The 57,671-nt window shown below is 40.1% G+C and carries 44 protein-coding genes and 1 other RNA gene (1 of these 45 cut by a window edge); 7 read left to right on the top strand and 38 right to left on the bottom strand.

What is annotated here, in order from left to right; all coding sequences use genetic code 11:
- The 7 genes from BPR_RS05525 to BPR_RS05495 all read right to left on the bottom strand — a co-directional run.
- A protein-coding gene (locus tag BPR_RS05525; protein WP_013280477.1) for a glycosyl hydrolase 115 family protein crosses the window boundary here: on the bottom strand, positions 1 to 939 show its 5' end (the start). The gene continues 2,181 nt to the left of window position 1, outside the view; 939 of the gene's 3,120 nt are visible here — the first part of the coding sequence; it begins with the start codon at positions 937 to 939; its stop codon lies beyond the left edge, outside the window.
- 452 nt (positions 940 to 1,391) lie between these two features.
- The gene (locus tag BPR_RS05520; protein ID WP_013280476.1) at positions 1,392 to 2,891 is read right to left on the bottom strand and encodes an aminopeptidase; all 1,500 of its coding nucleotides are present in this window, start codon (positions 2,889 to 2,891) and stop codon (positions 1,392 to 1,394) included.
- A gap of 127 nt (positions 2,892 to 3,018) precedes the next feature.
- On the bottom strand, positions 3,019 to 5,439 hold the full coding sequence (pheT, locus tag BPR_RS05515) for a phenylalanine--tRNA ligase subunit beta (RefSeq protein WP_013280475.1): 2,421 nt from the start codon (positions 5,437 to 5,439) through the stop codon (positions 3,019 to 3,021).
- A 35-nt stretch (positions 5,440 to 5,474) separates the two neighbouring features.
- Positions 5,475 to 6,521: a phenylalanine--tRNA ligase subunit alpha gene (gene pheS / locus BPR_RS05510; protein WP_013280474.1), complete on the bottom strand. Its 1,047-nt coding sequence runs from the start codon at positions 6,519 to 6,521 to the stop codon at positions 5,475 to 5,477.
- Between the two features lie 522 nt (positions 6,522 to 7,043).
- On the bottom strand, positions 7,044 to 9,077 hold the full coding sequence (locus BPR_RS19685) for a SpoIIE family protein phosphatase (protein WP_207636493.1): 2,034 nt from the start codon (positions 9,075 to 9,077) through the stop codon (positions 7,044 to 7,046).
- A 73-nt stretch (positions 9,078 to 9,150) separates the two neighbouring features.
- Complete coding sequence (locus tag BPR_RS05500; protein ID WP_013280472.1) at positions 9,151 to 10,041, bottom strand: LysR family transcriptional regulator; 891 nt, start codon at positions 10,039 to 10,041, stop codon at positions 9,151 to 9,153.
- Positions 10,042 to 10,136: 95 nt separating this feature from the next.
- On the bottom strand, positions 10,137 to 10,373 hold the full coding sequence (locus tag BPR_RS05495; protein ID WP_042256617.1) for a hypothetical protein: 237 nt from the start codon (positions 10,371 to 10,373) through the stop codon (positions 10,137 to 10,139).
- A 548-nt stretch (positions 10,374 to 10,921) separates the two neighbouring features.
- Between BPR_RS05495 and BPR_RS05490 the strand changes: the two genes are divergently transcribed.
- On the top strand, positions 10,922 to 11,809 hold the full coding sequence (locus BPR_RS05490; protein WP_013280469.1) for a DegV family protein: 888 nt from the start codon (positions 10,922 to 10,924) through the stop codon (positions 11,807 to 11,809).
- A 71-nt stretch (positions 11,810 to 11,880) separates the two neighbouring features.
- On the opposite strand, the gene BPR_RS05485 is transcribed toward BPR_RS05490, so the two are convergent.
- The 11 genes from BPR_RS05485 to BPR_RS05440 all read right to left on the bottom strand — a co-directional run bounded on the left by BPR_RS05485 (position 11,881) and on the right by BPR_RS05440 (position 23,198).
- Positions 11,881 to 12,126 carry an HPr family phosphocarrier protein gene (locus BPR_RS05485; RefSeq protein WP_042256614.1) on the bottom strand — a complete coding sequence of 82 codons (246 nt, stop codon included), beginning with the start codon at positions 12,124 to 12,126 and terminating at the stop codon, positions 11,881 to 11,883.
- A 144-nt stretch (positions 12,127 to 12,270) separates the two neighbouring features.
- Entirely contained in the window at positions 12,271 to 13,929 is a 1,659-nt protein-coding gene (locus BPR_RS05480; protein ID WP_013280468.1) for an EAL domain-containing protein, read from the bottom strand.
- Between the two features lie 184 nt (positions 13,930 to 14,113).
- Positions 14,114 to 14,392: an HU family DNA-binding protein gene (locus tag BPR_RS05475; RefSeq protein ID WP_013280467.1), complete on the bottom strand. Its 279-nt coding sequence runs from the start codon at positions 14,390 to 14,392 to the stop codon at positions 14,114 to 14,116.
- A 126-nt stretch (positions 14,393 to 14,518) separates the two neighbouring features.
- Positions 14,519 to 15,901 carry a GGDEF domain-containing protein gene (locus tag BPR_RS05470; protein ID WP_013280466.1) on the bottom strand — a complete coding sequence of 461 codons (1,383 nt, stop codon included), beginning with the start codon at positions 15,899 to 15,901 and terminating at the stop codon, positions 14,519 to 14,521.
- 129 nt (positions 15,902 to 16,030) lie between these two features.
- Complete coding sequence (locus BPR_RS05465) at positions 16,031 to 17,290, bottom strand: 6-phosphofructokinase (protein ID WP_013280465.1); 1,260 nt, start codon at positions 17,288 to 17,290, stop codon at positions 16,031 to 16,033.
- A 100-nt stretch (positions 17,291 to 17,390) separates the two neighbouring features.
- Entirely contained in the window at positions 17,391 to 18,479 is a 1,089-nt protein-coding gene (locus tag BPR_RS05460) for an endonuclease/exonuclease/phosphatase family protein (RefSeq protein WP_013280464.1), read from the bottom strand.
- A 96-nt stretch (positions 18,480 to 18,575) separates the two neighbouring features.
- Positions 18,576 to 18,791 carry a hypothetical protein gene (locus BPR_RS05455; RefSeq protein ID WP_013280463.1) on the bottom strand — a complete coding sequence of 72 codons (216 nt, stop codon included), beginning with the start codon at positions 18,789 to 18,791 and terminating at the stop codon, positions 18,576 to 18,578.
- Between the two features lie 35 nt (positions 18,792 to 18,826).
- The gene (locus tag BPR_RS05450) at positions 18,827 to 19,975 is read right to left on the bottom strand and encodes an AI-2E family transporter (protein ID WP_013280462.1); all 1,149 of its coding nucleotides are present in this window, start codon (positions 19,973 to 19,975) and stop codon (positions 18,827 to 18,829) included.
- 92 nt (positions 19,976 to 20,067) lie between these two features.
- A complete protein-coding gene (locus BPR_RS05445; protein WP_143754266.1) occupies positions 20,068 to 20,985 on the bottom strand; it encodes a YihY/virulence factor BrkB family protein in 918 nt (305 codons plus the stop codon).
- 55 nt (positions 20,986 to 21,040) lie between these two features.
- Positions 21,041 to 21,248: non-coding RNA, 6S RNA (gene ssrS, locus BPR_RS20320), on the bottom strand.
- Between the two features lie 126 nt (positions 21,249 to 21,374).
- Entirely contained in the window at positions 21,375 to 23,198 is a 1,824-nt protein-coding gene (locus BPR_RS05440) for an aminopeptidase P family protein (protein ID WP_013280460.1), read from the bottom strand.
- A 215-nt stretch (positions 23,199 to 23,413) separates the two neighbouring features.
- Between BPR_RS05440 and deoC the strand changes: the two genes are divergently transcribed.
- A complete protein-coding gene (gene deoC, locus BPR_RS05435) occupies positions 23,414 to 24,073 on the top strand; it encodes a deoxyribose-phosphate aldolase (protein WP_013280459.1) in 660 nt (219 codons plus the stop codon).
- Positions 24,074 to 24,153: 80 nt separating this feature from the next.
- Here deoC and BPR_RS05430 read toward each other — a convergent pair whose 3' ends face one another.
- From BPR_RS05430 to thrC, 4 genes are all read right to left on the bottom strand, one after another.
- Entirely contained in the window at positions 24,154 to 24,495 is a 342-nt protein-coding gene (locus tag BPR_RS05430; RefSeq protein WP_026663618.1) for a DUF1622 domain-containing protein, read from the bottom strand.
- A gap of 69 nt (positions 24,496 to 24,564) precedes the next feature.
- A complete protein-coding gene (locus tag BPR_RS05425; RefSeq protein WP_013280457.1) occupies positions 24,565 to 25,938 on the bottom strand; it encodes a citrate/2-methylcitrate synthase in 1,374 nt (457 codons plus the stop codon).
- Positions 25,939 to 26,019: 81 nt separating this feature from the next.
- Positions 26,020 to 26,379: a hypothetical protein gene (locus BPR_RS05420; protein ID WP_013280456.1), complete on the bottom strand. Its 360-nt coding sequence runs from the start codon at positions 26,377 to 26,379 to the stop codon at positions 26,020 to 26,022.
- Positions 26,380 to 26,409: 30 nt separating this feature from the next.
- A complete protein-coding gene (gene thrC, locus BPR_RS05415) occupies positions 26,410 to 27,903 on the bottom strand; it encodes a threonine synthase (protein WP_013280455.1) in 1,494 nt (497 codons plus the stop codon).
- Positions 27,904 to 28,124: 221 nt separating this feature from the next.
- Between thrC and BPR_RS05410 the strand changes: the two genes are divergently transcribed.
- Both BPR_RS05410 and BPR_RS05405 read left to right on the top strand, forming a co-directional pair.
- The gene (locus BPR_RS05410; RefSeq protein WP_013280454.1) at positions 28,125 to 28,925 is read left to right on the top strand and encodes an AP2/ERF family transcription factor; all 801 of its coding nucleotides are present in this window, start codon (positions 28,125 to 28,127) and stop codon (positions 28,923 to 28,925) included.
- A gap of 139 nt (positions 28,926 to 29,064) precedes the next feature.
- Positions 29,065 to 30,432: an MATE family efflux transporter gene (locus tag BPR_RS05405; protein ID WP_167531149.1), complete on the top strand. Its 1,368-nt coding sequence runs from the start codon at positions 29,065 to 29,067 to the stop codon at positions 30,430 to 30,432.
- A gap of 28 nt (positions 30,433 to 30,460) precedes the next feature.
- Here the strand turns inward: BPR_RS05405 and BPR_RS05400 are convergent, their stop codons facing one another.
- The 11 genes from BPR_RS05400 to BPR_RS05350 all read right to left on the bottom strand — a co-directional run bounded on the left by BPR_RS05400 (position 30,461) and on the right by BPR_RS05350 (position 48,294).
- Positions 30,461 to 32,020, bottom strand: coding sequence for an ABC-F family ATP-binding cassette domain-containing protein (locus BPR_RS05400; protein WP_013280452.1), 1,560 nt, complete (start codon positions 32,018 to 32,020; stop codon positions 30,461 to 30,463).
- 27 nt (positions 32,021 to 32,047) lie between these two features.
- Positions 32,048 to 33,562: a hypothetical protein gene (locus tag BPR_RS05395; protein ID WP_042256610.1), complete on the bottom strand. Its 1,515-nt coding sequence runs from the start codon at positions 33,560 to 33,562 to the stop codon at positions 32,048 to 32,050.
- A 233-nt stretch (positions 33,563 to 33,795) separates the two neighbouring features.
- Positions 33,796 to 35,046: a PrsW family intramembrane metalloprotease gene (locus BPR_RS05390; protein WP_042256608.1), complete on the bottom strand. Its 1,251-nt coding sequence runs from the start codon at positions 35,044 to 35,046 to the stop codon at positions 33,796 to 33,798.
- 2 nt (positions 35,047 to 35,048) lie between these two features.
- Entirely contained in the window at positions 35,049 to 35,717 is a 669-nt protein-coding gene (locus BPR_RS05385; RefSeq protein ID WP_042256606.1) for a 4'-phosphopantetheinyl transferase family protein, read from the bottom strand.
- Positions 35,710 to 37,689 (bottom strand): EAL domain-containing protein, encoded by a 1,980-nt coding sequence (locus BPR_RS05380; protein WP_013280448.1) that lies wholly within the window; start codon positions 37,687 to 37,689, stop codon positions 35,710 to 35,712. The genes BPR_RS05385 and BPR_RS05380 overlap by 8 nt, the downstream gene beginning before the upstream one ends.
- A gap of 5 nt (positions 37,690 to 37,694) precedes the next feature.
- The gene (locus tag BPR_RS05375) at positions 37,695 to 38,450 is read right to left on the bottom strand and encodes a response regulator (protein WP_013280447.1); all 756 of its coding nucleotides are present in this window, start codon (positions 38,448 to 38,450) and stop codon (positions 37,695 to 37,697) included.
- A 10-nt stretch (positions 38,451 to 38,460) separates the two neighbouring features.
- The gene (locus BPR_RS19680; protein ID WP_013280446.1) at positions 38,461 to 42,270 is read right to left on the bottom strand and encodes an EAL domain-containing protein; all 3,810 of its coding nucleotides are present in this window, start codon (positions 42,268 to 42,270) and stop codon (positions 38,461 to 38,463) included.
- A gap of 38 nt (positions 42,271 to 42,308) precedes the next feature.
- On the bottom strand, positions 42,309 to 43,535 hold the full coding sequence (locus tag BPR_RS05365; RefSeq protein WP_042256603.1) for an EAL and HDOD domain-containing protein: 1,227 nt from the start codon (positions 43,533 to 43,535) through the stop codon (positions 42,309 to 42,311).
- 226 nt (positions 43,536 to 43,761) lie between these two features.
- Complete coding sequence (gene glgD, locus BPR_RS05360; RefSeq protein WP_013280444.1) at positions 43,762 to 44,880, bottom strand: glucose-1-phosphate adenylyltransferase subunit GlgD; 1,119 nt, start codon at positions 44,878 to 44,880, stop codon at positions 43,762 to 43,764.
- A complete protein-coding gene (locus BPR_RS05355; RefSeq protein ID WP_013280443.1) occupies positions 44,880 to 46,022 on the bottom strand; it encodes a glucose-1-phosphate adenylyltransferase in 1,143 nt (380 codons plus the stop codon). The genes glgD and BPR_RS05355 overlap by 1 nt, the downstream gene beginning before the upstream one ends.
- 214 nt (positions 46,023 to 46,236) lie before the next feature.
- Positions 46,237 to 48,294, bottom strand: a complete 2,058-nt coding sequence (locus BPR_RS05350) for a methyl-accepting chemotaxis protein (protein WP_207636492.1) — start codon at positions 48,292 to 48,294, stop codon at positions 46,237 to 46,239.
- 334 nt (positions 48,295 to 48,628) lie between these two features.
- On the opposite strand from BPR_RS05350, the gene BPR_RS05345 reads away from it, so the two are divergent.
- Both BPR_RS05345 and BPR_RS20705 read left to right on the top strand, forming a co-directional pair.
- Entirely contained in the window at positions 48,629 to 50,092 is a 1,464-nt protein-coding gene (locus BPR_RS05345; RefSeq protein WP_013280441.1) for a methyl-accepting chemotaxis protein, read from the top strand.
- Positions 50,093 to 50,327: 235 nt separating this feature from the next.
- On the top strand, positions 50,328 to 50,501 hold the full coding sequence (locus tag BPR_RS20705; RefSeq protein ID WP_013280440.1) for a hypothetical protein: 174 nt from the start codon (positions 50,328 to 50,330) through the stop codon (positions 50,499 to 50,501).
- A 90-nt stretch (positions 50,502 to 50,591) separates the two neighbouring features.
- Here the strand turns inward: BPR_RS20705 and BPR_RS05340 are convergent, their stop codons facing one another.
- A complete protein-coding gene (locus BPR_RS05340; protein ID WP_013280439.1) occupies positions 50,592 to 50,843 on the bottom strand; it encodes a hypothetical protein in 252 nt (83 codons plus the stop codon).
- 145 nt (positions 50,844 to 50,988) lie between these two features.
- On the opposite strand from BPR_RS05340, the gene BPR_RS05335 reads away from it, so the two are divergent.
- Positions 50,989 to 51,693 carry a hypothetical protein gene (locus BPR_RS05335; RefSeq protein ID WP_013280438.1) on the top strand — a complete coding sequence of 235 codons (705 nt, stop codon included), beginning with the start codon at positions 50,989 to 50,991 and terminating at the stop codon, positions 51,691 to 51,693.
- Positions 51,694 to 51,767: 74 nt separating this feature from the next.
- On the opposite strand, the gene BPR_RS05330 is transcribed toward BPR_RS05335, so the two are convergent.
- The 4 genes from BPR_RS05330 to BPR_RS05315 are packed head-to-tail and all read right to left on the bottom strand — an operon-like array spanning position 51,768 to position 57,446.
- The gene (locus BPR_RS05330) at positions 51,768 to 52,394 is read right to left on the bottom strand and encodes a cation transporter (RefSeq protein ID WP_013280437.1); all 627 of its coding nucleotides are present in this window, start codon (positions 52,392 to 52,394) and stop codon (positions 51,768 to 51,770) included.
- A 20-nt stretch (positions 52,395 to 52,414) separates the two neighbouring features.
- Positions 52,415 to 53,017 (bottom strand): diacylglycerol/polyprenol kinase family protein, encoded by a 603-nt coding sequence (locus BPR_RS05325; protein ID WP_013280436.1) that lies wholly within the window; start codon positions 53,015 to 53,017, stop codon positions 52,415 to 52,417.
- 5 nt (positions 53,018 to 53,022) lie between these two features.
- A complete protein-coding gene (locus BPR_RS05320) occupies positions 53,023 to 54,717 on the bottom strand; it encodes a phospho-sugar mutase (RefSeq protein ID WP_013280435.1) in 1,695 nt (564 codons plus the stop codon).
- A 17-nt stretch (positions 54,718 to 54,734) separates the two neighbouring features.
- Entirely contained in the window at positions 54,735 to 57,446 is a 2,712-nt protein-coding gene (locus BPR_RS05315; RefSeq protein ID WP_026663601.1) for an FAD-dependent oxidoreductase, read from the bottom strand.
- Between the last annotated feature and the right edge of the window lie 225 nt (positions 57,447 to 57,671).

Below are 57,671 nucleotides of genomic sequence, written 5' to 3'. Positions count from 1 at the left end.
GAGTACACCGTTTTCCCAGAATTTTGTAATTGCCTTTTCATTGGACAAAAAGCTCCATGAATTGTCCTCTCCATACTCACGATACTGCTGTTGCCATTCATTGCCGGCTCTAAATAATGGCTCGTGATGAGAAGTTCCCATTATTACTCCAAGTTCATCAGCAAGCCTTGCATTCTCAATTCCAGGGCCATCCTCAGAGAAGTTGGAATTCCACATGGCAGGCCACATATAGTTGCCATTTAGTCTAAGCAGAAGTTCAAATACCTTGCGGTAGCACTTGGCATTGACTCCGCCAAATTTCTCATAAGCCCAGTTACCAAATGCCGGCCACTCATCATTTATGAAAAAGCCGCGGTAGTATACTGAAGGCTCCTTGGAAACATATATTCCTTCACTGATATTTACATAAAGCTTATCTCTCTTTTCAGGAATCGCATCACCAAAATATACAAGCGGTGATACTCCGCAAAGCCTTGATAAGTGGAACATTCCATAAATAGTTCCTCTCTTATCACTTCCTGCAATTACGAGAATTCTTCTTTCTTCATAATCCTCTGTAGAATTATCCGCAGAATTAGCTGCAAAACCATTTAATGAAGCACCTAAAATATCTTCTTCAATTTCTGAGTATTTCACAACACTCATCATGAAGACTTCTCTTTTTCCGCGAATAAGATCAAGGTCAATAAGTCCCTTCTGATCTAACTCATCCAAAAGAGCGCTCTTTCCGTCTGTAGCTACCAGTACGAGTGCATTTCCCGCTGATTTATCCAGGCTGTCAATAATAGCAGGCATTTTACCTGTGACAAGACATATATCCTCACAGATAGTCTCTCCAATTTTCTTAACGCCACTGTAAGCCTTGCTTTCTATGACTATATCTAAAACTCTGATTCCGTCAAATAAACAAACTGCGTGCAATTCATCAGTATTTCCCATAGTAAATCTATCCTCTGCATAAGTTTATTGGTTATTTCACCATATATAAGGATAATGACTTAGCTTATAAGACTCTACCTAACTATTGCGCGCAGCTTATCACTTTTTTCTATAAATCCATATCATGATATATGTATCAAAAGTCATAATTCGTATATCATATTATCTCTCTGGAATTATTTGCCTATCATTTCTATTATTCTTTTGTTCATTTATCTATACAGATGCTAAGCTGATTCTTCATTTATCTTTCTATCGCAAAAGCGACACTCTATATTGCACCCCGGCGCCACCGGCAGGTTTTATGTTATTAGTGATTATGCTAGAACACTGGCATTCTGTAAATGAAGCAATTCTTATAGGTGGATATAAAGAAATCTTTTCACGAAAAAAAGGAAGCTATCACAGTTTCTGTGATAACTCCCTTTGGGTTGATCATCTAAAAATATCAATTACTCATTTCTAAAATCAATGTTCTGAAGGAATGATACATATCCTCTATACGCCTCGTAAAGGTCAGCCTTATCAATAACTTCCCATGGTGCATGCATATTAAGAACCGCAACTCCTGAATCAATTACGTTCATTCCATAAAGTGCAAGGATGTAAGCAATTGTTCCGCCGCCGCCAACATCTACCTTACCAAGCTCAGCTGTCTGGTATACGATACCGTCCTTCTCAAAGGCCTTTCTGATCTCAGCAATGTACTCTGCGTTTGCATCGTTAGATCCTGACTTACCTCTTGAACCAGTAAACTTGTTGAATACAAGACCTTCTCCGAGGAATGCCGCATTTTTCTTTTCAAATGCAGATGCATAAGTAGGATCAAAGCCGGCACTTACGTCTGATGAGAGCATGCATGAATTTGCAAGACATCTCTTAAGGGAAAGATCGTTATATCCTTCCTTGGTAAGGTTCATAAGCTCTGCTACAGCCTTCTCGAAGAACTTACTCTGCATACCTGTAGCACCTACGCTACCAATCTCCTCTTTATCAACAAGGATGCAGCATCCTGTTCTCTTAAGGTTCTTGGCAGCAAGAATAGCTCGCATTGAAGGATAAGCACATACTCTGTCATCATGGCCATAACCCAGGATCATAGATCTGTCAAAGCCTGCATCTCTTGATTTTCCTGCTGGAACTATCTCAAGCTCAGCTGAGATAAAGTCTTCTTCTTCAATACCATAAAGATCATTTAAAAGAGCAAGAACGCCTCTGCGAACAGCACCTGAAATTTTGCCGCTCTCTGCCTTTTCAGCCTTTTCCGCTGCAAGCGCATACTTCTGACCTGCTGTGAGTTTAGGATCAACCTTCTCAGCCTTCTCTTTTTCCTTACTCTCTACTACAAAAGGTCTGTGGCCGATTATAAGATCAAGAGCCTCGCCCTCGATAACCTTAGCTGCTGTCTTGGACATCTGATCAGCTGAAAGATGGATAAGGAGGTCAGAAATGAAGAATACTGGATCATCCTCATCCTCACCAACGTTAAGCTGTACAGTTGTGCCATCCTTCTTGCAAACAACACCGTGGATTGCAAGTGGCATAGCAACAAACTGATACTTCTTGATACCTCCATAATAGTGGGTATCGAGATAAGCAAATCCGCCATCCTCGTAAAGTGGATTCTGCTTAACATCGATTCTAGGTGAATCAATGTGTGCTCCCAGAATATTAAGTCCCTGCTCCAAAGGTTCTGAACCAAGCTGGAACATAACAATAGACTTGTTCATCCATACGCTATAAACCTTGTCACCCTTCTTAAGCTTGGTCTTGCTGCCAATGAGTGTATTAAGCTCCTTGTAGCCGGCTTCCTCAATCTCATTAACGATTGAGTCGATAGCCTCACGCTCAGTCTTGGAATTATCCAGGAAGTTCTTGTAGTCCTCACCGAACTTGTCTACAGCTTTAAGCTGTGTTGCATTATAAGTAGTCCAAACATTTTTTCTGTTCATAAATACTTACCTTCTTTCTTAATAATAAGCATCTACTGACATATGAACTATCAGTTAGGTGCAATAAAATAGCCATTACTTTTGTTAGCAATGGCTATTATATCATTTGTTTTGATTACAATCAAATTTAGCTACGGATTTCTATTCCCATTGTGAATGACAATTTTCTGAGCATCTTATCAACGTAACCGTTGACTGCTTCAAATGTAAGTTCTTCATCCTTAGGAGTGAAGGTAATAGTAAATGCCATACTCTTCTTGGTAGGAGGAATTGGAAGTCCCTCATAAACATCAAAGAGTTTAACATCTGTTACATATTTGCATGAACCATAAATGGCTTCTTCCACTTCTCCGCATGTAACTGTCTTGTCCATGATAAGAGCAAGATCTCGCTTAACAACAGCGAACTTAGGAAGTGGCTCAAATGAAGGAGTCTTACCATACCACTTTTCAAGTACTGACAGATCGATCTCACAAATATATGCAGGAATTCTCATATCTGTATCATCCTGGATCTCATATGTGATCTGTCCAAGATATCCAACTTCTTCACCTTCACAGGAAATCTTGGCAGCTCTGTATGGATGAAGGAAAGTCTTGGTCGTTGGCTCATACTTAAAGCTTACATGAAGAGCTGTAGCAACATTTTCAGCAAGTCCCTTCAATGTAAAGATATCTTCTCCTTCACCGAAAATACCGATGCAAAGTGTAGCCTTCTCATCAGGATAATCTGTAAGTGGAAGTGACTTAGGAATAAATCTGTTACCAAGCTCGAACAATCTTCCCTCAAGAGTTCCCTTCTTCTGGTTCCTTGCAATAGCATGGATCATCTGAGCTGCAAGAGTTGTTCTCATAAGTGAAAGATCTTCATTGATAGGATTGAGGATCTTTATTGCTGTTCTCTCATCTGCATCCTCTGCAAATCTAAGAAGGTCAAGGTCACTTGGTGAGAAGAATGAATAATGCATACATTCAAAAGCTCCCTGAGCGCAAAGAGCTCTCTTAAGCTTAAGCTCAGTTTTCTGACGAAGGTTTCTGCCTCCCATTGTTACACCCGCATCCTTAAGGAATGTAGGCTTTACATGATCATAACCGTACATACGGATAAGCTCTTCTGCAATATCAGGATAGTCTTCCATGTCCTCACGATATGCAGGAATCTTGATTGTAAGCTCATCTCCATTGATAGCAGGCTCAAAATTAAGGTTTGTAAGGATTCTCTTGATCTCATCCTCAGGAACTTCTATACCAAGAACACCGTTAACCTTTTTGATAGAAGCCTTCATCTCTTTTTTCTCAAGGCTATTGCCTGTATTGATATCAACGTGAGTCTTGGAAACCTTACCTGCTCCAAGCTGTTCTATAAGGTGAAGTGCTCTCTTCATTGCAATAACAGTAGTATATTCGTAAACGCCCTTAGAAAAAGCAGCTGATGAGTCAGATGACTGTCCAAGTGCTCTTGAGCTCTTACGAATGTTGTCACGCATGAATTTAGCAGCTTCAAATGTAACTGTAGTTGTTGTATCACGGATTTCTGAATTAAGGCCTCCCATGATACCTGCAAGGGCAACAGGCTTCTTGCCATCGCATATTACGAGATTATCTGTAGTAAGCTCGAACTCGTTCTCATCAAGAGTAACGATCTTTTCACCCGCTTTTGCACGTCTTACAACAATCTTGTTATCCTCAAGGAAATTGCCGTCAAAAGCATGCATAGGCTGACCAAGCTCTCTCATAATATAGTTGGTGATATCAACGATATTGTTGATAGAGTTATTTCCAACCATAGCAAGTCTTCTCTTCATCCAAAGAGGACTTTCTGCAAGCTTGACATCATAAACATAATGTCCGATATATCTTGGGCAAAGATCAGGATCTTCTACTGTTACGCTAAATCCGTCATTTGTAACATCAGTTTCTGTGTAGCTAAGATCAATCTCTTTTAATGGCTTGTCAAGAGCTGCTGCTACTTCTCTTGCAAGACCATAGATGCTCTGACAGTCTGGTCTGTTTGCAGTGATTGAAACATCAAAGATCCAGTCATCAAGCCCTAAAAGAGGCTTAACATCAATACCGACCTCTGTATCTTCAGGGAAAACCAAAAGTCCATTATAACCGGCGCCCGGGTACATATCCTCAGATACACCAAGTTCAACGCCTGAGCAGAGCATACCTTCTGAGTCATAGCCGCGGAGCTTACCCTTTTTGATAGTAGCAACGCCTACAACAGTAACATGGTCCTTGGCTGTCTCTATAACAGTAGCACCTACAAGGGCAAGAGGATACTTGCCACCTGCCTGAACATTGTCCGCGCCACAGCATACCTGGAATGTGCCGTGCTCACCGGCATTAACTGTACATACATGAAGATGTGTATCAGGAATTGCTTCACAAGTCAGGACTTCACCGACTACAACCTTGGATACATCTTTTCCTACTTCCCAACACTCTTCTACTTCAAAACCGCAATCAAAAAGCTTTTTCTCAAGCTCCTTGGGTTCAATATCTATATCAACAAAATCTTTAAGCCAACTTAAAGGTACTAACATTTTATATTCCTCCTATAGTATTAGAATCTTACAGATTATTCGTAGTGATCGATCTGCTTAAGAACATCAATATCAGATTCATACAAAAGCTTGATATTGTTGATGCCATACTTAAGCATAGTCGCACGCTCAATTCCGATACCAAAGGCAAAGCCGCTGTACTCTTCTGAGTCAATTCCGCAGTTCTCCAAAACCTTCTTGTTAACAACACCGGCACCAAGTACCTCAATCCAACCGGTTCCCTTACAGAGATTACATCCCTTACCGCCGCATGCAAAACAGCTGCAGTCAACTTCTACAGAAGGTTCTGTGAATGGGAAGTATGAAGGGCGAAGTCTTGTTGTTGTACCTTCGCCAAATATTTTCTGAGCAAAAAGCTCAAGAGATCCCTTAAGGTCACAAAGTGTAATGTTCTTATCAACTACAAGACCTTCCATCTGTGAGAACATAGGTGAATGAGTTGCATCATCATCTGAACGGAATACCTTACCTGGAGATAATATCTTAATAGGTGGCTTGGATTTCTCCATTACATGTATCTGTCCTGATGAAGTCTGTGTTCTAAGAAGGAACTCAGGGCTTAAGTAAAAAGTATCCTGCATATCTCTGGCAGGGTGATCCTTGGGAGTATTAAGAGCTGTGAAATTGTAGTAATCATTCTCAATCTCTGTACCCTCATAGATTTCAAAGCCCATTCCGGCAAAAATGTCAATAAGAGTTTCTCTCATCTGTGTAACAGGATGGAGGTTTCCAGTGTAGCGAATCTTGGCAGGCATTGTTACATCCTGCTTCTCGCTCTCATATCTGAGCAAAAGCTCTTTTTCCTTCATCTTCCTGTCAAGCTCTTCAAAATGCTCAAGAGCCCACTGTTTAAGTTCATTAACATTCTTACCGTACTCAGCACGATCCTCAGCTGCAATATTCTTCATTTCCTTCATAAGTGCACTGATCTTGCCGGTCTTGTTGTCCATGAAGCTCTTCTTCATCTCATAGACAAGCTTGGAGCTGTCAAGTTTTTCAGAATTAGCCTTGATCTCTTCACGGATTGCTTCAATTTTCTGACGTAATACGCTGTTTTCCAATTATCCTTCCTCCTGCTAACAATAATGTAACTTCTACGATCGAGTAGGCTGATTCCTACTCGATTCTGCACACAGACATTCCGCACTTTGTGCTCCATGTCCTTACGACCGGCAAATGAATTTGTATGCAAGCATCCATTCGCTTGCCGGTCTTGTGCAACAAAAAATCCCATAGCATATAAAATGCTATGGGACGAGATTAACCGCGGTACCACCCATGTTCATACTCCGTATCACAAAGTATGCACTTAGTTTTCACAATTCAGTTCATGACCAAACTGTTCCACTTCATCCGTAACGTGGATATACGTTCAAGACTACAAGCTGATCTCAGCCTTCACCCTGACTGCTCCGGTGCGAAATTTCCGTATATATCATTGCCATAAGAGGCTCTCAGCCAGTGACCTCTCTCTCTTGAATGGATAATATAACATCTGTGGGTATCCCCAACACCATCAATACATTTATTTCTTTTTAATTACTTTAATATTCTATTTGTCATAATAACAAAAGTCAACATTTTTATCTGACGAGTTTTTTAAGTTCAAAGCCAAGCATTGTAATATCATCGAACTGATCTGCACTTCCTCTGAACGCCGCAACACTGTCAGACATAAAAGGTAATATTTCCGTAAAAGATTTGTCTTTAACCTTATTGATAACATCAACAAGGCGCTTTGATCCATACTGAATAACCTCTTCATTGATTGCTTCCGGAATTCCGTCAGTGTAAACAAATACCTTGTCGCCGGGATGAAGTTCAATATCATATTCCTTGGGCTTAATTCCTTCCACAGCAGCAAGTGCAAGGCTGTGCTTGTCTTTTATAATTTCAAATTCACCGTTAACCCGCTTTATAAGCGGATATTCATGTCCTGCATTGGCGCATTTCATAAGTCCGGTTTCAAGGTCTACGATTCCAATCCAGGCAGTCACAAACATCTCTGCATCATTTCCCTCACAAAGAGTGTTGTTGGCCCTTTCAAGGATCTCTGAAGGTGATCCCCCTGTCTCAGCAAAACTTCTTATAGCAGTTTTGCTCCTCATCATGAAAAGAGCTGCCGGTATTCCCTTTCCGGAAACATCAGCTATTACAAGTGCAATCTTATTCCTGTCCACAAAAAAGAAATCGTAAAAGTCTCCCCCTACCTCTTTTGCAGCCTTCATTGATGCATATATCTCAAACTCATCATTTCTTCCGGGAAATTCGAAGTTCCGAGGAAGAGACGATTCCTGAATTGTCCTTGCAAAAACAAGTTCCTGTTCTATCCTATTTTCCGCTGCCTCAATATATCCCTTAAGAGTATCAACCGTCTGATTGATATCATCTGACAGCGAAGCAAACTCAGAGGAGTTTCTGACAGTAACAATTTCATTTAGATTTCCGTTCGTGATCTTATCAAGAGATTCATTTATAAGGTCAATATTTTTGACAACAATCTGTCTGACCAGGAAAGCAATCAGAACATATATAACGGTGAACAGCAGAATATCTGCAAATGCAGTCTCATAGGCCTGTGCATTGCGGTTCCAGAATAGCTCGTCATGAGGCATATAGGTCAGAAGTATCAGTTCCGACGAGAGCATATCAACCTTATTAAGCGCATCCTCTCCCATGTAATCAGCTTTAAATATGGGTTTATCGATGCTTCCCGTAATGTCATCCATTACAGTTTCAGATAACTCAGAGCCAATATTCTTACCTGCAATGATAGTTCCGTCGCTTTTAATGATCTCGAAATACTCAGAAGCTCCTGGAACACAGTATTTAAGGCCTGCTTTAAACCTGTTTTTAATATCGCTTGAAGTCTGGATTATAGAGCTGTAACCATTTTGATAAGCTGATTGCGTCTGCAGAATAAAAGAAAAGATAAAATTGATAAAGATAACAGATACGGTAACCACAAAAAGCCACCGCTGAAAAGTCTGAGAAACCGAAATGTCTTCTCCTTTAGCTCTTTTAAAGGGATTCTTCCATTCGCCTGCAATTACTTCCAGGATAATAGACATTACAGCAAGTGCAATACCCGAGAAGATGATCATGGGTATAGAGCATGCCCTTACTACCACAAAAGCCATTCTCATATCAGCTCTGTGGGAAATAAATACAGCATACATATGGAAAACCTCCATGACAGCCCCCATAAAGAAAGCATACATAGGAGAAGGTTTCTTGCCCCTAAAGACCTTAAGATTCATCAAAAGTGCAACAAATCCGGCAAGGCATGTAGATACACTGCAGGCTATTCTGGTATAAGAGCCTATTCCAAAATATGTACCTACAATGTATCTCTCTATTCCGCCTATAAGGCCGGCAATAACACCCGAGAGCGGATGAAAGAAAAGTCCGGCTGCCAGCGGCGCCACATCTCGCAAATTAAGAAGCATATCTCCGAAATCAACCCCAAAATGAGTCGATAATACCGAACACATGCCATAAATAAGACCTATCAGGATTTTCCCTGTAAAAGAAATCTTTTTGTTTCTAAGGTATTTCCACAAAAAGACTGTGAGCACAATATAGAGAGCTGAAATTGCTGACATCTTAAGAATCATTGATAACATATTCTTTCACCCATTTAACTAAATCATGCAATTATTCATTCGCTATATTGATATTATAACACTTTTATCCCTGGAGTTTATTGACAAAAACCTGCGCCATTTCGCTGAGCTGCGTGCCCTTTCTGACTATATATCCAAAGGTGAGGTTCTCCTCTTCTTTGAGCTTAATAGCCTTGATCTCAGAGGAATTAAGGCTATCCCCGAGCATAGCCGCACCTACAGCATATCCGTTCAGTCCAAGCATAAGTTCAATAGAAGTTGCTCTTTCATTGGTGCTGATTATCTTCTTGTAATCATAGGTTGCAAGAGCCTCTTCTCTATAGTAAAAAGAAGTATTGTCCCCCTGATCAAAAACCATACATGGATAATCCTCAAGCTCATCAAGAGAAATCACCTCTCTGTCAGCGAGCGGATGGTGAGAGCTCAGGTACAGATAAGTATTTCTGGTAAACAGTTCATGAAATTCCAAAGACGCATCAGCAAATATCTTTTTAAACGTATTCTTATTAAAGTCACTAAGAGCAATGACTCCCACTTCGCTCTTTAATGTCTTGACATCTTCAATCACTTCGCTGGTCTGGGTCTCTCTGATATAGAACTGATACTCTTTAAGATCAAATTCTTTAACTGTATCAATAAAGGCATTGACTGCTATTGTATAATGCTGCATGGATACAGAAAAAGTCGGCTTATGATTTCCTGCATTTAAGTATTTTTCCTCAACTTTTTCAAACTGCTCAACAGCACTCCTTGCATATGCAATAAAAGAAGCTCCGGCAGGAGTAGTGACAACACCGTTGTGAACTCTTTCAAATATCTGAATTCCGAGTTCACTTTCAAGGTCTCTTACAGCGCTGGATAATCCCGGCTGTGAGACGTACAATCTGTCAGCAGCTCTTCGCATGGAGCATTCTTCATCAATCGCTATAATGTATTTTAGCTGTAATATCGTCATGTCTTCTTTACCTCACTAAAGGGATAAATTTTTGAATACATGATACCATATTACAGCTAATTACATACACATTTTTTATTAAATTTTATATCCTGTCAGCAGTATGTTCCTTTATCATTAAAATCACCAAGGATCAGCTTGCCGTCAATAGAGCTTTCTCTGTCTACCAGGTCGCCGGCTGTCTTCTTGTCGCCCTTAAAAACTGCACTTGAAGCTTTTCCTGCTGAGCCTTTCATTAAAAGAGTTCCTGCTTTTTTGTTTGTCTTGTTTACGCCACCTGTTACTGCTTCCAACTCATCATCGTTTAGTGACATCATTTCCTTGTTCTCCATAGTAACATCCTCCTTACTCAAGATACAATTATGCGTCATCCTTATATCTATATATACGAATGGAAAATAGTAATGGCAAATTATCAGCAATAAAAACGGGCATCCATTGTATCAATGAACACCCGTTTTCATGAGTTGTTTTCCAAGGGACTAATCCTCGTCTTTCTGTAGCTTTGTAAGCTACCCTTATTTATATAAATCACATTACCTAAACGGCATCTCGACATTCCCTGGCTCCGATGAAGCATCGCCACCCTCGCTGTAAATGTCCGCCGTCCCGATAACCTGTGCTCGTCTTCTGTGAAGCTTATGCCACTTGGACTGCTTAGGTTTTATCTTCAATGTGATTGTATATATAATATACCATCCGCCAATATATTTGTCAAGCATCTCTAATTAATTGTTTATATATTCAGACAATTCAAACAATTCCAGCATTTATGCGCAGACAATTCCACTGGCAAATAAATATTTGCTACAAAGCCCTTAATAAGGTATTATTTTAATGGATTATAGGTAAATGAATTTTATATGAAAAGAGGAAAATCATGAGTAATTATATTCTTAGCTGTTGCTCTACTGCAGATCTTGATGAGCAGCATCTTAACGAACGTGATATCAAGTATATTTGCTTTCATTTTCAATTGAATGACAAGGATTATCCGGATGATCTTGGTAAATCAATATCTTTTAAGGATTTTTATGACAGTATGGCTAAGGGCGCAATGACCAAGACATCACAGGTAAGCGTCGGTGAATACACAGAATACTTTGAATCATTCCTCAAGGATGGTAAAGATATTCTTCATGCAACCCTTAGTTCCGGAATTTCCGGTACTCTTAACTCAGCCACTATCGCCAGAGATCAGCTCAAGGATAAATATCCTGACAGAAAAATATATGTAGTTGATTCTCTTGCGGCATCAGCAGGCTATGGACTTCTTATGAATAAGCTTGCAGATCTCAGGGATCAGGGAATGGGCATTGATGATCTTTATCAGTGGACAATTGACCACAGACTTGAATGTCAGCACTGGTTCTTTGTATCAGATCTTAAATATCTGATCAGAGGCGGTCGTGTTTCCAAGGTTGCCGGTGCAATAGGAAGTGTATTAAATATCTGTCCTCTTATGAATGTCGATTATCAGGGAAGACTTATTGTAAGAGCCAAGGTTCGTGGTAAGAGCGCTGTTATAAAGGCTCAAGTTGAGAAAATGGTACAGCTTGCCACAAATGGTCTGGACTATGACGGTGACTGCTATATTTCAAATTCAGATTGTTATGAAGATGCAAGAGCAGTTGCAGATCTTATTGAAGAAAAATTCCCTAAGATGAAGGGAAAAGTTAAGATATACAGCATCGGAACTACTATCGGAAGCCATACAGGTCCCGGAACTGTAGCACTCTTCTTCTGGGGAAGCCAGAGAGTCGACTGATCTTATCAGAACTATGCAATAAAAAAGAGATTCGCAACCGCGAATCTCTTTTTTTAATGCATATAAACCTATTAGCTTATAAGCAACTGATGCGTACCGTAGCTGTGGATAAGATCAGTAATCTTACTGTCCTCTCCTATTACTGTAACATCAAGTGGTTTGAATAGATTCAGTGACAGAAGCCCTACAATTGACTTTCCGTCGATAAAACTGTGACCATCCTGAACATCAATTTCACAAGAAGACTTCGAGTTCATGTTAATGAACTGGATGATCTGGGATTTGCATCCCAACGATACCTTTACTTCTTTTCTCATATTTTTTCCCTCTCTCAAAAACCGCAGGTTACTACCGGCGACAGAGATTATATTAACACTATATAACAATAATGTTAACAGGAAAATTATAAAATTTATAAAAATTAAAAAAGAAGTTTCCGTGAAACCGCTTACAATAGGCTATTACGAATAATTGCGTTTGATTAATCGTTTCTGAAAATCCCCTTCCGGCATAGGATTGTCGTACAAGAACCCCTGAACATAATGACAACCCACGCTCTTGAGAAGTTCTACCTGATCCTGCCTTTCAACTCCCTCTGTCAGAACCTTTATTCCAAGATCCTCTGCCATATGGATAATATTTCTCAAAACAATTTCATCGTTGTCATTCACAGCCTCATTACATATAAATGATCTGTCTATTTTGATCATAGTAACCGGAAAATCTCTAAGATTGGACAAGGAAGAATAACCGGTACCAAAATCATCAATTGCGGTATCTATACCCTTTTCCTTGAGATTTTTGAGGAAATTGGTCATGAGTATACGCTCATCTTCATTGGCTGTCTCTGTTACCTCTATCTGTATCATGTTTCTCTTTATTCCGGCATCATCAATTATCTGTACTATTTCTCTTGCCAAATGCTTGTAGTTGAGATCTCTTCTTGAGAAATTGACAGACACCGGAACAGGTTCTATTCCGGCTTTCATCCAGCCCAGAATAAACTCACAGGTCTTTTTAAGGACATAGAGATCAAGTGATGCAACCATTCCCTCCTGTTCAAGAATAGGTACAAATTCCGTAGGGTATAGTACAACACCATTGCAAAACCATCTGGCCAAAGACTCGGCTCCTATTATCTCTCCGGTAAAAATGTCTACCTTTGGTTGCAGATATATCCTGAATTCGTCATTGGCTAGCGCTTCTTCATATCTGTCTTCAATCTGTTTCTGCCTGTATATCCTGGTGCTCATAGCCTTATTAACAAATACATAAGGCTTATTGGCAACATTCTTGGCATAATTAAGCGCCATGGCAGATCTTGAAATAAGCTGTCCCGGCTCCTTAAGTGATTCATCTACCGCGTAAACACCTGTAACAGCCGCAACCTTTATTTCCTCCTGCTTGCCATTCTTCATACCATAAACAGGAATGGAAGCTATATAATCAAGGAATTTCTGAGTTCTCTCTTTTTTGATCAGCGCGGTGTAATTGTCACCGCCAAAATGTGCGATCATTTCATCCGGCTCGCAAAATTCTCGAAGTTTCTGAGAATACCTCTTCATGATCTCATCACCTTCAGTAAGTCCATAACGCCTGCTGATAAGCCCAAAACTCTTAAGATTAAAGAAGAAAGAATCATAGTTCATTATCTCTCTGCTCTCACATAGTCTGGTCGCATACGCAATGAAACCACCGGAATTCGGAAGTCCTGTAAGATACTGGGTAAGCGCACTGTCTTTGACAAATTTACCCAAAAGAAATCTTTCTGTATGCATCATAAGAATATCTACAATGATTGCAAATGACTGATATTCTTCTTCATTCCATGATTTATTATCGCGGGTATATATGTGAAACGTCACTGTCTTACGCCCCGCAAGAGTATGTTTAAACAAATAGGACGGTGCCTCATTTTCCGGAACAGGCCCAAATAAAGGCACGATAACATCAGCTTCACCAGCCTGCTCTGATTCTCTTAGATTAGAAATAATGGCAACTATTGAGCGAAGCGAATACTCCTTGGAAACATCGGCAAGCGCACTTGGCGATATTTCGGGTGTAATCTCCTCTTCAGACAATATTTGAACAAAGTTCATGAAGCTTCTTTCGAATGTCATGAGTTAACCTCACTGAAAAAAATTGTCAGCAGTGTCATATATTATTATTGTACGAAAATATCAAGTTCTTTTCAACGATATTAGATGTATCTTTGGAGTTTTTCATGCCGTATACTAACAGACTACTTCCTATAGTACGAAAAAAGCTGCGTCATAAGACGCAGCTTCAATCATTCGTATAAAATTATTTCTTGTTTACAAGATCCTTAAGAGCCTTACCAGCTTTGAACTTAGGTGCTACAGATGCAGGAATCTTGATAGCAGCGCCAGTCTGAGGATTCTTACCTGTTCTAGCAGCTCTCTTTGTTGTCTCGAATGTACCGAAACCAACAAGCTGAACCTTTCCCTTTTTCTTAAGCTCCTTTGTTACTGTGTCTGTGAAAGCGTTGAGTGCTGCAGCAGCGTCCTTCTTTGAAAGTCCTGCTTCCTTAGCGATTGCATCGATAAGTTCTGTCTTGTTCATTAAATTTTCCCTCCAAAAAGAAATATTTTACTACATTGCCCATTCTACCACTATTTTGTACCGCAAACAAGCTATAAATGCCGAAAAATACACGAAAATCTAAATTTTTTATAATTTTTCCTTGTTTTACCTGCTTTTGAGAGCAATTTCTATCATTTTACCCAGATAAGTAAAGTCAGTTATATCCGGTTGTGGGAATTTTCTCGATAATTCGTTCGTATTATAAAAGAATACATAGCCCCCATTAAACACATCCTTCATCTTATATATGAAGGCATGTTTAATATCATGAGATGCAAAATAGCTGTCGGCTCTTGTGCCTGACCCAAGCTGTTTTTCAGGACTATCTATCACAAATACACCATTGGAATTAAAATGCTGGTCAAAATCTTCATCTTTAACAAAAGATATATCGGCTGTTACTTCTACTATACGCTTAATTCCTTTCTCCGTTGAAGTTTCTGTACTCTCAAGCATTTTAAAACCACAAAAGCTATTAGACACATCTCCATAAAATACATAGACATGATCAAGCTCGTATGTGCCTATTATCTTAAGAAGCTGTTCTGAAACTGCCCCTTCAGCTTCAAGTAAGTCTTCAATAGTATCAAGCACAAGCCTTATCTTATCGACAGGCGCTGCATCCTTGATAGTTTTATTTTCTTCCCTGTATAAGCCATCGACAATCTTCCCATGAATATCAGGATTGTACATGACATATCTGTTCTTGCCCCTGCTCTTGGCTCTATACAACATCTTATCAGCAAGATCAAACAAAGCGTCGTACTCAGAAAGGTCAGTTGGAAACCTGGCTGAACCAACTGAAACTGTTATAAGCGGATTGCCATTCTGATCCCTGTATAAGTTCTGTATGCTCTCACGGATAGGTTTTAAAAATGTACGAAGCGATGGGTTATCAGGTGCATCATCAATAATAAGCATCATTTCATCGCCTCCTATTCTTCCTGCCTTACCGTGGCTACCAAGAATATTTCTGATGGTTGTACTAACATCCTTAAGAACTTTATCACCAAAAGAATGTCCCTTAGTATCGTTGATATTCTTAAAGTTATCTATATCAAGTATGCAAAGGTTAAAAACACCGGACGGATGCGCACATCTAAACTTTGCATATTCAACAATCGTCTTTTTATCCCAAAGCCCTGTCCCAAAATCCAGGCTGTCCATGGATATCTTTTCTTCCAATTCAGAAATATCCTGCATCGTTATCTGGTAATAATCATTTCCGGAAATTTCTTTTTTATAGCACAGAGCAATTACCCAGTTCTCTTCTCCCTTATCTCCCATAAATCTAAAGCAGAATGAATAAGGCTCTTTTTCTGTGATTTTTTCAATCATCTCATAGATCAGATGACGATCATCCGGAAGTATCATCTCTAAAAAATTTTTATTAAGGTCAACCACTAACTTATCAGAGTTTTCTTCACCAATGTTTGCTATATTCAAATTTGTGTCTATTGTTACAGTACCAATTCCGTATCTGCTCATATTATTATTGCCTCAATATAAAAGAATGTCGCACGCAAGTACGCATCCTCAACGGAGCGTTTTAATATCATATGAAAAAACCATGGACTACCTTAAACTGGTAGCCCATGGTCACTTGCTAATTCAATATCAAAGAAGATCCTGGAAACCAGGTCTGTACAAATGTCTTGGAATACCATCAACCATGATAGGTCCAACATCACCCTGAATAAGAGGTCTTACGTAGGTGATAAATTCGTTAGTAACATATGTACCATCCTTGTTGATCCAATCTCTCGGAACTGTACGCTCGTCATTAGCAATCTTATGAACATCCTTAACCTCAGTTCCTGCCTGATAAGGATCATCGGATAGTCTCTCAATAACTACCATCTTGCCGCTGTCGCCCTCATCTGCAGCCTTCATGGCAGCACCGCCAACTTCATAAGCTTCGAGGATATCTACACGGCTTGCACAATGGCTTGCTGCTCTCTGAAGAGTTGAAAGCTCAATGGCACGAGTCTTACAACCGCATTCCTGAGAAACAACTTCGCAAAGATATCTGGCTGTTCCGGTTAGCTGCTTGTGTCCAAAAGCATCTACATATTCTATGCTGTTGCCAAGCTCACTGACATATTTGCCATCCTTGGTTCTGATACCCTCAGAAACCGCAACAACAACTGAAGCTTTGTTCTTAAGCAAAGACTTGATCTTCTTGATAAATGCATCCATATCGAATGGAAGCTCAGGAAGATAGATTGCATCAGGTCCGTCACAGTCCTCGCCCTTGGCAAGAGCTGTCGCACCTGTTAACCAGCCTGCGTTTCTACCCATTACCTCTACAATAATTACCTGGCCGCTAGTTGTTTCCAGTGACCAGCTATCTCTGATGATCTCCTTAACTGATGTTCCGATATACTTGGCTGCTGAGCCATATCCGGGAGTATGATCTGTCAGAGCCAGATCATTATCAATTGTCTTAGGACATCCAACAAATCTAATGTCAGATCCTGTGATGATAGCATAGTCGGAAAGTTTCTTGATGGTATCCATAGAGTCGTTACCACCGATGTAAATGAAGCAATCGATTTCCAACTTAACGAGGATTTCGAATATCTTCTCGTATATCTCTTTACTCTCGAAAATCTCAGGAAGCTTATATCTGCATGACCCCAAATATGCAGATGGTGTTCTCTTCAAGAGTTCGATATCAAGTCCACTCTGAATATGATCAGAAAGGTCTACATATCTTCCTTCCATAAGGCCTTGAACACCATGGATCATACCATATACCTTCTGGTATCCACGATCGATCGCAGTCCTATAAACTCCCGCAAGAGATGAGTTGATAGCTGCTGTAGGACCTCCCGACTGTCCAACAATAACATTACGTTTCTTTTTCTGTACCATTAACTCCTGTCCCCTTTCAAGTAATAAAAATACCTTATATTTAGTATATGTGAAAAATCGTCTAAGCTCAATCAAAACTTAAACGTTTTCATATACAATTTTACTCACTTTTCAGAACAAATTTTACTACAACAGGATTATGATCTGAACACTTAAATTCAGTATTAATTGTTTCAACATGATTAACCTGAATATTGTCGGAAACTATACATCCATCGAGCATGTAGTACTGAAAACTCTCAGGGCTCTTATCCTCTGCATCTATAAGCACTCTGTCAAGAGATCTGCACGTAGGATAAGTATCATCATACAGAAAACTGAATGTACTGCTAAAATCTTCTGTATTGATTATTCCGGCTTCCCATTTTCCTTCAAGCACAGGATATTTTGATAAATCTATATTAGAAAATGTCTGGTTAAAGTCGCCTGCTACAATTATGTAGTTTCCCTTTGCAACTTCATTATCCATAAGTTCTTTTAACATGTTAGTCTGTGCAATCTTACCTTCTCCGGAGTCATAGGCTTCAAGATGAAGGTTAATAATTACAAGCTCTCTGTCCGATTCTTCAACAGGATATCTTGTCACAAGAAGACATCTCTTAAGATTAAAGGTCCTTAGCGGCCACTTGAAGGGACATGGTAGTGCAACCCTCTCAGCAAGGCTTGTTTCATGAGAAGAGTAGGTAGTCTCTCCTGCAAGAACACGTCCGATTGGAGGCACAGGAAGAGGAACAAAAGAAACATTAAAGTTTGGAGCAAAGCTGCTCTGATACTTAAATACATCAGATTCACCCTCACTCTTTAATCTCTCAAGTTCATCAATAAAATATGATCTGGAAGAATTCCTGTCCAGCTCCTGCATCACAAGGAAATCAGGATTTATAGCGTCAACACGTTTGGCAATTTCTGACAAATTTTCCCTGACCCTTGATTCATCTGCGCTATATACCATTTTGCCGCCGTCCATGAAGAAGTCAGCATTATCTCCAAGGGCTCCATAGCCTATATTCCATGTCGCAAAAGTATACTCCTTGCCGGTAACAGTCGGATTTCCTGCTGTTCCTATGATTTCGACCTGTTCTACAGCTTCGGGCTTGTACTCATCTATTGTCAGATAAGCTACAAGCGTTACGACAACAAAAACTGCAACAAGTAAAACGGCTCCAAGTATTTTCAGTATTTTCTTCATAATAATCCTCTTAACAATTAATTATCAGTTACATAATGCAGCTCCATAGACGCAAAAGGGCATCTGCACTCAGTGCAGATGCCACTCTATATAATCCTAGAAATCTTCTTCCTCAAGGGCAATCCTCTTCCCTTGAGCCTTCCCAAGTCCATAAGCAATTCCTGCAACAGCAATTACTGCTACTACACAAACTGCGCAACCAATTAGCAGCTTCTTCTGATCTTCATCAAAGCTGTCCCATAAGTCCATGGCCTTGTTTATCTGATCCTTGCAAAAACCAACAGCAGTATCAACTACTTTAACAAAATCCATAATTCTATTACCCCCATAAAGAGTGTTATGTAACCCTACTTATTATGATAAACCTTTGCGTGTCTTTCCTCAAGTTTTTTTAGGACATAATCCCTCCAAACGAAATCAATGATAGCCGCAAAAGGAATAGCCAAAAGAATTCCCACAACGCCAAACAGCCTTCCTCCTACAACAATTGCTATCAGTATCATCAGAGGAGAAACTCCAAGACTTTCACCAAATAGTCTTGGCTTAAGGATATAGCCATCTATAGTCTGAAGAACTATTGTAAATGCTATAAATGCAACCGCATACCATGGGTTGACCAGAACAAGGATAAACGCTCCGATAACGCATCCAACAATAGGTCCAAAAGTCGGTGCGAGGTTAGTTACTCCTACTATTACAGAAATAAGTACTGAATAAGGCATTCCTGCAATCAGCATAAATATCAGATTCACTGCTCCTACAATTATTCCCTCTACGATATCAAAGCTGATATATCTGATAATAATGCTATTACATCTGTCTAAAAAGATTGCTACATTCTCATGGTTCTCAGGCTTCATGATAAGTCTGGTAAATCTGGCAAATCCATTTTTAAGTCTCGTCTTATCGAGTAAAAGATAAATCGCAAGAATAAAAGCAATCACAGCGTCAAACACACTCTTACCTATGCTGGCTGAGGTAGTTACAACATTTCCGACATTATTAGAGAAATATTCGCCAATCTTATCCAGGATCTTGTCGGTAAATGATGCCAACGCGCCAAGTTCTCCGCTAAACAAACCTGTAGTATCATTCTTCTCAAGGTCTCTTAGTACTCCCTGAGTAGTGGCTACATATCCGTCCACATTACTCACAAATGTACTGATACTGTCTGCAAGCTGAGGAATAAGTGCAACAAAGAGTAAAACAACGGCAAGAACGATCACAATGATCGTACAGCAAACAGAAAGCTTCCACTTGGCACTCTCATTTTTCATTTTTCTGAACACTTTATCATTAAAAACCTTGGAAAGCGGATTGAAAATATAAGCCACTATCATACCGCTCACAACAGGCTTGATGTAGCCATAAAGTGATCCAAATCCTTCAGTTATGCTCGAAAAGTTAGATAGTATCATATACAGAATAACAGCTGAACATGTAGCTATTGTATACGATACCCATTTCTTTTTGGGCAGATTCTTACCGATTTTCATATGTACCTCCATCTCATCATGAGTAGATCCATATATTATGGTGCCTAAAAATCTTTTGACACCTACATCATATTATAACGCATTTTTACAGATTATCTAAATTCATAATTATCTTTATGCTTCCTGATTACCTTTGTACTCTTTTTCTTGGCATTTTTCCTTACTCTGTTTTTGTGGTGATCATCGTATAGCACCTTAACAGCCGGATGGAAAAATCTGTTTATAAAAGCCCCAATCAGGAAAATATAAATACAAAAATACAGCCAGAACATCATAATAACAGGTGTCGCAAGACTTCCGTATATCGAATAGGTATCAGGAAGGCTCACATATAAAGAAAAAAGCCATGAAAAGACATACCAGACAATAGCTGAAAAAAGAGCTCCCGGAAGCTGATATATAAATTTCATTCTGGCACTTGGAATAAAGGTATAGATCATAGCAAAAGCAAATGTTGCTATTCCAATGACCATTATAAACTTGAAATTCACAAAGAATGATATGGCCGTCCATACGTGGGGATATGCGTTCATGATCAGTTGTTTGACGAAATCGCCAAAGACCATTATCACAAGCATTATAAGAACGATAACTATCATGGCGATTGTATAAAAGGCTGCTATCAGTCTCAGGTAAAAATAATTACGACGCTCATCTACATCGTAAATAATATTAAGCCCTCTGATAAGTGCCAGCATTCCAAGCGCCCCTGTCCAGATAGAAGCCACAGCCGAAATTGAAAAAACTGCAACTGACTGTTCATAGGCCTCCCCGACGATCCTGACCATAATATCATCGGCAAAATCCGGAGTCAGTTCCACCATTACACGTACAAGATCCTCTTCTGTAAGTGATGTGTAAGGGAGTACTGATGATAAAAGAATCAGCATAGGAATAAGAGACACAATAAGAAAAAACGCCGTACTACTGGCATAAGATTGCATATTCTTTTTTTGCATTCTGACTGAAAAGTCTCTTGCAAGAGCAAAAAGCGCAGTCTTAATGTTCATATTTTCTCCTCACATGGAAAAAGCAGCCATTTACATGACTGCTTTATTTTCCAAAAGAATTCCCAAAATGCCGGTTCCTGTTATTTGACTCCTAGCTGACGCCAGGTGGGTTACCGCAACCATAATCTCTGCCTTCCTCTCCCATAGCTGGTCTGCGCATGCGCAGGGCCGAAGGTGTGACATCAAAAATGATGATGTAGGAGTCCCGTTTAAAGTAATGTAGGTTCAAATTACACAGGAGTTGTCGGACATCCCAGGAGAACTAACCTGTAGTTCTTTTATACCTTTATTATAGCCATAGTCTCCTATTTTTCAAGGGGCTCAGGCCATATTTCACACTAATTTTATTTTGCTAAACAATGCTGAAAATATTAATGTTTAAAATATTATCAAATTGCTCTGGTAGCTTCCTTGAGCCATTCCTTAACAGCTTCATCCTGAATAAGAGGACTTACCTTATCATAAACCATCTTGTGGTACTTATTCAAAAGCTCAACATGTTCAGGCTTCATATAGCGGGTGTCAATAGCCTCAAGATCAATTGGAGCGTATGTAAGATGGTCAAATCCAAGGAACTTGCCATACTCATTCTCTGAGCGCTCAACAACCTCAATGATATTCTCAATACGGATACCATGACTGCCCTCGATGTAAACACCAGGCTCATCAGATACAATCATACCGGGCTCAAGGACTGCTTCTGAAACGCCTTCTGCATATCTCCATCTGAGGCTGTGAGGTCCCTCATGTACATTAAGAATATAACCGATGCCATGTCCTGTTCCGTGGTTGTAATCAATTCCTATATCCCAAAGTGGTCTTCTCGCATAAACATCAAGGTTTCTGCCAGTGCAACCTTCAAGGAAAAGAGCATCAGCCATCTGAAGCATTCCGGCTACAGTAGCTGTATAGTGCTTCTTGATCTCATCGGAAATCTCTCCAACTACAATAGTTCTGGTAACATCAGTTGTTCCGCCCATGTATGTTCCGCCTGAATCTACAAGGAGCATTCCCTGAGCCTTAACTTCTGCCGCATTATCCTTGGTAGCTTCATAATGAGCCATAGCTGCGTTGGCATTATATGCACTGATAGTAGGGAAAGAAAGCTCAATAAAGCCCGGAAGTTCAGCTCTCATTGAATCAAGCTTCTCTGCTGCTGTATACTCAGTCATCTCTACCTTGCCAACGTTATGTTTAACCCAATAGATAAACTCAGTAAGCTTAGCACTGTCTCTAAGATATACTTCCCTGATATTCTTAAGCTCAGTGTCATTCTTGACAGCCTTCATAAGCTCAGTAGGATCTTTCTTGTTAACAAGCGCTACCTTAAGCTCATCAGCCTTGGCAGACAAAGTCTTATAGGTAAGGAAGTTTGTGTTTCTCTTATCGTAGAGAACATCTCCATCAAAAGAAGCACCTGAAATAAAGCTCATGATCTCATGGTAATCCTTAAGTTCGATGCCCACCTTATCGCAATAAGCTCTCGCTTCATCTGTTACCTCTTTATCCTGAACAAAGAGAATAAACTTATCCATAGTAATATATGCATAAGCAAGGATTACAGGGTTGCACTCCACATCATTACCACGAATATTTGTAAGCCAGCAGATATCATCAAGTTTTGACAAAAGATGTGCCTTGGCATTAACCTTCTTCATGGCCTCTCTGACATCTGAAAGCTTCTCTCCAAAGCTCTTTCCGCAAAGTTCATCCGGAAGAACATACATGTCATGACATGGAAGTGCAGGTCTGTCTGTCCATACTTCTTCAGCAAGATCCTTATCTATCTTGAGACTGATCTTCTTGGCAGATAGTTTTTTCTCCAGCTTCTCTCCAATACTTGTTGAAACAACTCTTCCGTCAAAGCCAAGAGTCTGTCCCTCTTTCATATTCTGGAAAAGATACTCTTCAATTGTAGGAACACCGGGATTCATCATCTTATAGAGTTCTACCCCTGTGCCCTTCATCTGGTTCTCAGCCTGGATAAAGTATCTTCCATCTGTCCACATGCCGGCAAAATCCTGACCGACAACAAGTGTTCCGTTTGATCCGTCAAATCCGCAGAAATACTCTCTTACCTTAAAAAAGTCTGCAGAATACTCTGAATTGTGGAAATCAGATGTAGGCATCATGTAATAATCAATACCGTATTCAGCCATCTTCGCACGAAGCTTAGATAGTCTGTCTTTTATAACAACATTCTCACTAGACATTGCTTATTAGTCTCCTTTACAAAATCTATTTTGTCTAAAGACACAAAAAAGTGTGTCAAACAATCTATCACAAATTGTATCACAGAGAAACTATCTTGCAACGAAAAAGTATCTTACTATTATGATGATTGACATTTTATGTGCTATAATGTTCTAGATTTAAATGAAGCAATGTTAACCTGACATATGCAAATTTATATGAAGGAGATCCGAAAATGGAAGAAAAGGATATTTTAAAACTTATTGATCACACACAGCTCCAGGCTAATGCTACATGGGAAGATATAGTTTCTCTTTGCGACGAGGCTGTTAAATATGGCACAGCTACAGTTTGTATTCCTCAGGCTTACTTAAAGAGAGTTCACGACAAGTATGGCGATAACTTAAAACTTTGCACAGTTATTGGTTTCCCTCTTGGATATAACTCAGCTCACTCCAAGGTAGTTGAAGCTCAGGATTCAATCGCTGACGGTGCTGAAGAGATTGACACAGTAGTTAATATCAGTGATGTCAAGAATCACAGATATGATGAAGTAAGAAAAGAGCTTAAGATGATCCGCGAAGCTTGCGGTGACAAGCTCCTTAAAGTAATCATCGAGACTTGCTACCTCACTGAAGAGGAAAAGATCGAGCTTTGCAAGATCGTCACAGAGGTTAAGGCTGATTACATCAAGACATCTACAGGCTTTGGTTCAGCCGGTGCTACACTTGCTGACATCGAGCTTTTCAAAAAGCACATCGGTCCTGATGTTAAGATCAAGGCTGCCGGCGGTATCAGAACAATCGAGGATGCACTTGCTTATGCAGAGGCTGGATGCAGCCGTATCGGTTCATCAAAGGTTGCTCCTCTCATCGCAGCAAAATATAACCTTTGATCTGTAATAGATATTTCAAAAAATATGCTATGACACAAAACAAGCCCTTAAGCTTTTTTTGCTTAAGGGCTTTATTATACTTATATCTTTGGTTCCAGGGCCTTTTTCTCATTCTTGATTTCCCAGTGGATAAGGAAAGTAAGCGCAGCTCGCAAGGTAATGATCGCGCCAAGAATTCCAAGTTCTGCCCAGTCACGAACCACTACTGTTCTAAGCACCTCGCCTCCAAGCTTGAATTCAAGAGCAAGTGCTATCCCCTGTGCGAGCCCAAGCCTTATTGACTCATCCTTTTTGAGCCAGTATATAAAGCTTTTAATAGCAGTAAATACAAGAATACAGATTCCAAATAGTTCAAGAAGAAGTGTCGAAAACTCTACAACATAACGAAGTATACTTTCTGCGCTCTGATATACAGCTTCCATAGATTCCCTCCATATAAGCAGATGCATCTGCACTGTCCAAAACGTTTTGCTCTGCTGCACAAATACAGATCAGTCTCTGTCTGTCATATCAACGTATTCTTTCCTTGGTTCAATAGCCATATATGCTGGTCTAATGATCTTACCGTTATTGGCAAGCTCTTCCATTCTGTGCGCGCTCCACCCAACAATTCTCGCAATCGCAAAGATAGTAGGATATAGTTCTTCAGGAAGCTCGAGCATTCTGTAAACAAAGCCTGAGTAGAAGTCCACATTCGCGCTGACTCCCTTATACATAGTTCTTTCTCCGGCAATAAGTTCAGGCGCAATCTTCTCAACCATCTTATAAAGAGCAAGCTCTTTTTCCTTACCTTTCTCAACAGCAAGTTTTTCTACAAAGCCTTTCAGTATTACAGCTCTCGGATCTGACTTGGAGTAAATAGCATGACCTATACCATAGATTAGCCCTGCCTTGTCAAAGGCCTCCTTATTGAGAATTTTATCCAGGTAGGCCCTGACTTCATCCTCATCCTCCCAGTTGCTCACATTAGCCTCAATATCATCAAACATATGGACAACCTTGATGTTGGCGCCGCCGTGTCTGGGCCCCTTAAGAGAGCCAATAGCAGCCGCTATAACAGAATAGGTATCCGTCATTGATGAGCTGACTACATGAGTTGTAAAAGATGAATTATTACCACCACCATGTTCCATGTGAAGAACAAGGCAAATATCTAAAAGTTTAGCTTCAAGCTCTGTATACTTACTATCCGGCCTTAGCAGATACAGAATAGTCTCTGCTGTAGAGAGTTCTTCCTTTGGCGGATGTATAATAAGCGAATTGCCCTCATGATAGTGATTATATGCATGATATCCATATATTGATAAAAGAGGAAACATGCTGATAAGCTGAAGGGATTGCCTGAGTACATTAGGTAATGAAACATCGTCCGCATGATCATCATATGAATAAAGAGTCAGCACGCTTCGGGCAAGAGTATTCATCATATCCCTACTTGGAGCCTTCATGATAACATCACGAACAAAGCTTGTTGGAAGGCTCTTGTAGACTCCCAGAAGCTTTTCAAATTCAAACAGTTCTTTTCCTGTTGGAAGCTTGTCAAAAAGAAGCAGATACGCACATTCCTCGAATGCAAATCTGTTCTCTTTGACCGCAGCATCTATAAGCTGATGGACATCGTAGCCTCTAAAATAGATTTCACCATCAGCCGGTATTTCCTTGCCATCAACATTTTTCTTGGCGATTATTTCTGATATTCTGGTAAGACCTGTAAGTACACCCTTACCATTTAGATCACGAAGTCCTCTTTTGACATCGTATTTGATAAAAAGATCATTTTCGATAAGATCAGCTTCTTCTGAAAGCTTGGACAGTTCAACAATTTCCGGTGTGTTTTCCGAGTAATATCCCTTGCCTAAATCCATACGCACCCCCTATATTAAACATTCAATTTCAGTTTGAATTATTTCTTATCAAATGTGAGTGTTACGCAACCTCACTTAAGATTAATAGAATTTTCTTTTGCCCTTGTCGATCATAAGATTTCCAATGAGAAGGACAACCAATGCTATACCATATATTATAACATGAATATCCCCTCTGCCGATAAGGTCACAAAAAATACCTGTTACTCCAAGTAACACCAAAGCGATTCCCTGAGCCACATGACGAGGATAAGAATAGTTAATAAAACCTGCTCTGTCCTTCATCTTCTGAACATTTACATCAGGTGGGATCATAACTCCCACCTTGATCTTGTCTACAGTCTTCATCTGAACTGCATAGTATAGGATCATGGCACCACCGATGATGATTGCCAGATCAAATATGTTGTTAAAGGTATCCATTACATTCCTCGGTTCCAAACAAATTACTGATCATGATAATAAAACTCTTCAGGCATTAAGAAAATCGCAAACAGCTTTTAACATATCAGCTTTATCAACTACTGTCTTATGTCTGATTTCTGCAGTTCTGATAGAAGAAACTGCCTCAGGTATAGCAACTCCTGAAACCTCTGAAAGTTCATCTGCAAGTGCAAAGTCATCCTTGCTCTCATCGCCCTTTCCAAGTGCATTCATTACGCTTCTGGTAAACTTGAACGGGCTTGCTGTTGATGCAATAACAGTTACAGTCTTATCTCCTGTCTCCTGGACATACTTGCTGTATACAGAGCTTGCAACTGCTGTATGTGTATCCATAAGATATCCGTTTGATTCAAATACCTTTCTGATCGTAGCTGCTGTCTCGTCTTCTGTAGCAAAGCCGCCATAGAAATCTGCCAGCTGCTCTCTCATATTATCAGTAATCTCATATTTACCATCCTGAGACAAAAGAGCCATCAGATTAGCATTCTTCTGTGCATCATCTCCTGCAATATGATAAATAAGCCTCTCAAGGTTACTTGAGATCAGAATATCCATAGAAGGAGATGAAGTCAAAACAAAGTCACGATTTCTGTCATATTCACCTGTCTGGAAGAAATCAAACAATACCTTGTTGGAATTGGATGCGCAAATAAGCTTGGCAATTGGCACTCCCATATTCTTGGCGTAATAAGCAGCAAGAATATTACCAAAGTTACCTGTAGGTACTACTACGTTTATAGAATCTCCGTCAGCAATCCTTCCCTCTTTGAGAAGTTTGGCATATGAATAAACATAGTAAACAATCTGTGGTACAAGTCTTCCTATATTGATGGAATTTGCAGATGAGAACTGGAAGCCCTTGGCATCAAGCTCCTTGGCAAGTTCCTTGTCTGTAAAGATCTTCTTAACTCCGGTCTGCGCATCGTCAAAGTTTCCTTCGATTCCAATAACGCAGGTATTGTCGCCCTTCTGAGTAACCATCTGCTGTTCCTGAATAGGGCTTACACCATGTTTAGGGTAAAAAACAATGATCCTTGTGCCGGGTACATCAGCAAAACCAGCAAGTGCTGCCTTTCCTGTGTCTCCACTTGTTGCGGTGAGAATAACTATCTCATTCTTGACATTATTCTTCTTGGCTGCTGTAGTCATAAGATATGGAAGAATTGAAAGGGCCATATCCTTAAAAGCAATCGTAGCTCCGTGATACAGCTCAAGATAATATGCTCCTCCTGCCTCTGAAATTGGAGCAATCTCATCTGTATCGAACTTGGAATCATATGCATGAGAAATGCAGTATTTGAGCTCTTCCTCAGTATAATCGGTCAAAAGAAGCTTCATTACCTCATAAGCTGTCTCTCTGTAATCAAGCTGTGCTATCTCTCTGAGAGTTTTTTCCAAATGCGGAATATGATCAGGGACATATAAACCTCCGTCTGGAGCAAGTCCTCTTAAAATTGCTTCAGATGCCTTAATCTGGCCCAAAGCCCCTCTGGTGCTACTGTACAAAACTTCCTTTGCCATTGCTTTTACTCCTCTTTTATTGGTAAAATAAATATGTATTAACGATATACTGACACTAAATGCAATTAGTGATACAAAGAATATAAAGAGTAGCGATAATATCCCTCTTTGAATACACAGTATACCATAATACCATCTAATATATCTACACAATATTTTAGCACTTTGAATTATTAAAGTTATGCGTTTTGCCTATTTTGTAATATAGTGGGGGATTTATCTTGAAGAGCAGAAAAAGTACCGGAGTTTATTGTACAACCTTAAAAGATGGAACACCTTCATACAGAGCTTCTATTACCTATGGTGGCAAGCACATCTCTCTTGGTTCTTTTGAAAGCGAAAAGAAAGCCGCGAAGGTTTTTCGTGAAGCTTCCAGGATTCTCAAAGACTGTTCTATATCTCTTTCTTCATATAAAGAAACTATGCTCATTCCCTTTGACAAATATGTCTGCCTTATAAACTATCGTGACAAGGGAATGTATATTCCAAATCCGATATATCTTGAAAAATCATATTTTACATATCACTTAGAGCCTGATTACGCCCTGAAATTCGATATTGAAGATCTCTTTTACTACTCTTCGCACAAGATCATGAAAAGAGGATCTCACTTATTTGTTGCTGACTACGGAAGCCAGCTCTCTGTACTCCAAAGATACGGCATCCAAAGCTATGCTGTTGAAGGAAGGGATTATCAGTTCGTCAATGACGATCCAACTGATTTTAGATACGAAAATATTATAATACTGAACAGATATCGCGGTGTAAGGCAGTTCGCAGAAAAAGGCTTTATCAGATATAAGGCCGTGATCCATGTTCGCAGCAATTATGTCATAGGCAAGTACAACTCCGAGGCAGAGGCTGCTATAGCTTACAACAAGGCCGCAGATATCCTTACAAGAAATGGGATAAAGAAAAACTTCCAGCCCAATTTTGTAGAAGACTTATCTCCATCACAATATGCAGACATTTATATGAAGCTCAAGATTTCACCCAGGATTGAGCGAGTAAAACCGAGATAGCTTTATGTTTTACCGATAAGTGTTGCCTTTAATTCATTCCTGCGTTACGATTAACTCCGAACGAATTGAGAACAATCTAAATACCATAAAAGTTTATTGTATTATTAAGAATTCAGTTTATGGTATGACAGGAGTAAAAATGGCAAACCCAATGGCAGATAAATACGCTAAAGACATGACACAAGGAGATCCCACAAGGCTCATCCTTGCTTTCATGCTCCCCATGATGATGGGAAATATATTCCAGCAATTCTACAATATAGTTGATACCATTATTGCAGGAAGATTCATTGACGCAAAAGCTCTCGCAGCTGTAGGCTCAACCGGTCATGTCACGAATCTTTTCTTTGCTCTCGGCAATGGACTTGCAACCGGTATCGGCATCGTTGTGTCTCAGTTTTTTGGCGCCGGCAACATGAAGGGTGTCAAAAAAGTCATCACAAATGCCCTTGTAATAGTAACTGCAACCTCTGTTTTTGTAGGTCTTATAGGCTTTGTATTTTCAAGGCCTGTCCTTACCTACGTCATGAAAACACCCGAAGATATCCTGGAGAACGCCGTAGCATATATGTCAATTACCTGCATAGGCTTTTTTGGTACAGCGCTCTACAATACCATATCGTACATTATGCGCGGAATAGGCGACTCCAAAACTCCGCTTTATTTCCTTATTATTTCAAGCTTTTTAAATGTAGCAATGGATCTTGTTTTTGTCATTGCCTTTGGCATGGGAGTTTCAGGTCTTGCAATCGCAACCATAACAGCTCAGATTTTATCAGCTGTATGTTCAATAACCTATGCCTTTTTCAAAAATCCTGTTTTCAAAATTGATAAATCCGATTGGAAAATGGATCCGCACATCATAATCAAATGCTATAAAATAGGCGGATCAATGGCGCTTCAGAGCGGGCTTGTCGCCTTATCCTTCGTAATACTGCAGAGAGTTATCAACTCCTTTGATTCCGTTGTTGTAGCAGCATTTACTACAACCAGCAAAATTGAGAGCCTCGTAAATATGCAGTTCAAGGCCCTTCAGGATTCTCTTTCAACCTTTACAGGTCAGAATATCGGTGCCAAACAGGGTAAACGTGTCAGAAAAGGTTTCCAGAATGGTATGAAGATGATGATCCTGTATGCAGTTGTCATGATCATAGTTATGGGATTATTTGGAGATGTATTAGTAAAGATATTCATAGACAGTTCAGAAACAGATATTATTGCCTATGGCTCAAAAGCTATGCGTATTCTCTCATACTTCTATCTTCCACTTGGAATGATATATGTATGCCGCGGAACCTTAAACGGAGCAGGCGATGCCAAATTCCCGGCAATTTCCGGTGCATCAGAAATGATCGGACGAATCATCTTCCCTGCCCTCCTCTGCTCTTTACCATTTATCGGAGCATGGGGACTTTGGATTTCCACCGGAATTACCTGGACAATCGTAGGCGTAACAGCCTTTATCCGTTTCAACATGAAAGACTGGCGTGGCGGCCTGGACATCTAAGCCTTACCCCTTCAGGAGGGGTTAAAGCTTAAAGGCGGGTGGTCCACTTGGTGCAGTCAATTATCTGGGTTGCAAGAGACTCGTAGAAGTCTGGCTCGTGGCAAACCATGAGGATACTGCCCTTGTAATCTTTGAGAGCTCTTAGGAGTTCTGCCTTGGCATCTACATCCAGGTGGTTTGTTGGCTCGTCAAGAACAAGAAGGTTGGATTCTCTGTTTATTAGTTTGCAGAGACGAACCTTGGCCTGCTCTCCACCTGAAAGGACTTTGCACTTGCTCTCAATATGCTTGGTTGTAAGACCGCATTTAGCAAGGGCTGAACGAACCTCATACTGAGAAAATCCGGGAAATTCTTTCCAGATTTCTTCCATACAAGTAGTTTCAATATCAGGAGACATCTCCTGTTCAAAGTAGCCGATAGCTACATTTTCTCCCTGTTCTACGGAACCACTGATTGCAGGGATAAGGCCAAGAATACTCTTAAGAAGTGTTGTCTTACCAATCCCGTTTGCGCCTGTGAGAACTATCTTAGAGCCGCGTTCCATTGTGATGTTAAGAGGTGATGAAAGGGGCTCGTCGTATCCAATGACAAGATCCTTGGTCTCAAAGAGTACCTTTCCGGGTGTTCTGGCCACCTTGAAATTAAACTCAGGCTTGGGTTTTTCCTGTATTTTCTCGATAATGTCCATGCTATCAAGTTTCTTTTGACGAGCCATAGCCATATTTCTGGTAGCGACTCTTGCCTTATTTCTTGCAACAAAATCCTTGAGGTCAGCAATTTCCTGCTGCTGTCTGTTATAGGCAGCTTCTCTCTGTGCCTTCTTCATCTCATAAACTTCCATGAATTTGTCATAATCGCCAACATAGCGGTCCAGGCTGTGAGTCTGACCATCCATATGATAAATGATATTAACCACACTATTAAGAAATGGTATGTCATGAGATATCAGGATAAAGGCATTATCATAATCCTGAAGATATCGTGTGAGCCATACAATATGCTCTGCATCAAGATAGTTAGTGGGCTCATCCAAGAGAAGGATATCCGGCTTTTCCAAAAGGAGCTTTGCAAGCAGAATCTTGGTCCTCTGTCCTCCGGAAAGCTCAGTAACATCCCTGTCAAGGCCAAGATCAAGAAAGCCCAGTGCTCTTGATACTTCCTCTATCTTGGAATCTATCAGGTAAAAATCCCTGTTTGTCAAAAGATCCTGGATTGTTCCAAGTTCCTCCATGTATGCCTCAAGCTGAGCTTCATCAGCTTCGCCCATTGCATCACAGATTTCATTCATTCTGCTCTCCATTGCATATAAAGGCTCATAAGCAGATGCAAGAACGTCACGAATAGTCATCCCCGGCTTAAGCACTGCGTGCTGGTCAAGATAACCTACATTGATGTTTTTGGCCCATTCAATTTTGCCCGCATCAGGCATAAGTTTACCAATAATAATATTCATAAATGTGGACTTGCCTTCGCCATTAGCTCCGACAAGTCCAATATGTTCACCCTTAAGTAGTCTGAAGGAAACATCGTCAAAAATGGCTCTGTCTCCAAATCCATGGGTTAAGTGTTCAACATTTAATATACTCATAAAACTCCTCAAATAATTTATTTTTATTTATCTCACCTTTTTATACAGGTAATACATAAAATCATAATCTCCCCAGCCGTATTCCTCCTGGTCGATCAGATCATAGTGAACATCAATTGATTCCGGAATATAATCCCTGACAAGAACATAATCAATAAGCCCTTCTCTTACATATCTCTCCTGCTCCATATATGGGTTATTTGCAGGGTCATCAATATCCAGAGTCTGGGTCTGGAACCATCTGCAGCTTGGTACTATATCACAAAGTGTGTAAAGTCCTGCGTCCAGACATCCCACATTTAAAAGAGTAGGGTTGTTTGTTTCAAGGACCTCATCTCTGAATCTGTACAAAAAGAATTCTTCTCTTTTCTCTGCCATAAAAGGAACATTCATGGAAAAAGTTGCTATCTGCATAAGAGCCATCATAAGAGCAAAAATAGGAAGGCCCATAAACCCAAAGCCCGACGATTCGATTTCAGCCAAAGCGTTTAATCTGTTGGCAATAAAAGCTCCTCCAAATACTGCAAAAATGCTAAGCGGAAGCGAATAATAAGGAAGCTCTCTTCCCCCGCCAAAGATGCCAACAAAAGTAAAAGCAAACAATACAACAACACTAATTCTGGCAAGCCAGGCTGCATTAGGATCCAATGCGCTAGCCACAAGGCCTGCAATTACCAGAAACATATACATCCAGTTATTCCAGATAAGAAAGTAAAAAATCTTGATCATTGACCATATTGCCTGCAGTAAGCCTGCGCCTTCTGCGCCTACCTTGCTGTAGACAAAGACATTGACATGAATGTATCCCCAGTACCATTCGTATAAGCCGCCCTGGATACCAAAATAAATGATCCATGGAATAAACGGCACAAACATTCCTCCAAGAAAAACAAGGCAGGCTCTGATTCCTCCCAGAAAATCACCAAGAACAAGATAGGCTATAAACACCAGCATCATCCAGGCAAAGAAAAATCCAAGGCCCGTGAATTTGATATTGGCAATTATTCCCGCCAGCACGCCACCGGCAAAAACGGTTCTAAGTGACATAGTTTTTTCAGGATACTGTCCTTTGAAATAATCAGTAAACAGATATAAGCCTGCCATCATAAAGGGAAGGCATATTTCCTCAGCAGATCCTCCCCACCAAAAGCTTCTGGAACTCACCATTCCGCCCATGACAAGTATAGCCAGCGAAAGTGACGCTTTCTGTCCTGCATACAATCTGATGATCCTGTAGGCAAACACAAGATCAGCAATTCCAAAGAGGATTTCCATTATAAATACGCCGGTAAAATTTGTATGGGAAATCAGATAACACAGCCCGTAAAAGAAATACAGATACATTCCCTTCTGGTCAAATATATCCCTATAAGGCATTTTGCCATTAAAAATACCCTTTCCTACGCTAAAATAGCTATTGGCATCATCCCAATTATTAAGCGGATACAAAAAAGACGATCTGCTGGCAAAAGCGAAACATGCAAAACCAGCAAGCATAAATAAAAAACACTTGGATAATAAGGCCTGATCCTTTTTCTGCATAAACTCTCTCCAAATATATAGTGATGTAGGTCTCAAAAGGAATATGTAGATACCTATGATACACCTGCATTATCTTTCAGCGCTCATACCATGATATAGTGTAACACTTTATAAATCAACAAAAATGATAATTAAAAAACAATAAACAAATATGATATATATGATATATAACTATAGAACTCAAAAAAACTGCCCCTCTTTTTATTAAAGGGGCAGCGTAATCTCCGCGACTATTATTCTGTGATCACAACCGGCTGACCAGTTACGGGATCATACTGAATGGGTGTAACAGGAACAAATTCCTTAGGTTCTGCAGGTGCATCATTATCAGCAGGTGTAGATGGCTGAACTGCCGACTGAGCTGGCTGTGCAACAGGATGTAGTGGTTCTCCTGTCATTGGATCAAAGTTCATTGCCGGCTGTATCGGCTGCATCACTGGCTGAACTGCAGACTGTGCTGCAGGATGTAGTGGTTTTCCTGTCATTGGATCAAAGTTCATCGCCGGCTGCACTACTGGCTGAACTGGCTGTTCTACCGGATGAAGTGGTTTTCCCGTCATAGGATCAAAATTCATTGCTGGCTGAACAGGCTGCATCACTGGCTGAAGCGGCTGGCCCGTCATCGGATCAAAATTCATCGCTGGCTGAACAGGCTGCGCTATTGGCTGAAGTGGCTGTCCTGTCATAGGATCGAAGTTCATCGCTGGCTGAACCGGCATTGGCTCAAAGCCCATAGCTCTCTGATTGTACATCTGAGCTGCAATTGTAGCTCCAGGATAATACCCTGTAGGAAAAAGAGCTGTATCGGAAGCTGAGAGCTTTTTAACTTTTCTGATCGCATATATAGTAATACAAATCTCAAACACGAAGAATACTACTATTGCTATAGGATAATAATCTGAAACTGAAAGACAGAAATCATAGAATCCGTGAATACCTACAGGAACGATAAGTGCCTTTTGCAGGTTTGTTTTCATGCCGTTCTTATCGCCAAGTGCCTCGCACCTCTTGGCAGCTCCAAAATAGCTTCCCATAAATACTGCATCAATTGCATGGCCGGGAACAGCAAGAACGCCTCGCATAACTGCAGTTGTTATAGAAGCATCCGTAAGATACAGAATGTTCTCAAGAACCGCAAAACCAAGTGAAGCAAAAACCGCATAAACTACAGCATCAAAAGTATAATTAAATGCGGGATGTTTCCAGGCAACTTTCTTAACTACAACGTATTTACCAAGCTCTTCCGCAAGAGCTACAACAAAGAAATTTTCCAAAAAGATAAAAGGTAAGCTGTCCTCATACAGGAAAAACCCGAGAATATCATCCCCTAATAGTTCAAGGATCACTGCGCTGATCGTTGTAACAACGCCATAAAGAAAAATCTTAACCAAAAGCTCTACAGGCTCTTTCTCAACTTTATCTGCCTTGTAGATAAAGTACATTAGTACTGCTGCCGGCAATATAGCCAAATAAATCATAACCATCTTCATTCTCCCATTACAAAACTGATTTCATCCGAAAAACTCTCATATCTGGAACATACTGTAATATAATATCCTTCATGCTCATATTCCGTAAAAAAGATATTCTCAAGAGCATCGCCATCATAATAGGCCTTGTCCCCATGCTCTAAATCTATGAATATCTTGCGTGGATCCATTGATAGTCCCTTGCCGTAGTACTTCATAATGCTCTCTTTCATAGTCCACATTTTAGTACATAAACGGTCAATATCAGACTGGTTCTCCGAACGATATTTAATATACTTTATCTCCTCATCCTTGTAAACAAAATTCATCAAATTTCCGCTGAATCTTTCAGGCTCCTGAACATCGATTCCTACCGGTGCATCAGAAAAAGCGCATACAGCTATTTTACCCGAATGTGAAAGGTTAAATTCCAAGCCTGTAGCGCCTTGTAAATATGGTTTTTCATTCTGATCTTCCAATATAACAGAATCGGTAAAGCCAAGCATATCAAGGCCTCTTTTAAGGACTATCCCTGCGCCAAGTGACAAGAGCTTACTGTTTAGTGGCCTGAATTTGTCTATCTTAGCCTTGCGCTCTCCCAGCATTTGGCTATACCAGTAATCAAATTTATCCTTGTCCTGTAAAAAATCAACATCTATCCCCAGAACAAAATTACAACTATTCATCTTCCTCAAGTCTTTCCACACCATCTTTTGTTATAACAAGATGTTCCCCATGCCAGAATCTATTCTGTAATTCATTTTTGGTTATCGTAGGCGACAAAAAATCACCTTCAGCATAATTTATCGGTACTTTCAACATTTTATCATATAATAACCTGCTGTCTATTCCTGACAGGACCACATTTTTCTTGAGCTGTATGATCATATTGACCCTGTTCTGCAGAACAATATCAGCATTATCCATATTATCATTGTCAGTTTCATAAATGCTTCTGATATCAAGGATAACTCCTTCAAACTCATAATTTACCAGCGTATTAAGTCCCAAAAATCCCGCTTCATATTCGCTTATGTACATTCTAATGCCATAGCTGACAAAGCTGCTCATCATCTGTGACATAGCTTCCCTTGCATATATTGCATACGACTCTTTCAATACAAAAGCAATAAGAGAAGGATCTATGCCATAATGATCAACTATGTTTTTGACATTTTTGACGAACTCATTTTTTATAACAGTCGCAGACATGATAGGTACAAAGACAAAATCCATCTGCATATCGGATTTATCAACACCATAGGATAAAAATCTGCAGACCTCTTCTATGATCTTATACTGAATTTCATCTATAAATCCAGTTCCTTCTGCAACTTCCATAAATTCTCTTGTTGGGATCACGCCAAGAATTTCATCCTGGAGCTTAAGCGTCATATGTGCAAGCTTGATCTTAAGGCCATCCATGGAATAAACAGGAGTATACAGATAACTAAATTTTTTGTCGCTGATACCGCGTCCTATAGCCTTTTCAACTTCAATTTTCCTTACCAGAAAATCAAGATCAGAGCCTATCAGTATTTTCTTTTCAGTTCCGTCAAGGCTTGAAGAATCCAGTAAAAAAATGTCATTTATACTTGAGAACTGTCCCGGACAGTCCGCAACAAGAATCCTGGTATCAAGCCTTATACTGCTGCCCTCATATTCCCAGGTTCTGTCAAATCTTTCAGTTATCCTGTCTACAAGAGCCCTGATGTCCTCATCGCTATAATCAGTACATAACAGGTAAAAGACTTCAACTCCGGTGCGATAGGCATAGGTTTCTTTTTTGTTATCCATCAGGAAATCAGCTATCTGAGCAACAAGTTTATCTATCCTCTCATATCCGAAAAGCTTTCTGTAATTATCAAGGTCTTCTATTCTGATGCACACAGCCTTAAATGCTCTTCCAAGTTTAAAAAAGGCTGTAACATCCTGCACAAATGCGCTTCTGTTATAGGCTTCAGACTGAGAGTCCATCCTGTCATCATCCTTTTCGATCATGATAAGGATTCCACTAAGTCCGATTGCTTCGCACAAGAGCTCACATTTGACCTGCGGAAAGAACAACTGCACCAAAGCGCCTGTCAGAGCCAGAACCATGAAATATATCATAGCAACTCTTTTCATGCCATTTATTACATACCAGCTTTTAACAAGTAATAAGAAGCCGGCCAGAAAATATGCAACTGAAGCTGCATAAGCAAGGTAAAGTCCCGCACCTCTTCCGTATGTAAACTTTCCTGTAATTCTGAAAGTCAGCTCCGTAAAAGGGTTTGTCAGAAGCATGATTTCCAAAAGGATCAGAGGCAAAACTATCAGCCTTCTAAGCCCTTTAGAAAACTTAAATGCAGTACCGGTGATAGAAACTATATATAGAAACAAAATAAGTGCCATCGCATAATGCGTAATATAATAGATCATCTGGCAGACGTAACTTATGATCCACTTGATCGTGTCGGGAATTGGTGTACTGATAGCCAGATAGCTTAAAGGCTCTGTGCAGCAGCCTATAAGCGTAAATAAAACAAGCAGCAAAAATAGACGATTTCTGATGCGATTTCTTTTACGCATCATAGTCGAATAAAAAAGGCACGTTATGCAAATAATTGCAGCAGCTATCCTGTAGGTAGTGCTGTCAAGCAATGCAATATCTAACATCTATCTTACTTCCTCTGTTTAAAAAATGTATCAAGTGTGCTCAGGAGTTTATCCCTGCTGATAGTTTTAAGCAGGTAATCTGCAGGCTTAAGTGCAAGAACATCTGTTACACTCTTTCTATCGCTTTTACCTGTCAGGAACATTACAGGGATTGAACTGGAAAAAGCTTCGCTTTGCAGCATCTGAAGCACCTTAGGGCCGTCAAGAACAGGCATATCATAATCAAGCAGCACAAGATCCGCCTTATTATTTGCAAGCCACGCTACTGCCTGAGTTCCGGAGTTAGCCATTCCTACCCTGTAGGTGTCTTTGAGCCATTCTCTTATCATCTGGATAAATGTGGGGTCATCATCCACTATGAGAATGCATTTCCTTCTCTGCAGCTCGTATTCATCATCGGTAACTATAGCCACTTTTTCCATCAGGTCAGCCATATCAAGAGGCCTTGTTATTTCATAGGCTATGTCCTCCTTTGGAACGTAGTGGTGGATCAGATCAAAGGCATCTTTATCTCCAATCACGATGATTATGAAGTTTTCCTCCATGTTCATATCCTTGAAGAAAACCATGGCATCTCTGTGAGACTCAATATCCTCGTCAGTATACAGGATTGCAAGATTAACACCCTGTTTTTTATTATTTAGTTCTCCTACAGAATACGACGAATCCTCCACGATATAGTTTTTGCTCTTCAGTAAGTTCTTAATAGCGTTAACCATGAAGGTTTCTTCATTTCGAACAAGCAGAATTTTTTTAAACATATAATTGCTCCTAACTGTTCAATCTGTTTTGTACAAGTTCCGTTATCTCGTCCCATTTAAGTTTATAGGCGAGTTTGGATATCTTACTCATAAGCTGCTCATCATCTGGTGATAGTCTATACTCTTTAATCGAATCGAGAATAAACATAAGTGTGTCGTAATCAAGCACTTTACTGACTTCCAAAATACTGCTGTAAGCATCAATGATCTGGGCATCACTTATTTCTTTTTTATCCGCCGCATTTTCCTCTACTCCTGCAACCTCCGGTATCTTGGAAAGGCTACTCTCAATAGCGTCATAGCGGCTCAAAAGCTCATCATTATAAGCTCTTATAGTATCTATATCTTTAGCATTTCCGGCATTTTCAAGCTTTTCTGCAAGCTTTGAAAGTTCCATAGCTCCAATAGTACGGCTGGTACTTTTAAGCGAATGAACATAGCTTGTATAGTCTTTCCAGTTTTCATCGTCAAATGCCGATACAACATTTCCTCTGGAACTGTCCATTGACTCGTAATACACCTTGATGATACTAAGATAGCTTTCGGCTGTTCCGCAGTTCTTAAGTCCCTGCCTTGTATCTATCTCATCAAACTTCTCAAGCTCCCCTAGCCAGGATACCTTTACATCATCATCTGATCCTGCCTGGGCACTACCTCCGGCTTCTCCATAAGCATCACTATCAAGTGCCACTTTGGTGATATTGACCTTGTCTTTAGGCAGATATTTTATCAGTGTTTCTTCAAGTTTATTGCTCTCAACAGGCTTACTCAGATAGTCATCAAAGCCGGCTTTCAGGAAATTATCCCTTGCGCCTGAAATAGCATTGGCTGTGAGAACAACGATCGGAGTATCAGCATTTGGACTCTCCTTATCCTCCTTGATGGCTTTAAAGGTTTCTGTACCATCCATTCCCGGCATTCTGTAATCAAGGAAAATAAGATCATATTTTTTAACGTGCTGCTTATCAAGGCATTCCATTCCGCTTCTTGCTGTATCCAGCTGTATTAGCGTAGGTTTGAGCAGTTCCCTGATAACTACATGGTTCATAGGAGTATCATCTACCACAAGCACCTGTGCATCCGGCGCGGTAAAAGATTCTTTGTAAGGCTTTCTGTCTTTGATGCTATTACTTAACCTGCTCCTGAAATCACCTATCTTGCTATCACCAATAACCTTCTGCGGAAGTACAATAGTGAAAGTAGAGCCTTTCCCATACACGCTGTCAACCATGATCGATCCGCCCATGAGTTCCAAAAGAGAATGCGTGATAGCAAGCCCCAGGCCGCTTCCTTCAATCGTTCTGTTCTTTTCAGCGTCAAGTCTTTTAAACTTATCAAAAAGAGTTGGAAGTTCTTCTTTTTTAATCCCTTTTCCTGTATCTGTTATCTTGATCTTAAGCGTGATCGTATCGCCATAATCTCTTATTCCGGTAGCTTCTAGTGTCACGCCACCTTCCTCGGTATACTTAACAGCATTATTTAGCACATTTACTATTATCTGGCGGAGCCTCATCTCATCGCCATACATCGTATCCGGAAGGTCCTCGTCAATATCAAATTTAAGATCCAGTATTTTCTGCTCTGCTTTAATATGGACCATATTGTAAACATCATTAAGTACCGAACTAAAATCATACTCAGCTTCCGTGATTTCCATACTGCCGGCTTCTATCTTGGAAAAATCAAGGATATCATTTATCAGAGACAAAAGAGTTCTTCCGGCACCCTCTATGTTCTGGGCATATTCGAGTATTTTTTCATCTTTGCATTCTCTTAGAATAACCTCATTCATACCAAGAACTGCGTTTATAGGCGTTCGTATTTCATGAGACATATTGGCAAGGAAATTACTCTTTGCCTCATTTGCAGCTCTGGCTCTTCTCTCTTCCATTCTGGCTGTCTCTGTAGCTCTGAGTATTGTGATAAACTCATTCTTACTGGCTGGCTGAGTAAAGTATCTTCCCTGGATATAATCAGCCTTGATATTACTGATAAAGTCATAGCAGTCCTGATAGTCGACATTGGATAAAATGATCTTTTTGCCCATTTGTCCAATCATTCTGAGCCTGTTATCCAGTATTATTCTGCTCTGGCTTGTTCTTGCTGCTTTTTGTATAAGTCTTGCATCGATCTTGACGCCTTCGAAAATCATTGAGGTTGCAGATTGCATGTTAAAAAAGCCGGTTCCATATTCATCCATAAAAAATCTGATTCCTATCCGGCTTAACTTTTTCATTGTCTCATGCAAAATATACTGATCGGTAGCTGCTGCAGACTCTGAAATATCAAAAACTATCATAGAAGGAGACGCTCCGTATTTTTCCAAAAGAGCTTTCACCTTTTCTACAAAATCCGTTTTGACGATCTGGACTGAAGACAGATTTATACTAATAAATTCAAGTCCCATCTCATCGACAATGCCACCGCCAAGGAAATAGAAAACCTGCTCAAGTACAAACCAGCCAAGTTCCTCTATCATTCCTGTCTGCTCTGCAACAGGAATAAACTCTTCTCTGTGAATATGGCCAAACTCATTGTCTCTTAGCTGCAGATAAGCTTCAGCTGCGCAGATCTGCAAATCACTCTTTGTGTATATAGGGTTGAAGTAAACTCTGAAGTTTTCATTTTCTATGCCCCTTCTTACAGCCTTTTCAACATCAGCCTTTCTGAGCAGAAAATGAAGATTATCCCCGGATAGAACATAGTCATATTCTTTATCAATCGTACTGTCTGATAACAACAGCAAATAGTCAACACTTCCAAACTGTTCAGGAGCTCTGGCCTCAAGAACAAGCGCCTTTAGCAGAACAGTTTTTTCACCAACCACCCATTCCTGTTTGAATCGTTCAAGAATTTTATCTCCTATGTCATCCGCTTCCATTCTGGTTATTCCAGGGCACAGTAAGATAAAGGCATCCGTCCCCATTCTGTATACTTCATAAGTTTTGCCAAAGTTTTCAAAATACTCAGCACAACTTCTAAGTATCCTCTCAAACTCTTCGTAGCCTATGATTTTCCTGTACAGATCAGCATTTGTGATCCTGACGCAAATGTTAAAAAAGCTTCTTTTATATTTAAAGTATCTTCTGGCATCGCGTATAAAGGCACTCCGATTATAAACTCTCGTAGATACATCCATCCTGTCATCATCATTTTCCAGCATCATCATAAGGCCCATAAAGCCTATAGCTTCAGACATTAGCTCGCTTCTGATCTGGATGAAAACCATCTGTATTGCAGTACCTATTACCACCAGCAGTGAAAAGTAGACAATTGCAGATCTTTTCGCCTTGTTAAGATCATTCCAGTACAAAAATAAAGCCACCATCGAAAAGAGAACATAAAAAGCACTAATACCGTAGGCAATATATACTCCCACTCTCCTGTGAAAATGGGTGTTCTCATCAATGTAAAAAACAAAATTAGTAAGCGGTGTGATGAGCACCATAAGTTCCATAAAAAGAAAAGGAATGCTGAGCCAGAATCGGCGTTTTGGAGAAAATCTGAATCCCACATCACACACAAGGATAATATAAAGAGCGAAAATAGGCGCCGTAGCAAAGTGGGTTAAAAAGTATAAGAAATTGAAAACATATAAAAGAGCATACTTTACAGCATCAGAAAAAAAAATGACCTTGGTAAGCTCTCCCAAAACAGCTGTGAGTGCATCAAGTGCCACAATTGAGCAAAGAGAGACAAAAAGCATGCTTCTAAGACGCTTTTTGCCTTTCATAATTATCGTATAAAATACGCATGTAATGCTGATGATAATGGCAGCCAGATTAAATGTAATGCTGCCAATTCCCTGAATATCCAGCATATAGTTACCTCGTGATACGAGAAAAAACTACTCTCGTATCATTTTTGAGGGAAAAGATCACGATACCACTTAAGAGCATTAAGGTAGGCCTCGTATACCTCATCCATATTTATATCATCAATTACCATCAGTCTGGAAACCTCTGTCCAGTCTGCATCTTCATATCTTCTGATAAAATTAAGAAGTGGAGCAAAATCTCCCTTGTTATCAATAAGTGCATCCCTGATATTCTTGGAAACCTGTACCATATTAAGAGCTTCTTCCATAGGCTTATCCAGCATGATATCAATAGCAGAGAAAAGCCCCATGATAAAGAGTTCCTGAGCAGCCATGCCCATCTCGAAAGGACCCGCAAGTCCCTCTGCAAACTTGGCTCTGATCATTGCAAGCCTTGTTATCTCCGAAGGCTTGTCTGCACAGAGTTCTTTGGTTACAGCTGTATTAATCCATCTCTTTAATTCTTTTTGTCCAAGCATAGCCGCAGCATGCCGGATGGATGTTATATCAGAATTAAGAGCCATTCTGTTTACCATTTCCAAAAGGGAAATTACAAGCGCCGGGTCTTTACCTATAACATCTGCAGCCTCCTGAAGGTCGAAATCCTGCGCATTGATAACATTAAGGAGCTCTATATAATTGACCTTCAGAGGACTAACCTCTGTCTCCGACTCTTTGACAGGCATTCTGAAAAAGCCACCTTCATAAAGATCGTAGCCGCCGTCTTTTTTTAGTTCTTCGTATTCTTCCTGAGAATCAACATTAACCGCAACAAGTTTAACATTAGGATAAACCTTGCCAAAATAAACCTTGGCTTTGGAAATCTCTATCTTTGTATGGTTAAGGAGAATATAGTCGCACTGACTGATAATCTCTTTATACGGCTCAAAATCCGCTATCTGAAGCTTTCTGATAGCAAGCTTATATCCCTGCGACTTAAGCTCTTTGACACGCTTTACATATTGCTCTGTGGGAACAATTGAATTATCCATCAACAGCACAACTTTGCCTGCAGGCACTGTACACTGCAATGAAATTTCTGCAAAAATAGAGAACTGATTGATTGGAACAAATACCTCTTTACCTCCGGATAATGTTCCAACTCCCATGCTGCTGACAACTTCCAGTTCGTGCACAGTTCCGGCGCCATCATACCTCGCCCCGCCTTCATAGTTAGGGTTCAAAAAGTGGTTTTCTTTTCTGGCAAAAACAGAATATGCACAAACATACATATTATCGTCAAATAACGGAATCAGTGTAGCTAGCATTTGGTGCTCCTTTCTGCACAACAAAGACATATTCCCACTTACATATATTGTAGCAAAAACAAACAGTTAAACAAATTAAATTCTTATAAAATTCCGTGCATGATTTTGATGTCATTTCGCAGTTGCACGCCCAAAAAAGACGATCTGTGATCAAGAAATTTTCTCATGTTTTTATATATTAAGAAAAGGAGTGGTGAATCCTTTTATTCACCACTCCCAGTTCATATCAAAGTGTATCTCGCCTCTTAATATATTGAGGATGCTCTTCAGTTCCGCGTATATCCTTGACGTGTATGATATGCGCCCATTTATCTACGATCGTATTTTCTATATGAACTCCTTCTTCAATCACTACATGAGCCAGAATTATAGAGTTCTTAATAACTGCGCCTTTCTTGATAGTAACACCACGGCCAACTACAGAGTTCTCTATTGTACCTTCTATGAGACAGCCATTAGATATAAAGGAATTAGATACCTTGGCTGTTTCAAAATACTGTGTAGGACAGGAATCTGTCGTTCTGGTATAAATAGGCCATTCAGGTCTGAACAGGTCACTTGCAACATCATAATCAAGCAGTTCGAGGGATGCTCTGTAATAATCAGATAAGCTAAGAAGGGATGCAAAATAACCCTTATGCTGATAGCCTCTGATATCCATATCTTTACACTTAAGATTAACAATATCTGCAAGAGTATAGATTGAAGAAAGCTCTTTGGCTGCCTTTATAAGGCCAACAAAAGTCTCCTTACTCATGCAATATGTATCCATGAAGATATTGCGTTCCTTGGCTGTTCCAAGGTTCTTCTCAAGAGAAGAAATTCCCTTTTGTTTGTTGATATTAACTATCTTACAATTTTGGAAATACTCCTTGGCATTATCAACCTTGTGGTATAAAAGAGTCACATCTGCACCTGAATTAATATGGCTCTGCAGGAGTTCACTAAAGTCCTGCTTGTAAACCATATAGCTCGGAGTAATGATAACATAGTCCTGATGCATTCTCTGAATGATATCAAGATTCTCACTATAAGCGCATATATCGTTGTTGTAAATTGAATTTACATTGCTGTCCTCGGAAAAAAGAAGCTGTATCTTACCACGTTTGGAGTTGATATTATAATGTCTTCCTGATCCGATATGTTCTGCAATTGATCTTGGACGGGATCGAACATAAACCTGAATTCTGTCCATTCCACTATTACTCATATTGGAAATAGGAAAATCAATTACACGAAATCTTCCGATAAATGAAAAAGCACCGATTGGTCTGTAATCATGAAGGCCTTCAACATGAATACTGTTATCGGCAGAGGATACTATTCCAAAAGCCTTATTTGCCATTACTTTGTACCCCCTTTCACGCTCTTTGCAACTAGTGCAATCTCTTCACTGGTCTTGGAACCAATCTTCACCTTCTTGCCGATACGGACATTTTCCGCCACCAAAGCTCTTGTTACTGTAGCGCCTTCTTCTACAACTGCGCCCGGCATCAGTACACTATCAACTACCTTGGCCCCTTTTCCTACAACTGCGCCTGTAAAAAGAACTGAATTGGTAACTGAGCCTTCTACGCGAACACCCTGTGTGATATAAGCTCTCTTGATCTTAGCATCCTTGCCAATATACTGAGGAAGGATTGAAACATCCTCTGTATAGATAAGCCAGGAAGAATCATTAAGATTAAGCTCATTCTTGGGGTCAAGCAGATCCATATTAGCTTCCCAGAGAGAATCTATAGTTCCTACATCCTTCCAGTATCCCTTGAATTCATATGCAAAAAGATTTCTCTTTTCTCCAAGCATTCTTGGAATGATATCCTTACCAAAGTCATGGTCTGAATCAGGATTATTCATATCCTCAACCAACATCTTGCGCATGAGCTTCCAGCTGAAAATATAAATACCCATTGAGGCAAGATTACTCTTTGGTTTTTGAGGTTTCTCCTCAAATTCTACAATTCTGCCATTTCCGTCAGTATTCATAATGCCGAATCTGCTGGCCTCTTTCATAGGAACAGGTCGAACAGCTATTGTAGCATCCGCCTTCATCTCCTTGTGATAAGCAAGCATTTTGGCATAATTCATCTTGTAAATATGATCTCCTGACAAAACAAGAATATATTCAGGATTATAGTTATCGATAAAATCGATATTCTGAGAAATAGCATCGGCTGTGCCTCTGTAAACATCAAGCCCTTCATCAGCTTTTTCTCTTGGCGTCAGGACATAAACACCACTGTCCCTGGAGTCGAGGCCCCAGCGACCATCCTGAGCAACATAACTGTTCAGAAGTACAGACTCATACTGAGTAAGTACACCTACAGTATCAATTCCGCTATTTGCACAATTACTAAGTGGAAAATCAATGATTCGATATTTGCCTCCATAATAAACAGCCGGCTTGGCAACTTTATTGGTAAGATCCTTAAGTCTGCTACCACGCCCACCTGCAAGTATCATGGCAAGCATTTCATTATGCGCCATACACAAATCCCCCTATCATAAATATCGACATACAAATGTATGAAGAAGTTTCCCCGTCTGCCAGCCTCAGAAACTGACAAACTTATGACTTCTTGCGGAAAAAAATTGGAAATAGCCCGCAAGTATCTATATATTTATGATAACACATCTATTGTTTCCCTGCATAAAAAAAGAACCCGCAGATAAATATCCACGGGCTCTTGAACATTTATTATCAAAGTTTGAATTTGCCTACTATTTCTTCCAGAGTTCCTGCTACTTCTTCCTGCTTGTTGGTCATGTCATTTACACTTGATACAACATCTGCCGCTGCCATAACAGAGTCATTTACACGGCTGCTAAGATCCGCTGTATCCTGCGTAGATTCTGCGATGTTCTGAATAGCTTTACTAACTTCTTCCATAGCTGCCCTGATGTTCTCAACCATCTGTGCAATATTCTCTGAGGAATCGCCAAAGCTTCCCGCATCGTCTCCATACTGCTTGGCAAGTCCTACGAACTTGTCATAGTCAGGTGTAACTGTCTCTTTGATAAATCCAAGGAGTTCTCCCGAAGATGAAGAAAGAGTTCCAAAAGCTTCCTGCACTCCATCGATTGTCTCCCTGATCTGCTCAACTGCTTCAGAAGTACTACTTGCCAACTTGTTGATTTCAGAAGCAACTACTGCAAAGCCCTTACCTGCATCTCCTGCTCTTGCTGCCTCGATACTTGCATTAAGTGACAAAAGATTGATCTGATCCGCTATCTCAGCAATTGTATCCGCAAGTGTTCCGATCTGATCAACTACCTTGGCTTTTTCATTTGCTTCCTCAAGATCTGCTTCTCTCTGTTCAGCAATAGATATAGCATAATCATGAGCCTGCTGGCTTTCTTTTTCAATATCCTTAGCTCTTGCCTTGATATCTGCTGCATCCGCACTTGTCTTCTCAGTTTCTGCAGCAAGCTGATGTACAGATGCATTTACTTCTTCTACAGAAGCGTTAACCTGCTCTGTAGCAGCTCCTGATGACATCATTGCATCATTTACACCTGAGATATTGCCCTGAATGTCGTTAAACTGATTGGACAACTCATTAGCCATATTTGCAAGTCCATTAGATGTCTCACTAACCTTGACTGACCCGTCAGAGATTTTGGAAATGACATCCTTATTGCTCTCAAACATGTTATTAAGCGACTCACTCATTGCTCCCAGCTCGTCGCCTCTTCTGTTGTCAATCTTATCAACAGTAAAGTCTCCGCTTGCCAGTACACTTGCAAATTCCTTAACACTATTAATGCTCTTGGCGATACTCATAACGAATATCATGATTATCGCTGCGCCGATAATAAGTGCTACTATGCAGATGATCACAAGAGTTCTTGTTGCAGCTTGTACAGGTCCTTCAATTTCATCAAGATCCATTACTATTCCAAGCTTCCATCCTACATTTGGAACATCTCGATATGTTACAAGGCGAGTCTTGCCGTCAACTACCATGATTCCCATGCTAGGGGTATCAGATGACTTGGCAAGTATTTCTGCTCCTTTGGCAGCAATACTAGGATTTGGATCTTCCTGCATTTTAACACCGCTCGAAACCTTTTCAGGATCATCGGTGTAAATATATGTTCCATCATTCGAAAGAAGGAGAGCCCTTCCTGTAGTACCAATCTTTATTGATGATACAAGGTCAGCAACATTTGTAAGCTCCATGTCAACCGTAACGCATCCTACAAACTGTCCGTTGTCGTAGATTGGTGCTGAACAGCTGGACATAACCATTCCTGATGAAGGATCATAGTATGGGTCTGTAATCTTAGCCTGACCATTAGGAAGAGCTTTCGCATTAGTATAGTATTCCTGATTAAAATAGTCATACTCAGCATTGCTATAATCCCAAGTTTCAACTATATCTGAGCCATCTCTATACCAGTATGGACCAATATATTTTTCTTCAGCCTTAAATACATTTGGTTCAAACCATACTCCTACACCCAGGATAGAGTCATTATCTATGATTATTTTCGTAAATGTTCCTTTATAGTTATCTGTATCAACAAATTTATATGAAGTTGATACCATTTCAGCTATATTGATCGCAGTAGTCCTGATGATTTCCAGTTTAGAATCAACACCAACAGCATTTGCAGAAACATTTTGGAACATACTGTCAGTATTAGCTGTTTGTAGATTACTGCTTAATTCCTGAGCTGCAATATACGTCAAAATAGCCATAGCTATTCCCATTACAGGCAGGATACACAGAAGCATCTTTGCTTTCAAACTCATTTTTTTCATCTGCTTTTACTCCTTCGCTAAAAATTAAATACAAACTAAATAATCTGCGTAAATACGCCTAACAACATTTTACAATATCGCGATATTGTTTGTTCTAAAAAAAGTATAAATATGGCTGAAAAATAAATTAAAAAGCAGGCCAAATGCAAACTTGCGCATGTTCTTTGAGGGTATTTTTTATTCACATCTTTTTAATGTTTTTTTAACACTTTATATATCGTAATTTAGTTTATTTCGATTTTACATCATGATAAAATCATCTTGTGTATATTTGTTTTAATGATACTTAATTACATGGGTAATAAAACAGAAAGGAACACAGTCTATGAACGCTGAACAATATCGCAGAGCTAATGCCAATAGTTATAATGTATGTATAGTTATTTTTTTATGTGGAATATTACTAACCGTTATAAAGATATTCCAAAGCGGATTTCAAGGTGCTGATGCGGCAATCATTGCCTCAGCTATTATCGGAGCAGCCATGGCATCGGCAGGATATTTTAAGTTTTCTACCGTAAAAATGGGTTCTATCCTTATAATGGGTGGCTCGACTATTTTCTATTTTGTCATGCTGGTTGCTGAAGACAATATAGTATACTTTGCTTTTGGTCTGCCGATACTGATCTGCAGTATCATCTATTTAAATGTAAGGCTTTGTAAGGCTGGAATAAGCGCGATCACTATTTCTTTTACTATTACCTGTATTAAAGCATATGTTTCTTCTGGTACTCTTGATATGATCCATGTACCGGCCTTCATAACACTTGCACTTGCGTTTATAGCTACAATAGCTACAGTTTCTCTTCTATGCAAATTCAACGAAGAAAACAATGCAACCATTACCAAAAACGCAGAAGAAACACTAAAAACAGGTAATGAAATGGCTGAAATTGCCAACACTATTACTGACCTGTTCAATGAATCTCAGAAAAATATGACAGATCTTCAGAACATCATTGAATCACAGCATTCAGGAATGCAGGACATAGCAAGCAGCATGGAAAGCACAGCTCAGGCTATTACCTCACAGGCTCAGAGAGTTCAGCAGATTCAGGAAGAAACAGCTACAACTGAACAGCACAGAAAAGATATGACAAAAGCATCCGAAAGTACTCAGACTGCCGTACGAGAAGGAGTAAGAGTCATTGAAGAGCTAAAGGAAAAATCACAAAACGTAGCACAGCAGAGTCAAGTAACTGTAGAAGCTACTCAGGCAGTTATCAATAAAGTTGCTGAAGTTACCAAGATTGTCGGATCCATCATGTCAATTTCCAAACAGACCAATCTTCTGGCCTTAAATGCCAGCATAGAAGCTGCAAGAGCCGGTGAAGCAGGTAAAGGATTCGCTGTTGTTGCCAATGATGTAAGAGAACTTGCAGAAGAAACAAACACCGCTTCTACTGAGATCACTAATATCATAAACGAGCTTAATGAAGATGTTCAGAAAGCTATGGCCAGCATTGATGACACGGTAGCATCTGTATCTGAGCAAAATGAAATGATCGAATCTGTAGGTGATAACTTTGACAGCATAAATGACAACGTATCAGAGATGCTCTCACGCTTCACAGAAATCGGAGAAGGAATGAAGTCAATTGCAGCTTCCACCACTGAAATAAACGACAGTATTTCCAATCTCTCAGCTACAAGCCAGGAAGTTGCATCTCTTTCTAACGAAGGAGCATCCGCTTCAGAGACAGCTGTTTCCAAGTTTGATGACTTCAAAAATATCCTCGGCGATATCTTCCAGCAGGCTAATAAACTTAAAGATATGCAGACAAAATGATCCAGCGTTCAAATTATTGCTATATAATACAAAAATTATTACAATTTTAAACATCAGTAACTACATGGCTTTGGAGAGCACCAACTCTCCAAAGCCTTTAAATTTTAGGGAATTTTTATAATTTTTTTCCGAAAAAGCTTAACTTTTCGTGCAAAAATACGATATAATAATAGAAAGGTCAGATAAATACTGACCTTGAATTTTAACACTATTCAGGAAAGGAGGAAATAAGTGTATGACAGCTACATTGGATGCCAAAATGGAAGTAATGGACTGCATTAGAAAGGATTGTGAAGATGAATACTATCCAGATCCAGAGAAAGTAGCCCATATCACCGGATTACCATTGGGGGTTGTTTTTGATTTACTGATAGAACTCAAAAACCAGGGTTGTCTTGGCAAGAGATGATCTATTGTTCAAAAATGGAGAATACGATGGACGAACAGCAAAATTAAAGGCTCTATGCATATAAAGCATAGAGCCTTTATTATTTAATCTTTATAGCATTTCTACAGGTTCGTGTGTAAAATCACCAAATCCATCCTGATAGAGCTTTTTAACGAAGTCTATTGCTCGCTGGCCGGACTCTTCGATCGGCACATTCTGACTGTAAATGTACTTGATCTGATCTCCGCTTGAAAGAGAAAAATCTATCTGTGTTCCGGATATCTGTCCATCCCCAAAGTCCAAAGGCTTAACCTCTACAGACTCAACTTCTTTCACAACGCCCTCGCCGAAAAGAACTCTCATATAAACCTCCTTGAATTGGTAATAATAATTATATACATAATTTTATCACTTTATTATCCAAATTGCGATACTCTTTGGCTATTTTGACTCACTATGCTATACTTATTAAATATTACAAAATAAGTAACAAAAACTTGGGGGTTTTATGTATAGATTATCTAAAAGACTGGGAGTAACTCTCGCAGTAATTCTATCAATATGCTCTATTTCAGGTTGTTCCTCACAGGACAAGACCGCCGTACAAGAAACAGCTCAAACTTTCATGGCTATAGTGGCCTCAGATTCAGAAGAGGATATCAATAAATACGCCACTTCAGAAGTCGCAAATGGTGATTTTGTGCAGCTCTTTGATGCTGATACTCTTGTTTCACAGTTTTCAGATGGAATTGACGAATACGAGCTTACAGAAGATTCCAAGAATGAACTTGACACTTTTGCCTCACTTTTTTCTGACATGATCAAATCCTACTCTGTATCTGATATCAGGCTTGATAAAAAAGATGACACACACACTGCTTCAGCAGTTGTCACTTTCAAAACTTCTTTTGCCATGGATATCATCGGAAGCGCAAGTGTTTCTAACAAAATCAGCGACGCTATAGAAGTTTACAATGCTGATCATGCTGATGAAATTGCAGCTCTCTATGAAGAGGGAAATGATGTTGCAGAAGCCAAAATATACAATGATATGCTCGAGATCATCCTTGGAATCTATGAGGATGAAATACAGAATTCTCAGGAAATGACTTATGCCATCGTACTTGATCTTGAGAAGAACAACGAAACTGACTCCTGGATTGTAACAGGAGTAAATGACTACGACAGTTCCAGTGCCGAATCCAGTAAATAAAATGATCCTGGTCTGTATGAATATCAATAATAACAAAAGCAGAGCCTTGCGCTCTGCTTTTGTTATTATCGATATCAGTTGTTTAATCTATTCTCTACTATGGTCTTAATACCGCTTCTGAGCATATATAGAGAAACCAGTATGGAACCGACCAAATCAAAATAAAAAGATACCTTTGAATCCGGCATAGTCGCCACAACAAACAGGGTAAGCGTAACACAAACATCTACGATTGATTTAGCCCCATACAACCTTGCCTGCACACCCAAAATGGCATTTCCGTTATGAGAATGTAGTTTAGTGTACTTACGCCAGAAAAGAGTATTTGTAATAGCTCCCAAAAGAGCTATTACAAAGGCAGGCAACACATTTCCCTTGCTGCCGCCATCTGAAACAAATGCCAGAACGATCATGCTGATACCACTGATACACATGATAATTCCAACAAATGTATTACTGATCTTCTCTATTTTTCTTTTTGTAAAGTCATCCATGCCCTCTTTGTGAGTCATGATATAGACCACAAAAGAAGCTATAATAGCGAGTAATTCAGCGGTTCTTCTGGTAAAGTCCGATATCTGGGTTGAACTTCGTCCAATAGTAAGTCCGATTCCCAGTACTAATGGTCCCGGAGAACTTAGTATCACAGACAAAAGTAAGGTTTTATATCCGCTTTTTTTATCAAGTTTTTCTTCGGTCATTTGCTACTAAAGTCTCCAAATCATCTCAAATAAACCAGCACTCCCATGGCGCTGACAGGGCAATAAAATGTATCAAAACCATTTTCAACCAGCAGTTCAACTGTGGCGCTTACAAAGGCAGTTAATAAGGCTGCCAGAACTGTAAATCCCACATTGTATTTACCAAATACCATGTAAACTGCTATGACCGAGGCAAAAGAAAACACAAACATGGCTATAGATCCCTGAAGTGACTTTTTATGTTTCCTTCCAATCTTGATAGAGCCGAATTTCTTGCCTATCAGAGCTGCAGCAGCATCACCTGGCCCCCAGGCAAATATCGATGCTATGCCAATTGCCCTGTCCCCCAGCCATCCCCAGCAGATACTGGCAACGACAATGAACATTATCATCAGGGCTGCAAAGCTGTTGGCAAACTCCCCGGTTTTCCTGGCATTAACAAGTTTTGTCATGCCAGGAACCTTGGAAAGCAGTAGTAAGATCGGATAAACAATAATGAGCACTACAGCAATGGTAAGTACTGACTTTTTCCAATCTTCATACATATAAAACCAGAAGATTGTAAAGAAAAGCACAACTACATGTAATGTTTTCCTAAATACCTCTTTACTGTATGTAGACATAGGCTTTATTCCACAGAATCAATAAGTCCGAAGATTTCTTCTTTTATCTTCCTGTTAGTTTCAAGTGCATTCTCTCTGCTATCTCTGTTTGAGTAGAAATAGAACTTGATCTTAGGCTCTGTTCCTGAAGGTCTGATAGCAAACCATGAACCATTATCAAGGAAAAGTCTTATAGCATTCTGAGCAGGAATATCTTCATAGCCATTGATATAGTCAATAACCTTCTCAACCTTGGCACCGGCTACAGATGTAGGGATATTCTCTCTAAACCATTTCATCATACGCTGAATACGCTGAGCACCAGGTATTCCTTCCAGAACCATATTAGGCTCATCCTCTGCAAAGAAGCCATATTTAGCATAGATTTCCTGAAGCACATCCCAAAGAGTCTTGCCCTGCTTACGATAATAAGCTGCAGCCTCAGCAACAAGCATACCTGCGGAAATACCGTCCTTATCTCTGATATCTTCACATACAGCATAGCCAACAGACTCTTCATATCCAAAGAGATAGGTATAACCATTCTCGTGAAGATATGGGATCTTACCACAGATATTCTTAAAGCCTGTAAGTGTCTCAAACATCTCTATACCATAGGCTTTGGCCATAATAGTAGAAAGAGTTGAAGTTACAATAGACTTAACCATAGCTCCCTTGGCAGGAAGTGTACCGGCATCCTTACGTCCCTCTAATACGTAGTTGACAAGAAGATATCCTGTCTGGTTACCGTTAAGAGGAATGTAGTTGCCATTGTCATCTCTGATTTCTATGGCAAATCTGTCAGAATCAGGATCTGTAGCCATCAAAAGCTCTGCTCCAAACTCTCTACCATACTGCTCTGAAAGCTTGAACGCTTTAGGGTCCTCCGGATTAGGATATCCAACTGTTGTAAAATCAGGATCAGGATTTTCCTGTTCAGGAACTATCTTCCAGTTAGAGAACCCTCTGTCTGTAAGCATCTGTCTGAATGGAATTGATCCGCAGCCGTTAAGTGGTGTGTACACAAGAGGGATGGAAAGATCCAGTTCATCTCCCTCATGAATAGCCATTCCCTCAATCTTATCAAGATACTCTCTGTCATATTCAGCACCAAGAACAACTATCTTGCCTGACTTTACTCCCTCGTCAAAGTCTGATGTCTTAATTCCTGTCCAGATATCTACAGCATTGATCTTCTCTGTCATTCCATCAGCAACATCTGATGAAACCTGACATCCATCATCCCAATATGCCTTGTAGCCATTGTACTCTCTTGGGTTGTGTGAAGCTGTAATATTGATTCCTGATACTGTTCCAAGACGTCTTACCATGAATGCAAGTTCAGGAGTAGGACGAAGATCCGGGAAAGTATATACTTTGATTCCATTTGCTGCAAAAATACCGGCAGCAAGCTGAGAAAACTCTTTTGAAAAGTGTCTTGGATCATGAGCTATTACAACGCCCTTCTCACAAGCCTCTTTTCCCTTGGAGACAATATAATCAGCAACCCCCTGAGACGCCTTACCTACTGTAAGGAAGTTCATACGGTTTGTTCCTGCTCCAACCTTTCCGCGAAGTCCGGCTGTACCAAAAGAAAGATCCTGATAGAATCTGTCTTCGATTTCCTTATCATCACCCTTAATAGCCTCAAGCTCAGCCTTAAGCGGATCAGAATCCGATAATTTATCCAGCCACTCCTGATATCTTGACTTATAATCCATTATTTATTCCTCCTATCTTATTTATCACCAAGAATCTTGTTGATAACAATTCTGCCTGCCCTCTTAGCAGCATATGGTCCGACCTTCTTAAGTTTATCTTCAGCTCTGACCATTGTGCTCGCAGCAGGTACATCTCTTGTGAGATGAATGGCATCAAACTCGCACTTGGTTGTGCAAAGACCGCATCCGATACATCTGTTCTCATCTACGGTTGTTGCGCCACACCCAAGGCATCTTGCTGCCTCTGTCTTGACCTGTTCTTCTGTAAGAGTAAGTCTCAGATCCTCAAAGGTTTCCTGAGCCACTCCGGCTTTTTTACCGGGGATCTGTCTCTTGGCATTATCAAAAGTCTCTACAGAAATATCATCCTTGTCAAGTTCAATAAATTCTCTTCTGTCTCTTGCAAGGTCAAGCCTGTTACCCTCATGCACGAAACGGTTGATTGAAACATAGCCTTCTCTTCCACCTGCTATCGCATCTATAGCAAATTTAGCACCGGTGAATACATCACCACCAACAAAAATATCAGGCTCAGCCGTCTGCCTTGTAAGGCTGTTTGCAATAGCAGTTCCGTTTCTGTTAAGTTCAACCTTGGTTCCTTCAAGGAGCTTGCCCCACTGAACCGACTGTCCGATTGAAAGAAGAAGATTCTCACAAGGAACTTCTATTGTATCACCCTCGTCAAATTGAGGATTAAATCTATGCTGATCATCAAATACACTTACGCATTTCTTGAAGATAACTGCCTTGACATGTCCAGCCTCAGTAACAACCTCTCTTGGTCCCCATCCGTTTAGAACTTCTATTCCTTCTTCCTTAGCCTCAGCTACTTCATCCTTGGCTGCAGGCATCTCTTCAGGGCTCTCAAGACAGAGCATTGTAACCTTTGAAGATCCGGCTCTGACAGCTGTTCTGGCAACGTCAATAGCAACATTACCGCCACCAACAACGACTGTAGCTCCCTTTAATCTTACGCTGTGATCCTGATTGATAGTGCGAAGGAAATCAACACCTGTCTGAACACCTTCTGCAGTCTCTCCCGGAATGCCTGCCATCCTGCCACCTTGCATACCGATTGCGATAAAGAACGCCTTATAGCCTTCTTTCCTAAGTTCCTGGATAGTAGTATCCTTACCTACCTCTACTCCGCATTTGAACTCTACGCCCATCTGTCTGATAACATCTATCTCAGCATCAATTATGTTCTTTTCAAGACGATAGCTAGGAATACCATTCATGAGCATTCCGCCAGGTCTCTTCTCTTTTTCAAAAACAGTAACAGGATAACCGTTGAGTCTGAGATAATAAGCGGCAGAAAGACCGGCCGGGCCTCCACCTATAATAGCTACCTTGTACTCATCGCTCCACATTCCGCCATCATGCTTCTCGCATAGAGGAACATATCTCTTATCCTGTTTAAGTTCAAGCGAAGCAATGAACTTCTTGATTTCATCAATAGCAAGCGGCTGATCAATTGTTCCTCTTGTGCAGGCATCCTCACATCGTCTGTTACAAACAGCTCCACAAATATAAGGGAATGGATTATCCTGCTTGATGAGTTTCAGGGCATCTTCATATCTTCCCTCTGCTGCCATCTTGATATAGCCCTGAACTGATAAGTGTACAGGACAGGCAGTCTTACAAGGAGCTGTTCCTGTCTTATAGCAATTGATCTTGGCGTCATCCCTGTAGTTGTAGTTCCACTTCTCAGGTCCCCATTTCTTCTTGTCAGGAAGCTCTGTCTTGGGATAAGTAACTTCAGAGCCGTCTTTTTTGCAAAGCTTCTGTCCAAGCTTGGCTGCTCCTACAGGACAAACCTCAACACATTTACCGCAGGCAACACATTTATCTTTTTCTACATGTGCTCTGTAAGCCGATGCAGACATGTTAGGTGTATTAAAGAGCTGTGATGTTCTAAGAGCATTACACACACCCGGAGCACAGTTACAAATAGCTACAATCTTGCCCTCGCCGTCAATATTGGTTATCTGGTGTACATAGCCGTGTCTCTCTGCTCTCTCAAGGATTTCATAAACTTCCTCTTTGGTAATGTAATGACCGATTCCTCGATCATCCATATACTCAGCCATATCACCCATTCCGATACAGTAATCACCGCGTATCTCTCCAGAGCCCTCTCCTCGCATAGCCTGCTGCTTACGACAGGAGCACTCGGAAATGCCATACTTGTCATACATATCGATCCAGCGGGATAAATGCTCTACTGGTACTGACTGATTTTCAAGAGAAATTGCCTTCTCTACAGGAATAACGTGCATTCCTACGCCCGCTCCTCCGGGAGGAACCATCTGGGTAATCCCCGCAAGCGGAAGCTGTGTCATAAGGTTAAAAAATGTAGCAAGCTCCGGGAATTCATCCGTAAGCTTATCCTGCATCATCATAAACTCTGCTGAACCCGGAACAAAAATAGGCAGTTCATACTGTCTGTGCTTATCCGCAGTCTTAGCCCTGTTCTGTTCAATGATACCGATCCATTTAAGACGATCAACCATCTCCTGCGTTTTGTCGACCGGCATATTATTCATCTGAGCCAGTTCCTCAATAGAGTAAGGAACTCTGGTCTTCTTGAAATTAAGCAGGAACTTAACCTGTTCCTTGTTGAGAATATGATCAAGCATCCAATATTCAGGATCTCTGTTATTGATCTTGTTAGTAAGCTTCTTGACATATCTGTCTGTTATCAGCTTGGCCAGTTCAAGAACCAGCATCTCCTTTTCCGGATCCTCTGCCTTATAATTCGGGTCCTGCCAGAAATCATTCTCGTTGATCATTGGATCGCCAATTTTCCAATTAGCCTCCGTCAAAGTCTTTTTTGCCATAAAACCTCCTACCATTTGTTTCTTGCCATATCTCGGATATTTCCCCTTCAAAGTCAAATGCTCAAAGTGTAATTCATATCTCATACTGTTGAATTGCACTTTGAGCACTCGACT

It is taken from the genome of Butyrivibrio proteoclasticus B316 (genome assembly GCF_000145035.1).
GTDB classification, from domain to species: domain Bacteria; phylum Bacillota; class Clostridia; order Lachnospirales; family Lachnospiraceae; genus Butyrivibrio; species Butyrivibrio proteoclasticus.
The sequence above is the reverse complement of the archived record's forward strand: the minus strand, read 5'-3'. Positions and strand labels throughout refer to the sequence as shown.

What these genes read in the sequence shown, in the direction of transcription:
- BPR_RS05460 (WP_013280464.1), bottom strand. Translation starts at nt 18,479, where the DNA reads ATGAAGAAAATACTGAAAATACTTGGAGCCGTTTTACTTGTTGCAGTT.
- BPR_RS05395 (WP_042256610.1), bottom strand. Translation starts at nt 33,562, where the DNA reads ATGCAGAAAAAGGATCAGGCCTTATTATCCAAGTGTTTTTTATTTATG.
- BPR_RS05330 (WP_013280437.1), bottom strand. Translation starts at nt 52,394, where the DNA reads ATGACCGAAGAAAAACTTGATAAAAAAAGCGGATATAAAACCTTACTT.
- BPR_RS19685 (WP_207636493.1), bottom strand. Translation starts at nt 9,077, where the DNA reads ATGATTCTTAAGATGTCAGCAATTTCAGCTCTCTATATTGTGCTCACA.
- BPR_RS05520 (WP_013280476.1), bottom strand. Translation starts at nt 2,891, where the DNA reads ATGAACAGAAAAAATGTTTGGACTACTTATAATGCAACACAGCTTAAA.
- BPR_RS05480 (WP_013280468.1), bottom strand. Translation starts at nt 13,929, where the DNA reads ATGACATTCGAAAGAAGCTTCATGAACTTTGTTCAAATATTGTCTGAA.
- BPR_RS05450 (WP_013280462.1), bottom strand. Translation starts at nt 19,975, where the DNA reads ATGAAAATCGGTAAGAATCTGCCCAAAAAGAAATGGGTATCGTATACA.
- BPR_RS05465 (WP_013280465.1), bottom strand. Translation starts at nt 17,290, where the DNA reads ATGGTACAGAAAAAGAAACGTAATGTTATTGTTGGACAGTCGGGAGGT.
- BPR_RS05405 (WP_167531149.1), top strand. Translation starts at nt 29,065, where the DNA reads ATGGCAAACCCAATGGCAGATAAATACGCTAAAGACATGACACAAGGA.
- BPR_RS05445 (WP_143754266.1), bottom strand. Translation starts at nt 20,985, where the DNA reads ATGAACATTAAGACTGCGCTTTTTGCTCTTGCAAGAGACTTTTCAGTC.
- BPR_RS05475 (WP_013280467.1), bottom strand. Translation starts at nt 14,392, where the DNA reads ATGAACAAGACAGAACTTATCGATGCAATCGCTAAGGAAGCAGGACTT.
- glgD (WP_013280444.1), bottom strand. Translation starts at nt 44,880, where the DNA reads ATGGCAAATAAGGCTTTTGGAATAGTATCCTCTGCCGATAACAGTATT.
- BPR_RS05400 (WP_013280452.1), bottom strand. Translation starts at nt 32,020, where the DNA reads ATGAGTATATTAAATGTTGAACACTTAACCCATGGATTTGGAGACAGA.
- BPR_RS05430 (WP_026663618.1), bottom strand. Translation starts at nt 24,495, where the DNA reads ATGGAAGCTGTATATCAGAGCGCAGAAAGTATACTTCGTTATGTTGTA.
- BPR_RS05345 (WP_013280441.1), top strand. Translation starts at nt 48,629, where the DNA reads ATGAACGCTGAACAATATCGCAGAGCTAATGCCAATAGTTATAATGTA.
- BPR_RS05350 (WP_207636492.1), bottom strand. Translation starts at nt 48,294, where the DNA reads ATGAGTTTGAAAGCAAAGATGCTTCTGTGTATCCTGCCTGTAATGGGA.
- BPR_RS05470 (WP_013280466.1), bottom strand. Translation starts at nt 15,901, where the DNA reads ATGAGCAGATACGGAATTGGTACTGTAACAATAGACACAAATTTGAAT.
- BPR_RS05380 (WP_013280448.1), bottom strand. Translation starts at nt 37,689, where the DNA reads ATGTTAGATATTGCATTGCTTGACAGCACTACCTACAGGATAGCTGCT.
- BPR_RS05375 (WP_013280447.1), bottom strand. Translation starts at nt 38,450, where the DNA reads ATGTTTAAAAAAATTCTGCTTGTTCGAAATGAAGAAACCTTCATGGTT.
- BPR_RS05315 (WP_026663601.1), bottom strand. Translation starts at nt 57,446, where the DNA reads ATGCTGGTTCTTGAACTGGCCAAGCTGATAACAGACAGATATGTCAAG.
- BPR_RS05455 (WP_013280463.1), bottom strand. Translation starts at nt 18,791, where the DNA reads ATGGATTTTGTTAAAGTAGTTGATACTGCTGTTGGTTTTTGCAAGGAT.
- BPR_RS05485 (WP_042256614.1), bottom strand. Translation starts at nt 12,126, where the DNA reads ATGAGAAAAGAAGTAAAGGTATCGTTGGGATGCAAATCCCAGATCATC.
- BPR_RS05495 (WP_042256617.1), bottom strand. Translation starts at nt 10,373, where the DNA reads ATGGAGAACAAGGAAATGATGTCACTAAACGATGATGAGTTGGAAGCA.
- BPR_RS05355 (WP_013280443.1), bottom strand. Translation starts at nt 46,022, where the DNA reads ATGGCGCATAATGAAATGCTTGCCATGATACTTGCAGGTGGGCGTGGT.
- deoC (WP_013280459.1), top strand. Translation starts at nt 23,414, where the DNA reads ATGGAAGAAAAGGATATTTTAAAACTTATTGATCACACACAGCTCCAG.
- BPR_RS05440 (WP_013280460.1), bottom strand. Translation starts at nt 23,198, where the DNA reads ATGTCTAGTGAGAATGTTGTTATAAAAGACAGACTATCTAAGCTTCGT.
- BPR_RS05490 (WP_013280469.1), top strand. Translation starts at nt 10,922, where the DNA reads ATGAGTAATTATATTCTTAGCTGTTGCTCTACTGCAGATCTTGATGAG.
- BPR_RS05335 (WP_013280438.1), top strand. Translation starts at nt 50,989, where the DNA reads ATGTATAGATTATCTAAAAGACTGGGAGTAACTCTCGCAGTAATTCTA.
- thrC (WP_013280455.1), bottom strand. Translation starts at nt 27,903, where the DNA reads ATGGCAAAGGAAGTTTTGTACAGTAGCACCAGAGGGGCTTTGGGCCAG.
- pheT (WP_013280475.1), bottom strand. Translation starts at nt 5,439, where the DNA reads ATGTTAGTACCTTTAAGTTGGCTTAAAGATTTTGTTGATATAGATATT.
- BPR_RS05320 (WP_013280435.1), bottom strand. Translation starts at nt 54,717, where the DNA reads ATGGATTATAAGTCAAGATATCAGGAGTGGCTGGATAAATTATCGGAT.
- BPR_RS05325 (WP_013280436.1), bottom strand. Translation starts at nt 53,017, where the DNA reads ATGTCTACATACAGTAAAGAGGTATTTAGGAAAACATTACATGTAGTT.
- BPR_RS05390 (WP_042256608.1), bottom strand. Translation starts at nt 35,046, where the DNA reads ATGGTTATGATTTATTTGGCTATATTGCCGGCAGCAGTACTAATGTAC.
- BPR_RS20705 (WP_013280440.1), top strand. Translation starts at nt 50,328, where the DNA reads ATGACAGCTACATTGGATGCCAAAATGGAAGTAATGGACTGCATTAGA.
- BPR_RS05500 (WP_013280472.1), bottom strand. Translation starts at nt 10,041, where the DNA reads ATGACGATATTACAGCTAAAATACATTATAGCGATTGATGAAGAATGC.
- BPR_RS19680 (WP_013280446.1), bottom strand. Translation starts at nt 42,270, where the DNA reads ATGCTGGATATTCAGGGAATTGGCAGCATTACATTTAATCTGGCTGCC.
- BPR_RS05385 (WP_042256606.1), bottom strand. Translation starts at nt 35,717, where the DNA reads ATGAATAGTTGTAATTTTGTTCTGGGGATAGATGTTGATTTTTTACAG.
- BPR_RS05425 (WP_013280457.1), bottom strand. Translation starts at nt 25,938, where the DNA reads ATGGATTTAGGCAAGGGATATTACTCGGAAAACACACCGGAAATTGTT.
- BPR_RS05340 (WP_013280439.1), bottom strand. Translation starts at nt 50,843, where the DNA reads ATGAGAGTTCTTTTCGGCGAGGGCGTTGTGAAAGAAGTTGAGTCTGTA.
- BPR_RS05365 (WP_042256603.1), bottom strand. Translation starts at nt 43,535, where the DNA reads ATGCTAGCTACACTGATTCCGTTATTTGACGATAATATGTATGTTTGT.